The sequence below is a fragment of the Mycolicibacterium sichuanense genome (genome assembly GCF_033741125.1).
Lineage (GTDB): Bacteria > Actinomycetota > Actinomycetes > Mycobacteriales > Mycobacteriaceae > Mycobacterium.
In genome coordinates, this window is sequence record NZ_JAWQPU010000014.1 from 1 (window position 1) to 57,671 (window position 57,671).

Sequence of the window (57,671 nt, forward strand, 5' to 3'; positions counted from 1 at the left end):
GACGCGCCGTGGGTTTCCCCGGCGACTGTTCCTTCGGCATACCTGCATCCTCGTTTCCAAGGTCAGGAGCCTCCGGGATTTCCAGGGCGTTTCACATTGGTGCCTCGCATTGGAGTTGAAACTGCGATCTTGATCGCTGGTGCCCGAGCAGCGGTACCCACAGAGAGACTTTCGCGACCGGATGTGAGATCCAAACTTGGGTTGCCGATGGCTGGCAAGTTGAAGGATCTGTCGCGCGAGGTTCTTCCGGAGGCGGGGAAGTTATGGACCGATAAACGCGATATTGCAGCGCTCGGCGCACTCAGTGGCGGTCAACTGTCGTGACACGGGCACTTCTGCACGGGGAACGCCTCGATAAACCCACGTATAAGTTCCTGGAGACAATCAACGAAGGCAACACGGCCGAAACCTACAAGTGCTGGCACGAGATCTTCGAGCGACCGGTTGTACAAAAGACAGTCAGCCTTCTCGGCTTGGCCGATGCACTCGCGCTCAGCGAGCCAGGCCTGCTGAACAAGATCAATCACGACCATTTGGTCAAGGTCTGGGAGGCGCAGTGGACACCAGGGCGCGCGCCGAACCTGAAGTGCATCACGTTCACGATGCCTTTCTATGCCGAGGGCAGCCTCCACAGCGTGCTGGAACGCTGTGGCGAGCTGCCACTGGGTCAGGCTGTCGAGATTGCTGCTCAGTTGTTGAAGGCTATGCACTACTTGCACGTGGAGCAGCGCATACTTCACCGAGATATCAAGCCGGGCAATGTATTCCTCGACGAGGACTTCCGCGTTGCTTATCTGGGTGATCTGGGCAATGCAGCTCGCATGGACGAGTTGAACGAGGCCGACGCGAACGGGGGCACACGGCTCTATCGCCCGCCCGAGTTGGCCGGCGAACGGTACGGCATAGCGGGTGACATCTACAGCATGGGTTTCACGCTGTTGGAGTTGTTCGGCGGGCCTCTTGACTACGCGGATCTAGATAATACCGAGATCACAAGGCGTCTGGACCGCGGCCTGCGGGCGGTCGCTGACCGGTATTTCCGTTTGGGTTCAACGACTCCCACAAGTCTGGAGCGGCTCGTGCTGGCGATGGTGTCGAGGAGTGTTGCCCGGCGGCCCAGTTCTGCTGCTGCGGCGTTACGAGCGCTCGGACGCATCAGCTTCATCGATTGGCTGCCAGCCGACTCGTCGGGAAGGCGCGAAGGCTTCTGGCCGCCTACCGCACCAAAAGTGGTTCTGGCCGTCGAAGAAAGGACCATTCGTTCCGGCCCCGATGCTGGCCTCGCCGAGCTCACCGTCCTTCATCGTAAAGTCCAAGCCGAGGAGTGGCGTCGGATTTCGCAGCTTTCCCATCGACTTAGACCTAACGACCGTCGCGCCCGTCGAGCGGTTTACGACGCAATCGTTGCGTTCTGCGCGAATCGGTGGGCGGTGCGCTGAAGAGCGGCAGCACATTCCGGCGCAAGTTGCATAAGTTCCCGTCGGATATGTGGCATGGAGTCATCTGCGAGTACAAACCGCGCCCGCTCCCCGCCCTTCGGACCCTCAACACAGAGAAGTTTCCCGTCGCCGACGAGCTCCCAGATTGCTCGCGTAATACCGCTCGCACGCCACCCCACGTCAGGGTCTTTCACAAAGCGGAGGGCAGGTAGCCCGGACGTCCTCCACATCAAACGATTTTCTGCACCCTGACTCAGCCAATCGTCGAGGTCGCGTAGCGCCTGATGGAGAGGCCAGTGGTCACGGGCGTCTAGCGCGGTGCCCGGTGCACATGCCAGTATCGATTCCAGAAGGAATGACATATGTATCCGAGACATATTTCTAATGTAGCGCCGCGGTAGGACAGAAAATGGACGACATTCCAGTCGACCCTTACGAAGCCGTGATCCGCAGTCGCGACAAGCAGGTTGGACTGCGGTTGCCGCTGGCTGTCGATCAGCGGATTGACGCACTACTTGCGCGGGCCACGGAGGCCGGTGAGAGGACCAACCGCAAGGAACTGGTTGCCGCACTTCTCGCGACTGCCGAACTGTCGGGTGAGGAGCTCGGCCGCATGTTGCGGCAATACCGCACCTCGAAGGTCGGCGATGTGTTGTTGGACCGCGATGACTCTGGAGCCGACGTAATCCAACTCGTGTCTCACAAGCCAGGCCCTCGCAAGGCGCGTTGAGGCACATCGGCACCGACGGCCGTCGGGAATACGGAGCGACTTGGGGACTTAAGCGAGCACATCCCCTTCGACCGTCGATCTCCCGGCAAGCGGGCGAAGTAGTCAAAAACACAGAGGTCACGACCTCTTTCGAGTTCGTGACCTCTGTGCCTGCAGTTCGTTGAACCGCTCAATGTGGGCGAAGGGGGACTTGAACCCCCACGTCCCGAAGGACACTGGCACCTGAAGCCAGCGCGTCTGCCATTCCGCCACTCGCCCGAATGACCGGGAGAGACTATCACGCACCCGGCCCCACTCCCCAACCGCGCAGCTGAGCGCGTATCCCAACTCGGGCACCGCCCTTGACCTGCCGTGATTCGATTCTCAGAGATCTGTTGGTCACGCTTTGACGTGCACGGCCGATACCATGCGTAGAAGCTTGGAGGCAGGCGACACGCAGGTCGCGGACCCTCCCGACAGTGACCAACGACGACGAACAGCGAGGCAGGCGGTGAAATGGGATTCGTCGACCGCTTCGAGCGCAAGCTCGAGTCGACCGTCGGTGACACCTTCGCCCGTGTCTTCGGCGGCTCCATCGTTCCGCAGGAAGTCGAAGCCATCCTGCAGCGTGAAGCCGACGCCGGCGCACGCGAAGTTGGCGGCGGCCGTATTTTGGCCCCAAACCACTACGTCATTACCCTCAGTGCATCCGACTTCCACGCAGTCCGTGCCGACCCCGACCTCACTCCGACGACTTTTGCCCGATACCTGGAGGGATACATCCGTGACCAAGGGTGGCAAACGTATGGTGATGTGGTCGTTGGATTCGAAGCCTCACCGCACCTGCACACTGGCCAGTTTCGTACCCGCGGAACGGTCAATCCCGACTCGACCAGCGGCGAAAGCGCCCCTGCACCCCCAGACCGTGCTCACACCGCAGAACCAGGAGTTGCACCGATGACCGACAACCCGAGCTACCGCGGCGGCCAGGGACAAGGGCAGCAGCCAGGCGACGACTACGACTACGGCCGCCAAGGCGACGAGCCGCGCGCCCCCTACCCGCCCGCTCCCGAGGGCGGCTACCCCCCGGCCCCCAACCAGCCCCCGGCCCCCGCAGGCGGTTACCCCGAGTACGGCGGTTACCCCGAGCGCGACCGCGGCGGCTACCCCGACCAGGGCTACCCGCCGCCGAGCTACGACCAGCGGCCCCCGGCCGGTTACGGCCCGCCCGCCGGTGGCGGCTACCCGGATCAGGGTTACCGCCAGCCGCCGCCCCCCTACGGCCCTCCGCCCGGCTACGGCCAGCCCGAGCCCGTTGGCTACGAGTACGGTCGCCCGGCGGCGCCGCCGCGCGGTGAGGAGTACAGCCGGCCCGAGCCGCCGCGTCCGTCCTACCCCGACCAGGGCGGTTACCCGGATCAGGGTGGCTACCCCGACCAGGGCGGTTACGCCGAGCAGGGTGGCTATCCGGAGCAGGGCGGCTACGGCGCTCAGGGCTACGGACGCCCGGACTACGGCCAGCCCGACTACGGCCGCTACGGCGAGCCGGCAGCACCTCAGGGCTACGCGGACCCGGGTTACGGCCAGCCCGCCGACCCCGGGTACGGCCAGCCGAGCTATGACTACGGCCAGCCGCCCGCCGCGGCCGGTGGATACGGTTCCGGCGCGGGCTACGGCGCCGCCGCCGCAAGTGTGACCCTGCAGCTGGACGACGGCAGCGGCCGTACCTACCAGCTCCGTGAAGGCGCCAACGTCATCGGACGCGGCCAGGACGCCCAGTTCCGGCTGCCCGACACCGGCGTCTCGCGTCGTCACCTGGAGATCCGGTGGGACGGCCAGGTTGCCCTGCTGTCGGACCTGAATTCCACCAACGGCACGACCGTCAACAACGCGCCGGTGCAGGAATGGCAGCTGGCCGACGGCGACACCATCCGCGTGGGCCACTCCGAGATCATCGTCCGCGTTCACTGAGGACTCAGGCTGGTCGTGGCTGGAGTCGAAGCCGATGCTTCGACCTCGCATCCACTACCGGCCCAAGTATCGTGACGATGCCGATGGCTGCCGCGCGGGCCGCTGTTCGGTCGCGACGCGGCCTGGAATGCGGTGCGATGGCGCCGACTCGGCGACATCGGGACGGTGACGGAGAGGACGTCGGATGCAGGGGATAGTGCTGCAGCTGACGCGCGTCGGTTTCCTGTTGCTGCTGTGGCTCTTCATCTGGTCGGTGCTGCGGATCCTGCGCAACGACATCTACGCCCCGACCGGTGCGGTGATGGTCAAGCGCGGGCTGGCGCTGCGCGGCACCCTGCTCCCCAGCCGAGGGCAGCGCCGCAACGTCCCGCGCCAGCTGGTGGTCACCGAGGGCGCCCTGGCGGGCACCCGAATTCAGCTGGGTACCCAAGCCGTCCTGATCGGTCGCGCCGACGACTCCACCCTGGTACTGACCGACGACTACGCCTCGACACGGCATGCCCGGCTGTCGCCGCGGGGGTCGGAATGGTACGTCGAGGACCTAGGATCGACCAACGGCACATACCTCGACAGGGCGAAGGTGACGACGGCGGTAAGGGTTCCGATGGGAACGCCGGTACGAATCGGCAAGACGGTAATCGAGCTGCGCCCATGACCCCCGGTCCACGAGGAGAACGGTGACCCTCGTCCTCAGATACGCGGCGCGCAGCGACCGCGGGCTGGTCCGCGCCAACAACGAAGACTCGGTCTACGCCGGTGCCCGTTTGCTGGCCTTGGCCGACGGCATGGGCGGTCACGCGGCCGGTGAGGTCGCCTCGCAGCTGGTGATCGCCGCGCTGGCCCACCTCGACGACGACGAGCCGGGTGGCGACCTGCTCAGCAAGCTCAACGCGGCCGTCCACGAGGGCAATGCGGCGATCGCCGCCCACGTCGACGCCGACCCCGAGCTGGAGGGCATGGGCACCACGCTCACGGCAATCCTGTTCGCCGGCAACCGACTCGGCCTGGTGCACGTCGGCGACTCCCGCGGTTACCTGCTGCGTGACGGTGAGCTGACCCAGATCACCAAGGACGACACCTTCGTCCAGACGCTGGTCGACGAGGGCCGCATCACCGCCGAGGAGGCGCACAGCCACCCGCAGCGCTCCCTGATCATGCGGGCGTTGACGGGTCACGAGGTCGAACCGACCCTGACCGTCCGAGAGGCCCACGCCGGCGACCGCTATCTGCTGTGCTCGGACGGGCTGTCCGACCCGGTCAGCCACGACACCATCCTGGACGCCCTGCAGATCCCCGACGTCACCGAAAGTGCCGACCGGCTCATCGAAATGGCGCTGCGCGGTGGCGGTCCGGACAACGTGACGGTCGTCGTCGCCGACGTCGTCGACTACGAGTACGGCCAAACCCAGCCGATCCTGGCCGGCGCCGTGTCCGGCGAGGACGACCAGAGCGCCCCGCCCAACACCGCGGCCGGGCGCGCCTCGGCGTTCAACCCGAAGCGCGTCGCGGCCGCCGCCAAGCGTCCAGCCGTCGAGCCGGAGCCACCGCCGCGCAAGCCTCGCTCGCGGCGCAGGATTCTCCTGGTCGCGCTGCTGCTAATGGTGGTGGTCCTCGCTGGGCTGGCGGTGGGCCGCACCGTGATCCAGAACAACTACTACGTCGCCGAGCGCGACGGGTCGGTGCAGATCATGCGCGGCGTGCAGGGCAGCTTCCTGGGAATGCCGCTGCAGCAACCCTTTCAGATCGCCTGCCTGGACTCGCGCAACTCGATCACCAACATCGGGGTCGACGACAGCCGCTCGGGTTGCCAACCGCTGAAGCTCGCCGACCTACGCGAGTCCGAACGCGCCCAGGTCTCCGCCGGCCTCCCCGGCGGCACCCTCGACGAGGCCATCCGCCAGCTCAGGGAGCTCGGGCAGAACTCGGTGCTGCCGATCTGCGCGCCGGCGACCTCATCGCGGACCACCACGACACCCAGTCCCACGCCTCCTCCGTCGAGCACCTCCGCGGAACCCGCGACGTCATCGCCGGCTCCGACACCGTCGGCCACCCCGACCAGCACTCCGAGCGCCACGGCAGGTAGCCCCGCTCCCGAGGCGCCGACGACCGTGACCGCGCCGGCACCCTCACCCACGCCGGCACCGACCGTGACCGCGTTGCCGCCACCGCCACAGAAGCCGGGCACCGACTGCCGGACGGTGTCATGAGCACGCAGCCCCAGGCGCCGGTGACCGTCGTCCCTCCGCTGCCGAATCGGCGCAACGCCGAACTGCTGCTGCTCGGATTCGCCGCGGTGATCACGACCATCGCCCTGTTGATCGTCGAGGCCAACCAGGAGCAGGGCCTCAGCTGGGATCTAGCGCAGTACACGCTGGGCTTCCTGGCGTTGTTCGGCGCAGCTCACCTGGCCGTGCGCCGCTGGGCGCCCTATGCCGACCCCCTGCTGCTGCCGATCGTCGCCGTGCTGAATGGCTTGGGACTGGTCATGATTCACCGTCTCGACCTCGCCGAGGGCGCGCTGGGCGCCGGGGGCGCACCGGGTCCGAGCGCCAACCAGCAGATGTTGTGGACGCTCGTCGGGGTGATCGCGTTCTGCCTAGTGGTGGCCTTGCTGACCGATCACCGCATGCTGCGCCGCTACGGCTACGTCTGCGGTTTGGTCGGGCTCATCTTCCTGGCGATACCGGCGATCCTGCCGAGCTCGATGTCCGAGGAGAACGGCGCCAAGATCTGGATTCGCTTCCAGGGCTTCTCGATTCAGCCGGCCGAGATCTCCAAGATCCTGCTGCTGATCTTCTTCGCCGCCGTGCTGGTCGCCAAGCGCAGCCTGTTCACCAGCGCCGGCAAGCACTTCCTGGGTATGAACCTCCCCCGCCCTCGTGACCTGGCGCCGCTGCTGGCCGCCTGGATCGCCTCGGTGGGCGTCATGGTGTTCGAGAAGGACCTCGGCACGTCGCTGCTGCTGTACGCCTCGTTCCTGGTGCTGGTCTACGTCGCCACCGATCGGATGAGCTGGGTTCTGTTGGGGCTCAGCCTGTTTGCCGTCGGCAGCGTCATCGCCTACCACCTCTTCGGACACGTCCGGGTGCGCGTCGAGAACTGGCTAGACCCGTTCGCCGATCCCGACGGCACGGGTTACCAGATGGTGCAGTCGTTGTTCAGCTTCGCCACCGGCGGCATCTTCGGCACCGGGCTGGGCAACGGCCAGCCGGGCACGGTGCCCGCCGCCTCGACCGACTTCATCATCGCCGCCATCGGTGAGGAGCTCGGCCTCGTCGGGTTCGCCGGCGTGCTCATGCTCTACACGATCCTGGTCATCCGCGGGCTGCGGACCGCGGTCGCAGTGCGCGACAGCTTCGGCAAGCTGCTCGCGGCAGGGCTGGCCTCGACGCTGGCCATCCAGCTGTTCATCGTGGTCGGCGGGGTCACCAAGCTGATTCCCCTCACCGGCCTGACCACCCCGTGGCTGTCCTACGGCGGATCCTCACTGATCGCCAACTACGTGCTGCTGGCGATCCTGATCCGCATCTCGCACTCGGCGCGGCGTCCGCTGGACACCAAGGCGCCCAACGCCACTCCGATCGCCGCTGCGCACACGGAGGTGATTGGCCGCTCGTGAACACCTCACTGCGACGCATCTCCATCGCGATCATGGCACTCATCGTGCTGCTGCTCGCGAACGCCACGATCACCCAGGTGTTCCGGGCCGACGCCCTGCGCTCGGACCCACGCAACCAGCGCGTGCTGCTCGACGAATACTCCCGTCAGCGCGGCCAGATCTCGGCCGGCGGGCAGCTGCTGGCCTACTCCACCTCCACCGACGGGCACTTCCGGTTCCTACGGGTCTACCCGAACCCGCAGGCCTACGCCCCGGTCACCGGCTTCTACTCACTGCTGTACTCCAGCACCGGCCTCGAGCGCGCCGAGGACTCCATCCTCAACGGCTCCGACGAGCGGTTGTTCGGCCGTCGCCTGGCCGACTTCTTCACCGGCCGCGATCCCCGTGGCGGCAACGTCGCCACGACCATCAACCCGCAGGTGCAGCAGGCAGCCTGGGACGCCATGCAGAAGGGCTGCAACGGCGGCCCCTGCAAGGGCTCGGTCGTGGCCCTCGAACCGTCCACCGGCAAGATCCTCGGCATGGTGTCCGCACCGTCCTACGATCCGAACCTGCTGGCCTCCCACGACGGCACGGTGCAGTCCGACGCGTGGCAGCAGCTGCGCGACGACCCGGACGCCCCCCTGGTCAACCGCGCCATCTCCGAGACCTATCCCCCAGGGTCGACGTTCAAGGTGATCACCACCGCGGCGGCGCTGTCGAAGGGCGCCACGCCCGACACCCCGGTGACCGCGGCGGCGCGAATTCCGTTGCCGGACAGCACAGCAACGCTGGAGAACTACGGCGGAGCCTCCTGTGGGAACGACCCGATGACCACGTTGCGGACGGCGTTCGCGAAGTCGTGCAACACCGCGTTCGTCGACCTGGGCATCAAGACCGGCGTCGACGCGCTGCGCACCACCGCCCAGTCGTTCGGCCTGGACGCCGCTCCCCCACCGATTCCGCTTCAGGTGGCGGCATCGACCGTCGGACCCATCAGCGATGGCGCCGCGCTCGGCATGTCGAGCATCGGCCAGAAGGACGTCGCGCTGACCCCTCTGCAGAACGCGATGATCGCGGCGACCGTCGCCAACGGCGGGGTCACGATGCAGCCGTACCTGGTCGACGACCTCAAGGGCCCCGACCTCGGCAACATCAGTTCGAACAGCCCGCACGAGCTGCGCCGGGCCGTGTCCGCGCAGGTCGCTACTACACTTACGGACTTGATGATCGACGCCGAGCAGGTGACCCAGCAGTCGGGAGCCATCGCCGGCGTCCAGATCGCCTCCAAGACCGGAACCGCCGAGCACGGTTCCGACCCCCGCAACACCCCGCCACACGCCTGGTACATCGCGTTCGCCCCGGCCAAGGCGCCGAAGGTGGCCGTCGCGGTATTGGTGGAGAATGGCGGAGACCGATTGTCCGCGACCGGTGGGGCGCTTGCCGCCCCGATCGGGCGGGCCACCATTGCCGCAGCTCTGCGGGAGGGATCATGAGCGCGCGCGTCGGAGTGACGCTGTCCGACCGCTACCGTCTTCAGCGACTCATCGCGACGGGCGGCATGGGCCAGGTCTGGGAGGGTCTGGACACCCGGCTGGGCCGCCAGGTCGCCATCAAGGTGCTCAAGGCCGAGTTCTCGACCGATCCGGAGTTCGTCGAGCGGTTCCGGGCCGAGGCGCGAATCGTCGCCATGCTGAACCATCCCGGCATCGCCAGCGTCTACGACTACGGCGAGACCGAGCTGGACGACGCCGGCCGCACCGCCTACCTGGTGATGGAGATGGTCACCGGTGAGCCGCTGAACTCGGTGCTCAAGCGCACGGGTCGGTTGTCGCTGCGCCACGCCCTGGACATGCTGGAGCAGACCGGGCGCGCGTTGCAGGTGGCGCACACCGCCGGGCTGGTGCACCGCGACGTCAAACCGGGCAACATCCTGATCACCCCGACCGGCCAGGTGAAGCTCACCGACTTCGGCATCGCCAAGGCCGTCGACGCCGCCCCCGTCACCCAGACCGGCATGGTGATGGGCACCGCGCAGTACATCGCGCCCGAGCAGGCCCTCGGCCGTGACGCCACCGCCGCTAGCGACGTCTACTCGCTCGGCGTCGTCGGCTACGAGTCGGTGGCCGGCCGCCGCCCGTTCACCGGCGAGGGTGCCCTGACGGTGGCCATGAAGCACATCAAGGAGCAGCCTGCGCCGCTGCCGGCCGACATTCCACCCAACGTGCGCGAGCTCATCGAGATCAGCCTGCTCAAGGAACCCGGCCAGCGGTACCGCTCGGGTGGCGCGTTCGCCGACGCCGTGGCCGCCGTGCGTGCGGGCCGCCGACCTCCACGGCCCAACCACGCGCCGTCGATCGGCCGTGCCACACCGGCCGCGATTCCGTCGACGGCGCAGACCCGCGCCGTCCCCGACTACGGCCGGCCCCCGACCGCCAGCGTGCGGACCCGTCCGCCGACCGGCAGCCACCGCACTCCGCCCCCCAAGCGCACCTTCTCGTCGGGCCAGCGGGCGCTGCTGTGGGCGGCGGGCGTGCTCGGTGCGCTCGCGATCATCATCGCGATCCTGATGGTCCTCAACGTCCAGGACAAGAAGGACCAGAAGCCCACGCCGTCCACCGAGACCAGTACGACGGTCGTCCCGGCCTCGCCGTCGCCCGCCACGCCGGGTGCCATGGCGTGGTCACCAGCGATCGAGCAGATCTCCCCATGACCACCCCCCAGCATCTGTCCGACCGCTACGAGCTCGGGGAGATCCTCGGCTTCGGCGGCATGTCGGAGGTCCACCTCGCCCGTGACGTCCGGTTGCACCGCGACGTGGCCGTCAAGGTGCTACGCGCCGACTTGGCCCGCGACCCCAGCTTCTACTTGCGCTTCCGCCGCGAGGCCCAGAACGCCGCGGCACTGAACCACCCTGCGATCGTGGCGGTGTACGACACCGGTGAGGCCGAGACGGCGACCGGTCCACTGCCCTACATCGTGATGGAGTACGTCGACGGCGTCACGCTGCGCGACATCGTGCACAACGACGGGCCGCTGGAGCCGCGGCGGGCGATCGAGATCATCGCCGATGCCTGCCAGGCGCTGAACTTCAGCCACCAGCACGGCATCATCCATCGCGACGTCAAGCCCGCCAACATCATGCTGAGCAAGTCCGGCGCGGTGAAGGTGATGGACTTCGGCATCGCCAGGGCGCTGCACGACGGCGGCGTCAGCGTCACCCAGACCGCCGCCGTCATCGGCACCGCCCAGTACCTGTCCCCAGAGCAGGCGCGCGGTGAGACCGTCGACGCCCGCTCCGACGTCTACTCGCTGGGCTGCGTGCTCTACGAGGTGCTGACCGGCGAGCCGCCGTTCGTGGGCGACTCCCCCGTGGCCGTGGCCTACCAGCACGTCCGTGAGGACCCGGTTCCACCGTCCGAGCGCAACCCCGACCTGACGCCCGAGCTCGACGCCGTCGTGCTCAAGGCGCTGGCCAAGAACCCGGACAACCGCTACCAGACGGCCGCGGAGATGCGCACCGACCTGATTCGCGTGCACAGCGGGCAGGCCCCGGAGGCCCCCAAGGTGTTCACCGACGCCGAGCGGACCTCACTGCTGTCGATCGGCCCGTCCCATGGGCGCAACCACCCGACCGACCGGATCCCGGCCCACCAGCCGACCTACGTGCCGCCCAGGGAGCGCAACCCCGCCATCGGCCGGTGGATCGCCGTCGTCGCGGTGCTGGCGGTGTTGACCGTGGTGGCGACCGTGCTGCTCAACTTCGTCGGCGGCAACCCCCGCGACGTGCAGATCCCCGACCTCAAGGGCCAGGCGTACGACGACGCCGTCGTGTCGCTGCAGAATCTGGGCTTCAAGACCACCCGGCAGAACAACACCGACTCCAAGATCCCGCCCGGGATGGTGATCAGCACCGACCCGCCGGCCAACACCGCCGCCGCGCGCGACGACGAGATCACCATCAACGTGTCGGTGGGTCCCGAACAGCGCGAGGTGCCCGACGTCTCGAAGTTGAGCCCGGCCGACGCGGAGCGCAAGCTCAGGCAGGCCGGCTTCGACAGCGTCAAGCAGGTACCGGGGACCTCGGCACCCGAGGACAAGGGGCGCGTCACGCAGACCCTTCCGCCGGCCAACTCGACGTCGGCGATCACCAACGTCATCACGATGGTGGTGGGCACCGGGCCCGACACCAAGCAGGTTCCCGACGTCACGGGTCAGACCCCGGACGTGGCCGCCCAGGTCATCGCGGCCAACGGGTTCACCAAGCCGCCCATCCCCGTCGAGGTCGACGGGTTGACCAGCACCAAGGGCCAGGTCATGGGCACGCTGCCGGCGGCGAACACCCCCGACGTTCCGGTCGACACCGCCATTCAGATCCAGGTGTCGCGCGGCAACCAGTTCAAGATGCCCGACCTTCGGGGAAAGTTCTGGGACGACGCCTACCCGCTGCTTCAGCAGCTGGGCTGGCAGAACATGGGCAGCAACTTCGTCAAGCTGCCCAACGCACAGAACAGCGGCGTGCCGACCAACGGCGTGGTCACTCAGGACCCGGCGCCGGGCACCCCGATCAAGCCGACCGACACCATCACGCTGAGCTTCGCGCAGTAGCGGCCCGCACGGTGTCGGCGACCTCGCGCTCGAGTGTGCTCACCAGCACCTCGTCGAGTGGCTGACCGCACGCCTCGAGCCAGTTGGCCAGCATCCGGTGCCCGCCCTCGGTGAGGATCGACTCGGGGTGAAACTGCACGCCGTGGATCGGCAGGTCGACGTGCTGCACGCCCATCACCACCCCGCCAGACGTTTGCGCGGTGACCACGAGGTCGGCCGGCATCGTCTCGGGCAGGATCGTCAGCGAGTGGTACCGCGTCGCCGTGAAGGGGTTCGAAAGCCCTTTGAGCACACCGACATTCGCGTGCATGACGCTGCTGGTCTTGCCGTGCAGCAGCTCGGGTGCACGGTCGACGGTGCCGCCGAACGCGACGCCGATGGCCTGGTGCCCGAGGCACACGCCCAGCAGGGGAGTGGCTGCCGACGCGCAGGCGCGCACCAGGGGAATGGACGCACCGGCGCGCTCCGGGGTGCCGGGTCCGGGGCTGAGAAGGATGCCGTCGAACTGCGCGGCGACCGCCGCAACGTCCGCGTCGCCGGCCAGCCGGGGATCGTCGTTGCGCCAGACCTCCGCGTGCACGCCCAGCTGACCGAGGTACTGAACGAGGTTGAAGACGAAGCTGTCGTAGTTGTCGACGACGAGGACGCGCATCACCCCAGGTTAGTCGACCCCCGCCAGCGATTATGGGCGCGGTTGCGGCGTCAGTACCCCAGCGGCCCGGCCGGCTTGGCGTAGCGCATCCGCACGGCCGGCGGATGGGCGACGACCTCCGCGTCGGTCTTCGACTCCTCGGTGTAACCCAGCCCGAACCGCAGCACGTAGCGCTTGTAGAGCTCGACCATCGGCGACGCCGCCAGCGCAGCCTGCATGGCGCCGGCGTCGCCGATGGCGGTGAGCTGGTAGGGCGGACTGTAGGTGCGGCCGTTGAGCAGCAGCGTGTTGCCCACGCACAGCGGTGCCGAGGTCGCGATGATTCGTTGATCCTGCATCTGAATGGCCTCGGCCCCCGCGCTCCACAGGGCGTTGAGCACGGCTTCGATGTCCTGCTGGTGCACCACCAGATCGTCGGCCGAGGCGTCACCGGGGAAGCGGCCCGCCGCGTCGCGATGGGCGTCGTCGAGGGTGACTACGAGGCCGGGTCCGTGAACCGCGGTCAACCCGGCGTCGGGGGCCAGCGCGTCGGCGCGATGGGTGATGGCCTGCAGCGCCGCCGCGGCGGTTGGGGTGCCACCGTGGTGGTTGTCGACGGCGTCGACGAGCGTCTCGCGCTGGGCCGAGAGGTGGTCCACGGTGGCTTGGGCCTCTCGGACCAGGTCGACCAGGCGGGGCGAATCGCTGCGACGGATCTCCCTACCGTTGGACACGGTGTGGGTGGCGGCCAACAGCAGGCCCGCGCACAGACAGACGACGGGCACCCCGAAGCGCCAGGCAGATCGGCCCGCCCCTGCCATCGTTTCTCCTCTGCGTCCCCTGCTGCGTTAGGCTCTGGTTCGACTCCGCTCCATCGTCGCACCGGCACGGCCCGCGCGGCGCCAACTGTCCGAAGGTACCCATGCCCAAGTCCAAGGTTCGCAAGAAGAACGACTTCACGATCAGCCCGGTCAGCCGGACGCCGGTCAAGGTGAAGGCCGGCCCGTCGAGCATGTGGTTCGTCATCCTCTTCGTCGGACTGATGTTGATCGGGCTGCTCTGGCTCTTGGTGTTCCAGCTCGCCGCCACCAACCCGGTGGATGCGCCGAGCTTCCTCACCTGGATGGCCAATCTGGCGCAGTGGAACTACGCGATCGCGTTTGCCTTCATGATCACCGGACTTTTGCTCACCATGCGGTGGCGATGAGCAAATCGTGGGTCTGGACGAAACGGACTTCGTTCCGTCGCGTTCGGATTCTGGCAACCTGGCCGTCACCCAATCACACCGATGTGATTCATCCCCATTGGGGATAGCACCTGTGGATAACATGATCAACCGCGCATAGAGGGCGTTCGAACCCGATGCAGCAAACCCAATGGGGCCCGCCGAGCGGGGGAGTCGCGGCCTGCGGCGTCGCCGGCTTGGTCATGGCCGTCGCGGCTGTGACCGTGGTCACAGACATGCCGGGACGTGTGCTTGCCGGCGTCGCGGCCGTTGGGTTACTCGCGTTTGCGGTGCTGTCGTGGCGCGCGCGGCCAAAGCTGGCAATCACGGCCGACGGGCTGGTGGTGCGCAGCTGGTTCGGCCGACAGGTGCTCGGCCGTCGGAACGTCGCGAAGATCCGCATCACCGAGTTCCGCAGGATCGGCCGCAAGGTGCGCCTGCTGGAGATCGACACGGCCCCCGACGACCGGTTGCTGGTATTCACCCGGTGGGATCTGGGCACCGATCCGCTCGACGTTCTCGACGCGCTGACCGCGGCCGGCTACGCGGGCGGATAGCCCCAGACGCGAAGACGCCCCGCGAGGGCTACCCGCGGGGCGCATCGACGGCGGTGCGGCTAGGAGATCGTGATCGAGTCGATGACGACCGGCTCGAGCGGACGGTCCTGCCCATCGGTGGCCGTGTTGCCGATCGCGTCGACGACCTTCTGGGACTCGGGGTCGACGACCTCGCCGAAGATCGTGTGCTTGCGGTTCAGGTGGGGCGTGGGCCCGACCGTGATGAAGAACTGTGAGCCGTTGGTGCCGGGGCCCGCGTTGGCCATCGCCAGCAGGTAGGGCTTGTCGAAGACGAGTTCGGGGTGGAACTCGTCGGCGAACTTGTAGCCGGGACCGCCGCGACCGGTGCCCGTCGGGTCGCCGCCCTGCAGCATGAAACCGGCGATCACGCGGTGGAACACCGCGCCGTCGTAGAACGGGCCCTCGGTGCCGCCGGAGGCGTTCTCGGTGCTGTAGTCCTTGGTGCCCTGGGCCAAGCCGACGAAGTTCGCGACGGTCTTGGGGGCGTGGTTTCCGAAGAGCGCGATCTTGATGTCACCGCGGTTGGTGTGCAGAGTCGCGGTCGCTGTCTGTATGGGACTGGTCACGGGAACCCAGTGTGCCATTTCGCCTTTCCCGCACCGTTGCGGCCCCCTGTCGATGACCACCGAATAGGGTGGTCGCCGGACACCGCGGGTGCGGTGACGTGCCGAGAAGAACCCCGTGAGAGAGGCTTGACGATGAGCTCAACGACCAGTGTCGCCCGTTTGACGCCGGCGGCGCGCATCGCCCGCGGTCTGAAGTACACGACGGTCGGTCCGGTCGACGTGACCAGGGGAGCCCTCGGCGTCGGATTCAACTCCACGCGCTCGTCGGTGGGGTGGGTGGCCAACCGCTACCGCAGCGGACGTCTGAGGGCGCAGCTGCGCAAGGACCTCGCGACCGCCCAGGAGGCGATCGCCCACGAGCTGGCCGCCGCCCAAGAGGTCGTCACCAACATTCCGCAGGCGCTGCAGGACGCCCGCAAGGGCCGGCGTCGCCCGAAGGCGCTGCTCGTGGTCGGCGTCGGGGTGGCCGTGCTCGCCGTCGGCGCGGTGTCGTTCTCGATCATCCGGCGCTCGACGCAGCCCGACCCCTCGCCGCTGCCGCCCAGCGTGGACGTAAACCCGCAGCCCTGAGGTCAATCCTCGGTGAGCCGGACGCGGACGATCACGCTGTCCGGCCACACGTCTCGAGCGCGTGCCCGGCGCAGCTTCTCGCCAAGCGACAGGTCCCGGTGCACGTTGGTGACGCCCGGCACCTTCAGCAGCGGGATGACGTTCCACTGCCAGCCGTAGCGGCGCTGCAGCAGCCGATTCGCCTGCGCTGCTTCGCCTTCGGACAGAATCGTCGCGGTGCCGCGGTGGGTCTGAGCGCTGGCGCGGACCCGGCCACGGTGATCGCACGGGGTCAGCTCGACGTCGGGCCGCGCGGTCAACCGCGTCGTCTTCGGGCCGATCTTGGTCCGGAAGACCACGGTGCCCACCTCGACCGCGAACCAGATGGGCGTGTCCACGGCCGTGCCATCGCGCCGGTGGGTCCGCAGCAGGACGTAGCGGGCGCGGGTCAGATCGTCGAGACGGTCGAGCCGTAGTGGATTCGTGGACATGCCGACCAGTGAACGACTTAGAGTTGACTTCAAGTCAAGCCCAGCCGCTAGGAAGTCCATGCCGCCGTTGACGATCGGGGAAGTGTCCCGCCGCGCCAACGTCGCCGCCACGACGCTGCGGTTCTACGAGCGGATCGGGCTGATCCAGCCGCCAGCCCGGGTCGGCGGACAGCGCCGCTACGACGACGCCGTCCTCGCCCGCCTGGACGTCATCCGGTCGTGCAAGGCCGCCGGGTTCACCCTCGATGAGATTCAGCTGCTGTTCGCCGACGAGGCCCCCGGCCGGCCCGAGAGCCGCGCACTCGCGCAGACCAAGCTGGCCGAGATCGACGACCGCATGGCCGAGCTTCGTCGCGCCAGGGCGATCATCGAGTGGGGGATGGCTTGCACGTGCTCGTCGATCGACGCCTGCACCTGTGGCATTCACTCAGCCGACGCGGCGAAGCCTTGGCGGTGTTTCTCTTGTGGAGCCTAGGAGATTCGAACTCCTGACATCTGCCTTGCAAAGGCAGCGCTCTACCAACTGAGCTAAGGCCCCTCTTGTTGATCAGCTGGGCTGATCGGCGGCCACGTGCCACACCTCGACGCGTTGGCGTGACCGAATGGTCAACGCCCCCGCGACGAGAACTGCGAGCACTACGAAGACCTTCACAGTGCACCCCTCTCGGTGAGGCAAACCGTGGGCCTGGGAGGACTCGAACCTCCGACCTCTTCGTTATCAGCGAAGCGCTCTAACCACCTGAGCTACAGGCCCGTACACACATACGGCCGAGGGACGAGATTACCGTAACGACGGCTCACGCCCAAAACGCGAGGAATCGGTCACGTCGGCGGAGCCGACGATCAGTCCCGGTCCGCCAGCGTGACCTCGACGCCACCGACCAGGTCGGTGGTCAGGTTGTAGATGAAGGCCGCGCACGTCGCCATCGCCGTCAGCAGCACGATGTTGACCAGACCGATGAGGGCTGCGCCGCCGAAGATCGTTCCGCTGGAGACGAGTTCACCACCGCCGCCACCACCACTGGTGAGCAGGTCACCGACGTTGCTGTTCAACTTCGTCCACACGCCCATGCCGCCAAGCACCAGATAGAGGAACGCCACGGCGATCATCCACACGAAGAACAGCGCCACGCTGAGCACCAGCGAGACCTTCAACACGCTCCACGGGTCGAAGCGCCGGATCTGCATGCTCGCCCGCACCGGTCCCTGGGACCGACTGGCGGCCGCGGCGCGGGTGGCCGGCGCCGCCGAGCGGGTGGGCGCCTCGCTGCCGGAGCGTTCGGCCGCCTTGCGCGGGGTCCGGGGGGCCTGGCCACCGGACAGGTCCGGAAGCTCGCTGGCATAGACCTCCGGTCGGCCGGTCTCCACGCGTTCGGTCCGGTTCGGTGGCTTGGCCTCCTCGCGGGCGGGTGCGGTCTCCCGCGCAGGTGCCGACTCGCGTGGGACCGGTGCCGACTCACGCGCCGGAGCGGCCTCCCGTGCGGGGCCCGCACCGGGTCCCGCCGCGGGTCCACCCGAGATGAACCGGTTGAGGCGGGCGTCCGGGCTGGGGGAGTGCCCCGCGGCCGGTGCTCCCGCTCGTGGCCCATCCTGCGGCCTGGGGGGCCGGACGGTCCCGCGCTGCCACGGTGGCACGTCGCCCGACGGCGCCCCGGCCTTGGCGGAGCCACCCTCGTGGGCACCGTTGCTGCCGCCGTTGGTGCCGTTGGTGCCGCCACTTCCATCGCCAGTGGTGCGCGGTGGTCCAGGCTCGTTGGGTGAACCCACCTACGGCTCCTTAGTTCGGGTCGGCTGCCGGAGGCAGTCGACTTGCCCTGGGTCGGGCATCACGTCGCGCTGGTCTCTGGACTGGTCTCACTGTCGTCGTCGTCCGCGGCATCCTCGTCGGCGTTGCGGGCAACGGCAATCAGTGTGTCGCCCTCACCGAGGTTCATCAAGCGCACACCCTTGGTCTGCCGTCCGGCCTTGCGCACCTGCCGTGCCACCGTCCGGATGACACCGCCACCGGAGGTGATGGCGTACAGCTCGGTGTCGTCGTCGACGATCAACGCGCCGACCAGCGTGCCACGGCGGCGGTCGTACTGGATCGTCAGGATGCCCTTGCCGCCGCGACCCTGGACCGTGTACTCCTCGATCGCGGTGCGCTTGGCGTACCCACCGGACGTCGCTACCAGCAGATACGTTCCCTCGCGAACCACGTTCAGCGACAGCAGCTCGTCGTCGTCGTTGAACCGCATGCCCTGAACGCCCGAGGTGGCCCGGCCCATCGGCCGCAGCGCCTCGTCGGTGGCCGAGAACCGGATCGACTGACCCTTCGCCGACACCAGCAGCAGATCCTCCTCTGCCGAGCACAGCACGGCGCCGACCAGTTCGTCGCCCTCGCGCAGGTTGACCGCGACGATGCCGCCGGAGCGGTTGGAGTCGAAGTCGGTGAGCTTGGACTTCTTCACCAGACCGTTCTTGGTGGCGAGTACCAGGTACGGCGCGTCCTCGTAGCTCTTGATCTGGATGACCTGCGCGATGCGTTCCTCCGGCTGGAAGGCCAGCAGGTTCGCGACGTGCTGGCCCCGCGCGGTCCGCGAGGCCTCCGGCAGCTCGTAGGCCTTCGCGCGGTACACCCGGCCCTGCGTGGTGAAGAACAGGATCCAGTCGTGGGTGGAGCTGACGAAGAAGTGCCGCACGATGTCGTCCTGCTTGAGCCCGGCACCCTGCACGCCCTTGCCGCCGCGCTTCTGGCTGCGGTACAGGTCGGACTTGGTGCGCTTGGCGTAGCCGGTCTCGGTGATCGTGACGACGACCTCTTCGCGAGCGATGAGGTCCTCGTCTGCGACGTCGCCGTCGGCCGGAATGATTCGGGTACGACGGTCGTCGCCGTACTTCTCGGTCAGCTCGGCGAGCTCGTCGTGGACGATGGCGCGCTGACGTTCCGGCTTGGCCAGGATGTCCTCGAGGTCGGCGATCTCGGCTTCGATCTTGGCCAGGTCGTCGACGATGCGCTGACGTTCCAGGGCGGCCAGGCGCCGCAGCTGCATGTCGAGGATCGCCTGCGCCTGGATCTCGTCGATGTCCAACAGCTCGATCAAGCCCTGCCGCGCGACGTCGACGGTCTCCGAGGCCCTGATCAGCGCGATGACCTCGTCGAGGGCGTCGAGCGCCTTGACCAGACCGCGCAGGATGTGGGCCCGCTCGTTGGCCTTGCGCAGCCGATACCTGGTGCGCCGGACGATGACGTCCAACTGGTGCACCACGTAGAGCCGGATCAGCTGATCCAGTCGCAGCGTGCGGGGGACTCCGTCGACGATCGACAGCATGTTCGCGCCGAAGCTGGTCTGCAGCTGGGTGTGCTTGTAGAGGTTGTTCAGCACCACCTTGGCCACCGCGTCGCGCTTGACCTCCACGACGATGCGCAGACCCACGCGGTCCGAGCTCTGGTCCTCGATGTTCGAGATACCGGCGAGCTTCCCGTCACGCACCTGGTCGGCGATCGAGGTGATGAAGTTGTCGTGGTTGACCTGGTAGGGCAGCTCGGTGATGACGAGCAGGGTGCGGCCCTTGGAGTCCTCCTCGACCTCGACCACGCCGCGCATGCGAATCGAGCCGCGGCCGGTCGTGTACGCGTCGTGGATGCCCTGCGAACCGACGATCAGACCGTAGGTCGGGAAGTCCGGCCCCTTGACGCGTTCGGTGACCGCGGCGAGCGTGGCCTCCTCGTCGGCCTCGTAGTTGTCCAGGCACCAGAACACGGCCTCGGCCAGTTCGCGCAGGTTGTGCGGCGGCATGTTGGTGGCCATGCCGACTGCGATGCCACCCGAACCGTTGGCCAACAGGTTCGGGAACCGGCTGGGCAGGACGGTGGGCTCTTGCACCCGACCGTCGTAGTTCGGGATGAAATCGACTGTCTCCTCGTCGATTTCGCGCAACATCTCCATCGCCAGCGGCGTCAGGCGCGCCTCGGTGTACCGCATGGCGGCTGGCGGATCGTTGCCGGGCGAGCCGAAGTTGCCCTGGCCGTCGACCAGCGGGTAGCGCAGCGACCACGGCTGGGCCATCCGGACCAGGGTGTCGTAGATCGAGGAGTCACCGTGCGGGTGATAGTTGCCCATCGTCTCGGCGACCGACCGGGCCGATTTCGCGTGTCCGCGGTCTGGCCGGAAGCCCGAGTCGTACATCGCGTAGAGCACGCGACGGTGCACGGGCTTGAGGCCGTCTCGGACCTCGGGCAGCGCGCGTCCGACGATGACGCTCATCGCGTAGTCGATGTAGCTGCGCTGCATCTCCTGCTGGATGTCGACCGGTTCGATGCGGTCGGTGGTCGCGCCGTCGTCGCCGCCGGGCGGCAGGGTGGTGTCTGTCATGTGCTCCTCGCTCGTCTATGAGCAGCTTGGGATTTCAGGGAACGCGACCTCAGACGTCCAGGAAGCGGACGTCTCTCGCATTGCGGGTGATGAAGCTGCGGCGGGCCTCCACGTCCTCACCCATCAGGATGGAGAACAGTTCGTCGGCGGCCGCGGCATCGTCGAGCGTGATCCTGCGGAGCACCCGTGCGCTGGGATCCATGGTGGTCTCCCACAGTTCCTTCGCATCCATCTCGCCGAGACCCTTGTAACGCTGAATACCGTCCTCTGCGTTGATCTTTCGGCCCGCGGCTCGCCCCGCCTCGAGCAGGCCGTCGCGCTCGCGGTCGGAGTAGGCGAACTCGGGCTCGCTACGCTGCCACTTGAGCTTGTACAGCGGCGGCTGGGCGAGGAAGACGTGCCCATTCTCGATGAGCGGCTTCATGAACCGGAACAACAGCGTCAGCAGCAGGGTCGAGATGTGCTGGCCGTCGACGTCGGCGTCGGCCATCAGCACGATCTTGTGATACCGCAGCTTGGTTATGTCGAACTCGTCGTGAATGCCGGTACCCAGCGCGGTGATGATGGCCTGGACTTCGGTGTTCTTGAGGACTCGGTCGATGCGGGCCTTCTCGACGTTGATGATCTTGCCGCGCAACGGAAGAATGGCCTGATACATCGAGTCGCGGCCGCTCTTGGCCGAACCACCGGCCGAATCACCCTCCACCACATACACTTCCGAGAGCCGCGGATCGGTCGAGCGGCAGTCGGCGAGCTTGCCGGGCAGACCGCCGATGTCGGTTGCGCTCTTGCGCCGCACCAACTCTCGCGCCTTGCGCGCCGCCATCCGCGCCTGGGCGGACTGAACTGCCTTGTTGACGACGGTCTTGGCCTCGGCCGGGTTCGCCTCGAACCAGTGGGTCAGCTGCTCGTTGCAGATCTTTTGCACGAAGGACTTGACCTCGGTGTTGCCGAGCTTGGTCTTGGTCTGACCCTCGAACTGCGGATCACTGACCTTCACGGAGATGACCGCCGCCAACCCCTCGCGGATGTCGTCACCGGTGAGGTTGGGGTCCTTCTCCTTCAGCAGCTTCTTGTCCTTGGCGTATTTGTTGACCACCGTGGTCAAGGCGCTGCGGAAACCTTCTTCGTGCGTGCCACCCTCGTGGGTGTTGATGGTGTTGGCGAAGGTGTGCACCGACTCGGAATAACCGGCGTTCCACTGCATCGCGATCTCGACCTCGTGGCCGGGGCCCTTGCCGTCGAAGTCGATGATGCTCTGCTGAATCGGGGTCTTCGTGCGGTTGATGTGCTTGACGAAGTCCACCAGCCCGCCGGGGTAGTGGTAGGTGCGGTGCTTGACCTTGTGCGGCGCCTTGGCCTCCGCTTCCTTCTCGTCGGCCGACTTCGGGGCCTCCGCCGTGTCACTGACGACCTCGTCGACCACCTCGTCGGCGGTGACCCGCTCGTCGACGAGCTCGATGGTCAGCCCCTTGTTCAGGAACGCCATCTCCTGAAGACGCCGCGCGATGGTCTCGAAGTCGTAGTTGGTGGTCTCGAAGATGTCGGGATCGGCCCAGAAGCGAATCGTCGTGCCGGTCTTGGTGGTCTTCTCACCTTGGCGCAGCGTGCCGGGCACGGAGTGGTCGTAGGTCTGGAACCACTCGGATCCCTCCGTGCGGATGTCGGCCTCCAGGCGCGTGGACAGCGCGTTGACCACGGATACGCCGACGCCGTGCAGACCGCCGGACACCTGGTAGGCGCCTTCTTCGAACTTGCCGCCGGCGTGCAGCACGGTCATCACGACGTCGACGGTGGGGATGCCGGTGCTGTGCATCGCCACCGGGATGCCACGACCATCGTCGGTGACCTCGACGCCGCCGTCTTCGAGGATGCGTACGTTGACCTTGGTGGCGAATCCCGCCATTGCCTCGTCCACCGCGTTGTCGACGACCTCCCACACCAGGTGGTGCAGACCGCGCTCGCCCGTGGACCCGATGTACATGCCCGGACGCTTCCGGACCGCCTCGAGGCCCTCGAGTACCTTGATCGACTCCGCGCCGTATGCAGTTGGGGCACTATTCTTCGGGGCAGCCACAGTGAGCGCGTCTCCTTGGGGTTCTCGGGCGCGGAGGGGCGAAGCGCTCCTCGCGAGTCGCGTCCAGTCTACCGGCACCCAGTGTCAGGACTGAGTCTGAGGCGGCGTTTCTGCACACCTAAATGCGACGTGCGCGGAATTTCTCGACGACCCACGCGTCCCGACGGCCGACGAACCGCTTTCCCACCTTGTCGCGCGTCTGAGAACCGGCTGCCCGCGCTCACCCGTAGGTGTCGCGTGGACCCCGCCCCGGGACGTTGTACTTCCCCTTGCGCCAGGTCGGCGCCGCCGGCCCCACGATCCGCAGGCTGGTGACGACGCCGTCCCCGACCGCGGCCGCGATCTTGGCCAGCAATTGGGCCTGCACGAGCCGCAACTGGGTGGCCCACGCGGTCGACTCGGCCTCGACGGTCAGCACACCCTCACGCAGCACCGTCGGGGTGGCGTGCTCGGCGATTTGCTCGCCAACCACCGTCGCCCATTGACCGAACACCGATCCCTCTGCGACCCGCGACGTCCAGCCGCGGCTCTTGGCCAGCTCCGAGGTGGCCGAGGCCAGCGTCTGCGGATCACGCGAGTCCGGTCCGGGGCCCGACCACCGCCGGCGGAACCCTCGAGACGGCACGTCGGGCTTACCCGACGAGGTCCGACCCCGACCGACGTCCTTGCCCTGACTCCTGGCCGCGCCGCGAGCTTCCTCGAGTGTGCGGCGCACCAGGTCCATGCCGCGCAGGTGGGCCAGGGAATCTGGCGGCCCCCCGGGTTCGTCGTCGTCGCTGGGGTCGGTCATCCGATCACCTCCGAGAGCCGGCCGGAATCGTCGTCACGCATGCCGATGATCATCCTGCGCGCATCCCAATCCTGGGGGATGTCCTCGGCTACCGCCGCCGTCACCAGCACCTGCTCGGCCGACGCGGCGACCTCGACGAGCGCCCGCCGGCGCGCGTTGTCCAGCTCGGCGAATACGTCGTCGAGCAGTAGCACCGGGTCGGAACCCTCGGACCGAAGCAGTTCGTAGGCGGCCAATCTCAACGACAACGCCATCGACCACGATTCGCCGTGACTGGCGAAGCCCTTGGCGAGCTGATCGCCGAGGCGGAGCTCGAAGTCATCGCGGTGCGGTCCCACGAGACACACGCCGCGCTCCAGCTCTGCCGAGCGTTTGCGCGCCAGCTCCTCGAGCAGCGCCACCTCGAACACCTCGGCGCTGGGCGTACCCGAGGCCGCCTCCTGCTCGACCGCCTCGACCGCGCTGCGGTAGCGCACCGTCGCCGGCCGCGAGGCCGGCGCCAACAACTGATAGGCCTTCTCGATCTCGGGGGCCAACAGGTCGACCAGTGCGACGCGGGCGGCGATCAACCTGGCGCCGTGGATCGCCAGGTGACCATCCCATACGTCGAGAGTCTCGAGCGCACTCGAATCACCCCGAAACCGGGCGCCCGCAGCACTCTTCAACAACGCCGACCGTTGTCGCAGCACCTTGTCGTAGTCGGCGCGAAGTCCGGCCACCGCCGGACGCCGGGTGGTGGCGAGCTCGTCGAGGTAGCGGCGGCGTTCGGCGGGATCACCCCGGACCAGGGCCAGATCCTCAGGAGCGAACAACACCGCACGCAACGCGCCGAGGATTTCGCGCGCGCTGCGCACGGGTGACCGATTCAACCTGGCCTTGTTCGCCCGTCCGGCGGTGATCTCCAAATCCACCGCAAGCTCGCGACCCTCGTTGACGACGATGGTGGAGACGATCGCTCGCTCCGCGCCGGCCCGGATCAGCGGAGCATCCGAGCCAACGCGGTGCGAGCCTAGCGTCGACGAATACCACAGGGCCTCAACGATGTTCGTCTTACCGAAGCCATTGGGACCGACGAAGACGGTCCGGCCCTGCTCCAGTTCCAACTCGAGCCGCGACCAGGAACGAAAGTCGGTCAGCCCCAGTTGTCGTACGTACACCCATCAACCCCGCGTCACTTCATGGCCGAGCTCGCGGCTCAACCAGACTCATGGATCCTTTGTACCGCGTGACCACCGAACTGGTTGCGCAGCGCTGCCACTGCCTTCATCGTCGGTGAATCATCCTGGCGTGAAAGGAATCTCGCGAACAGCGAGGCCGCGATTGCCGGCACCGGAACCCGCAGCCGGATCGCTTCCTCCACGGTCCAGCGGCCTTCCCCGGAATCCTCGGTGTAGCCCCGGATCTCGGCGAGATTGGGATCTTCCTTCAGTGCCTTGGCCAACAGCGTCTGCAGCCACGACCTGACGACGGTGCCGTTGGTCCAGGCCTGGTAGACCGCTTGCGGGCTCTTGATCAGATCCTCGGCGGCCAGCATCTCGTAACCCTCGCCGTAGGCGGTCATCATGGCGTACTCGACACCGTTGTGCACCATCTTGGCGAAGTGGCCCGCGCCAACGGGTCCGGCGTGGACGAAACCGTCCTCCTGCGGTCCGGGCGGCCGCAGGGTATCGAAGATCGGCATCACCTTGGCGACGTCCTCGTCGCTGCCCCCGACCATCAGGCCGTAACCCTCGGTCAGTCCCCAGATGCCACCGGAGACGCCCGCATCGATGAAGCCAATTCCCTTCTGCCCCAACAGTTCGGCGTGCGGGGCATCCTCGGTGTAGCGCGAGTTGCCGCCATCGATCACCAGGTCGCCCTCGGAGAGAACTCCGGAGAGGCCGACGATGGTGGTGTGGGTGATCTCGCCGGATGGCACCATGACCCAGACCACGCGGGGAGCGGTCAACGCCGCCGCGAGACCCGCCAGATCTGGGACGTCGGTGACCTCGGGACGGGGGTCGTACCCGATCACCTCGTGCCCGCCTTGCCGAAGGCGATCACGCATGTTGAAGCCCATTTTTCCGAGACCGACCAGACCGAGCTGCATGTGCGCCTCTTTCGTGGCGATAAGGCCGGTCAGCCCGGGAGCCGCACCGGCATCAACAGGTACACGTAATCGGTCTGCCCGGCCGGGAAGGGACCGCCGGAACCGACGTACGCCTCATCATCTTCGCCTGCCGGACGCAACACCGCGGGACGGCTGGATGTCGTGAAGCCGAACGTCACCTTCGGAGAGTGCAGCGACCCGAGTCCGTCGGTGAGGTAGGTCGGGTTGAAGGCGATCGTCAGCGGATCACCGGAGAACGCCACGGGCAGGTCCTCCTCGGCCCGGCCCACCGCATCTTCGCCACCCGCGGACAGCCGCAGCGAATCCTCGGTGAACTCCATCCGCACCTGGGCGCCCCGGTCGGCCACGAGGGCGACGCGCTTGATGGCCTCGGTCAGCTCGGCGACCCCTACGGTCGCGACCGCGGTGTGCTCGGCGGGAAGCAGCTGCCGGAACTTGGGGAACTCGGCGTCGAGCAGGCGGCTCGTGGTGCGCTTGCCGTTGCTGTGAATACCCAGCAGGCCCTCCTTGCCGACGGACGCGCCCGCACCGAGGGACAGGTGAACGTCCGATCCGTCGGAGCCGGCCCTGGCCGCCTCGGCGAGCGTCTTGGCCGGGACCAGGACCGCGGCCTCGACGTCGGCCGAGGCCGTCGACCAGGTGAGCTCACGGACCGCGAGGCGGAAGCGGTCGGTGGCGGCCAGCACGACCTTCTCGCCGGAGATCTCCACGCGGATGCCGGTCAGCATGGGCAGGGTGTCGTCGCGGCCGGCGGCAACGGCCACCTGGCTGATCGCCTGGGCGAACAGGTCGGAGGCGACGACACCGGTCTCCTCGGGCAGGGACGGCAGCGTCGGGTAGTCCTCGACGGCCATCGTCGGCAGCGAGAATCGCGCGCTACCGCAGCTCAGTGCCACCCTGGTGCCTTCGACGCTGACGTCGACGGGCTTGGCCGGCAGGGACTTGGTGATGTCGGAGAGCAGCCGGCCGGAGACGAGAACGCTTCCGGGAGTTGCAATTTCAGCCGCCACCCGAACCTCGGCGGACACCTCGTAGTCGTATCCGGAGATGGTCAGGCCCTCGTCGGAGCCGGTCAGCAGCACACCCGAGAGCACCGGCACGGTGGGCCGGGTCGGCAGGATGCGGGCCACCCAGGCCACTGCCTCGGCGAAGTCCTCGCGGACCAGGCGAAACTTCAAGTCGGTACCCAGCGTCGTCGTCGCTACGTCCATAAGCATCCCCTTCGGTGAAACCCCAGCTACAAGCACTAGCAGCGGATCTACGGGTGTCTTACGGACATGTCACCACGCTGCGGTCGACGACCGATGCGGTTGTCGAAGACCAACCGTAGAGCCTTCGGCGCCAAGTTGAAAGCCAATCGATCCGAGTGACGAATGCCCCGTGAGGTCCGTGCTCTGGACGCCCAACAGGGCGCGTTCCCCAGGTGCTTCTTTTAGAAGGAATCCTAGAGATAGAGATGAGTAACAGTATTAGGTGCTGTGCAAGCTGTGGACGGATGCACTCGGTGCCTGGTGGGAGCGGGTGGGCACTCGTGTGTCACTCGTGGATCGGGCCGGGGTGTGATTCGGCGTGCTGTGGACGGATCGGCGGCGTGTGCATGGATGCGCCCCTTGGCGGGGGTTTCATCCCGTCGTCGTACACGAGTAGTCCACGAGTCGAACGTGTGACTGGTGGTGCGGCAGGGTCACGAGATTCTCGAAATTCGTTGGCGCAGCACGACCTCGCCGAGGGGATACCCCGGCGGCGGTCGAGTGATTCGGTGTGACGACGCTCAGCGCTTGGAGCGCTGGCGGATGCGCGTGGTGAGTTCCTTGACGTTGTCGAAGATCTCGCGGCGCTGTGCCATCTCGCCGCGAATCTTTCGTTCGGCGTACATGACCGTGGTGTGGTCGCGGCCGAAGGAGTGCCCGATCTTGGGCAGCGACAGGTCGGTCAGCTCACGACAGAGATACATCGCGATCTGACGCGATTGAGCCAGGGCACGGGTCTTGCCCGGCCCACGCAGCTCCTCGATCGTGGTCTCGAAGTACTCGGCGGTCGCCGCCATGATGGTGGCGATGCTGATTTGCATCGTGCTGGCGTCGGAGATCAGGTCGCGCAGCACGATCTCGGCGAGCGACTTGTCGATGGCCGCCTTGTTCAGCGAAGCGAATGCGGTGACGCGGATGAGCGCGCCCTCGAGCTCGCGGATGTTGCGCTCGATGCTGCTGGCGATGAGCTCCAGCACGTCGTCCGGGACGTCGAGCCGGTCCATCTGCGCCTTCTTGCGAAGGATCGCGATACGGGTCTCGAGCTCGGGCGGCTGCACGTCGGTGATCAGGCCCCACTCGAATCTGGTCCGCAACCTGTCCTCGAGGGTCGCGAGCTGTTTGGGCGGCCGGTCCGAGGAGATGACGATCTGCTTGTTCGCGTTGTGCAGCGTGTTGAAGGTGTGGAAGAACTCCTCTTGGATGCCTTCCTTGCCTTCGATGAACTGGATGTCGTCGACGAGGAGCACGTCGATGTCGCGGTAACTGCGCTTGAACGAGGCCTTGCGGTCGTCGCGCAGCGAGTTGATGAAGTCGTTGGTGAATTCTTCGGTGGAGACGTACTTCACCCGCATGCCGGGGAAGAGGCGTTGGGCATAGTTCCCGGCGGCGTGCAAGAGGTGCGTCTTCCCGAGGCCGGATTCACCCCAGATGAACAACGGGTTGTAGGCGCGGGCCGGTGCTTCGGCGATGGCGAGGGTCGCGGCATGGGCGAACCGGTTGGACGCTCCGATGACGAAGGTGTCGAAGGTGTAGCGCCGGTTCAGGCTGACGTCGTTCGTCGGGGCGTTCTGCGGCCGATTGGTGAAGTAGCTCGGCCAGCTCTCCTCGGCGCTTGCGAGGGCTTCCTCGTCGTCGTCGACTTCGTCGGGGTCGGGAACCGGGCCGAGATACGCATCGTCGACGGCGTCGGGGTCGGGCGTCTCGATGCGGACACCAAGTTCGACGCGCTGTCCGAGCCGGCGGCTCAGGCTGGAGATGATCGGCTCGCGAAGGTGGCGTTCGATTTCGTTCTGCACGAACGGCGTCGGCACCGACAACAGCGCAAAACCCTCGGCGATGACGAGCGGTTTGACCAGCTTGAGCCAGGCCCGCTGCTGCGGCGTCAGGTTCGGGGGAGTGAACCCGGACGACGGGTCCGGGGGAATGTCACCGTTGAGTTCCGCCACGACGTCGTTCCAAATTGCGACGAACGGCGGGTCGGGGTCTGCGGTCAACGGAGACGTACCCCCTCTTGGCCAGGCAGGTTGGCCGAATGGACGATGACCGGATGTCCACATGGTTATCCACAGTTTGTGGATAACCGACACCGGTCCTCGTGTCGTTGCGTACTGGTACGGAGGCCGCGGTCCCGGGGCTCGTCACGGTGTCGCGTGCACCATGGGCTCGCGGTAGCGCAGCCGTCCTAGCTTGTCGTCCAGCGCCGTCTCGTCTGAGATGGCCTTGGCAGAAGCTAACAGGTTTATTGCCGGGTGCCAACAGTTCTGCAACTTTGAAACGACGCTGCGGGGAGAGCCGTGTTCGATCGTGACTGATGTGAAGAATGTGGCGCATTCGGCACCGGGAGAAGGCGGTTTGACCTAGGGAAATCTCGTCAGTACCCTCGAACAGTCGCCCGAACGTGGCGATACGGCTGCGACTCGGATCATTGGGTTCACGCGCCGGAGCTAGCAAGCGAGACGAACGAAGCGTACGTACCGCGGCTGCTTTCAGACGGACATGAAGTCTCTCATGTGCGCGACGGAAGTAGGCGCACCTATTGAGGAGATATAGCCGTGGCCAAGGGCAAGCGGACCTTTCAGCCGAACAACCGGCGCCGTGCTCGCGTGCATGGCTTCCGGCTGCGCATGCGCACGCGCGCAGGCCGCGCCATCGTGTCCGGCCGGCGCAGCAAGGGCCGCCGCTCTCTCACTGCGTGATCCGAGCGGTCTTGAGCAGGGTGTAGCCGAGTGCTTCCGGCTCAGTACCGGATGACGCGGTCGGCGGACTTCGGCCTCACCGTCAGCCGCGGTGTGCGGGCCGGACAACCCGACCTCGTCGTGCATGCGTTGAGGTCGGCCGGGGATGCCAGCACTCCCAAGGTCGGTCTGGTGGTGTCCAAGTCGGTCGGCAACGCGGTCGTCCGCCATCGCGTCTCGCGAAAGCTGAGGCACGTGGCCCGCGGACTGATCACCGATCTGGAACCAGGTGACAAGTTGGTGATCCGGGCCCTCCCGAGTAGCTCCGACGCCGGTTCCGCCCGCCTCGAGCAAGAATTGCGGACGGCCTTGCGGCGGGTTGCCGAGAAGTCCGGGGCGCGGCGATGACCGGTCGTCGCATCACGGGTGCGCTGGCTCGCGCCGTCATTCGGGTGATCGAGCTGTACCGCACGATGATCTCCCCGTTCCGTCCCCCTTCTTGTCGCTTCACGCCGACGTGCAGTCAGTACGCCGTGGACGCGCTTCGAGAGTTCGGCTTCGTGCGGGGTAGTTGGTTGTCCTTGGTGCGACTGGCCAAGTGTGGTCCGTGGCACCGAGGTGGATGGGACCCGATTCCGGAGCGACGTGACGTGGCTGTGGATGCCGCGACGCTGAGGAGCGATTCGTTTGTTTAATTGGTTCAGTCTCGACGTCATCTACTACCCGGTCTCCGCGATCATGTGGCTTTGGTACAAGGCGTTCGCCTTCGTGCTCGGCCCGGACAACTTCTTCGCGTGGGCGCTGGCCGTGATGTTCCTGGTCTTCACGTTGCGCGCGATTCTGTACAAGCCGTTCGTCCGGCAGATCCGGACGACCCGTCAGATGCAGGAACTGCAGCCGCAGATCAAGGCCCTGCAGAAGAAGTACGGCAAGGACCGCCAGCGGATGGCGTTGGAGATGCAGAAGCTGCAGAAGGAGCACGGGTTCAACCCGATCCTCGGCTGTCTTCCGATGCTCGCGCAGATTCCGGTGTTCATCGGTCTGTATCACGTGTTGAACTCCTTCAACCGGACCCAGACCGGCTTCGGCCGGCTGGGGCTGTCGGTGGAGGAGAACCGCTCACTCGGGAACTACATCTTCAGTGCCACCGACGTCGGGCACTTCCTCGACGCGAACTTGTTCGGTGCGCCGCTCGGTGCATCGATGATCCAGACCGTCGGGCTCGGTGCGTTCAGCGACTTCAACCGAGTCGCGGTGATCGCCGTCGGCGTACCGCTGATGATCCTGGCCGGCGTCGCTACGCACTTCAACAGCCGGGCCTCGGTGGCGCGCCAGAGTGTGGAGGCCGCGGCCAACCCCCAGACGGCGATGATGAACAAGCTTGCGCTCTACGTGTTCCCGCTCGGCGTCGTAGTGGGTGGGCCCTTCCTTCCGATCGCCATCATCTTGTACTGGGTCTCGAACAACATCTGGACCTACGGTCAGCAGCACTATGTGTTCGGCAAGATCGAGAAGGAAGAGGAACAGAAGAAGCAGGAGGACATCGCTCGCCGTGCCTCCAATGCTCCCGCTCCTGGTTCCAAGCCGAAGGTCAAGCGCAAGCGCCCGCCCACCAACGGCACCGCGGCGGACAAGGTAGCGCCGAGCGCGGAATTGACGGAGTCGGCCGGACAAGAGGTCGCGACGACCGATGGGGGCGAGGAGTCCTCGTCGAGCCAAGCCACTAGTCCGACCAACAACGGCAAGCCGACGCAACCGAAGGCCGGCAGCGCGGCGAATCGAACCCCCCGGCGGCCCACGAACCGCCCGAAGAAGCGACGGCCCTGACCACCATCCGCTTCAGTTCGGCCCATGCGGTCGCTGATGCATGAGGAAGCAAGGAAGTAAGGACGAACATGACTGACGCCGATACGACCGAACGCACCGACCTCGACGCTGGTGCGCCGAAGGCCGAGGACTTGGAAGACCGCTTGGTCGCCGAGGGTGAGATCGCGGGAGACTACCTCGAGGAGCTTCTCGACCTGCTCGACTTCGACGGCGACATCGACCTGGACGTCGAGGGCGATCGCGCCGTCGTGAGCATCGACGGCGGAAGCGACTTGGCGAAGCTCGTCGGTCGCAAGGGCGAGGTGCTCGACGCTCTGCAGGAGCTGACCCGGCTGGCTGTCCACCAGAAGACGGGGGAGCGCAGTCGCTTGATGTTGGACGTCGCGCATTGGCGTCGAGGTCGGCGTGACGAGCTGGCGGCTCTGGGTGACAAGGTCGCCCGGCGCGTGCTGGCGAGTGGTGAGCGCGAGGAGCTCTCGCCCATGACGCCGTTCGAACGCAAGATCGTTCACGACGCCGTCTCGGCGGTGGAGGGTGTGCGCAGCGAGAGCGAGGGCGCCGAGCCGGCGCGCCGCGTCGTCGTACTCCCGGCTTGAGGCTAGAAGTTACATCGATGTAGTTCGGCCGCTCGCGCCGGCGGAGTCGGAGGATGTTTCACGTGAAACATGACGAGGCGCCGCCCGCGCCACCAGTCGCGGCGAGTGTCTTCGGTGATCGACTGGACGTGGCCGAGCGCTACGCCAGCGTGCTCGCGGGAGCCGGCATCGAGCGCGGCTTGATCGGGCCGAGTGAAGTAGAGCGACTCTGGGATCGACACATCCTCAATAGCGCCGCGGTGGGCGAGCTGGTATCGGCGGGCGAACACATTGCCGATGTTGGTAGTGGCGCCGGACTGCCCGGAATTCCGCTGGCGTTGGCCCGTCCCGATGTACGCGTCACGCTCGTCGAACCGCTGCTACGGCGCGCGGAGTTCTTAGCCGAGGTGTGTGAGTTACTCGGGCTGCCGATTGCCGTCGTCCGTGGGCGGGCGGAGGAGCGCTCGGTGCGTGATGCGGTGGGCGGGGTCGACGCCGTGACGTCCCGCGCGGTTGCCTCACTCGACAAGCTCTCTCGGTGGTGTCTTCCGCTCGTCCGGCCCGGAGGTCGGATGTTGGCGATGAAGGGTGAGCGCGCCCAATCCGAAGTCGAGGAACACGGTCGGTTGATGAAGTCGATGGGTGCCGTGGACGTGAAGGTGATGGAATGTGGCGTGAACTATTTGACTCCGCCCGTAACCGTGGTCGTGGCGGTGAAGGCGAGCCAGCTCGCGGCCGGACGCAAAGCGTCCGGAGCCGCTCGGAAGTCAGCGGGAGCCCGGGATCAACGAACACCACGACCCAACGGGTCGACGAGGAGGAGCAAGTGACACCACCGCCGATTGGTGAGGGGGACGCTTCCGATCTCAGACCGCCGGTCGCCCCGGCCGATGTTTCACGTGAAACATGGCAGCCTCCGGTGGAGGCAGAGTGGAAGGAACCGACGGCGGCAGACACTCCGATCGGAGCTGAGGCGGAGCGCGCGGTGCGTCTGCTGCACAAGGCCAAGGGCGAGCAGCTGCCCCGCCCGCCTCAGCAGCGCGTGTTCACGATCGCCAATCAGAAGGGCGGAGTGGGTAAGACCACGACCGCGGTAAACGTCGCGGCCGCCCTTGCGCTGCAGGGTCTGCGGACCCTGGTGATCGACCTCGACCCGCAGGGCAACGCCAGTACCGCGCTGGGTGTCGAACACCGTCCGGGCACTCCATCGTCGTACGAGGTTCTGATCGGTGAGATGTCGTTGGAGGACGCACTTCAGCAGACCACCTACAACGAGCGCCTCTACTGCGTGCCGGCGACCATCGACTTGGCGGGGGCGGAGATCGAGCTCGTCAGCATGGTGGCGCGCGAGGGCCGGTTGCGCAATGCGTTGGCCAGCCTGAAGGAGTACGACTTCGACTACGTGTTCATCGACTGCCCACCGTCGTTGGGGTTGCTCACCATCAACGCGCTCGTCGCGGCACCCGAGGTGTTGATCCCGATCCAGTGCGAGTACTACGCCCTGGAGGGCGTGGGTCAGTTGCTCCGCAACATCGAGATGGTCAAGTCTCACCTCAATCCTCTCCTCGACGTCACGACCGTCATCCTGACGATGTACGACGGTCGCACCAAGTTGGCCGATCAAGTGGCCGACGACGTGCGGTCGCACTTCGGCGCCAAGGTGTTGCGAACCGTCATACCGCGCAGCGTCAAGGTCTCCGAGGCACCGGGTTACGGCATGACGATCTTGGAGTACGACCCCGGATCGCGCGGGGCGATGAGCTACCTCGACGCCAGCCGCGAGATCGCCGAACGCGCCCACACTGGACTGAAGGGACCACGAGAATGACTCCGCCGCCGAAGCGAACGGGACTCGGACGCGGGCTGGCGTCGTTGATCCCGACCGGTCCAAGTGATGGCCCCGGTGGCAGTCCGGCCATGGGTGCCGCGGCTGCCGATGTGATGTACGGCGGCGCTCCGACCGCGGCGCCGACCGAACCCGTCGCCGACGTCGGGGCGGTGTATCGGGAGATCGACCCGGCGGCCATCGAGCCCAACCCGAAGCAACCGCGACAGGTGTTCGACGGCGAGGCGCTCGCCGAGCTCGTGCACTCGATCCGCGAATTCGGGCTCATGCAGCCGATCGTGGTCCGGGCGCAGGAACCGGTCGACGGCAAGCCGCGCTACCAGTTGGTGATGGGGGAGCGGCGGTGGCGCGCGGCCCAGGAAGCGGGTCTCACGGCCATCCCGGCGATCGTCCGGGAGACCGCGGACGAGAGCATGCTGCGGGACGCCCTGCTCGAGAACATTCATCGCGCACAGCTCAATCCGTTGGAAGAAGCGGCGGCCTACCAACAGCTGCTTGACGAGTTCGGGGTCACCCACGAGGAACTGGCCGTCCGGATCGGGCGATCCCGTCCGGTGATCACCAACATGATCCGGCTGATGAAGTTGCCGGTGGCAGTTCAGCGCCGGGTGGCCGCCGGGGTGTTGTCGGCCGGTCACGCGCGCGCCCTGCTCGCCCTCGAGAGTGGACCCGAGAAGCAGGAGGAGCTGGCCGCCCGAATCGTGGCGGAGGGACTCTCGGTCCGGGCGACCGAGGAAGCGGTGACGCTAGCCAACCGGGATGGCGTTCCGGACGCCGCCCCGCATCCCCGGCGCAAGCCAATTCAGATGCCCGGGCTGCAGGACGTCGCCGAACGGTTGTCGTCGGCGTTCGATACCCGGGTCACCGTGAGCCTTGGTAAACGCAAGGGCAAGATCGTCGTCGAGTTCGGCTCGGTGGACGATTTGCAACGCATAGTCGACCTCATGAACGCGTCCGAGGGCTGACCGGTCATACCCGGTAATTACGTCACTGTGACACATCGACGGCCCCAGCCCGGTTTCTTCGTCACCCGGAGGAGTTAAGCCCTTGCACACCAACGTGTTTCGGTATTCGACGGAGGTCCGACCGCAAGACTGGCTCGCGGACGGACGGCATCGGGCGGAACTGCTTATCCTTGAGTGGCAGCCAGCACGATCAGAGACGCGGGGAGTCTAGTGTCAGCACGAATCACGCCGCTGCGGCTCGAGGCCTTCGAGCAGCTGCCCAAGCATGCGCGGCGATGTGTGTTCTGGGAAGTCGACCCATCGACTCTGCAGGGACCCGACTCCCGGCCGGATCATCTCGCGGATCCGGAATTCGAGAAGGAAGCCTGGCTCTCGATGGTGATGCTGGAGTGGGGCTCGTGTGGGCAGCTCGCCGTCTCGTGCGAACCGGAGCAGGCGGACTTCGCTGCGTCGACGCTCAGTGGAGACGAGCCATGTCTGGGTTTCGCCTTCTACGCGCCCCCTCGAGCCGTACCGAGGGCCGGCCTCTTTCCGACCGGACCGGTGGGCGCGGACGCCGTGTTGCTCACGACCGTTGGGGTGGAATCTGGAAGTGAGGGCGAGGATCTCACTCGCGCTCTGATGGCGGCGGTCGTAGGCGATCTGGTGCGACGAGGTGTCCGAGCGCTGGAGGCATTCGGTCGGACGGCCGAGGCGCTCGAACTCACCGATCCCGCTCTGGTTCCGCCCGATCTACGTCCGGCGGTCGAAGCACTCGGCGACTGCTCGGTGGAGCAGTGCATCATCGACGCAGACTTCCTGCTGGACGTCGGATTCCAGATCGTGGCACCGCATCGGTACTTTCCCCGGTTGCGGCTCGAACTCGAGCAGGGGCTGGGATGGAAGGCCGACGTCGAGGCGGCCCTGGAGCGGCTATTGGTCAGCGCACGGATGCAGCAGCCAGTGATGGCCGGCGCGGCACCGTGCGTCTAAGAGTCGATCAGGCTTGGGCGGCGCGGCCGGCGGCCTGCTCGACCGACCGCTCGTGTGCCAGCAGTTCGGCGAAGGTGAACGTACCCGTCGGACGGTCGTCCTTGCCAAGGAGGTAGAGCCGCTTCACGGCGGCGAGGATGCCCTCGGACAGTGAGTCGCGGACCTGCGGTGAGACGAGCAGATCGCGATCATGCGGATTGGTGATGTAGCCGACGTCGATCTGGACCGTGGGCATGCGCGTCAGTCGCAACAGATCCCACGTGCGGCCGTGAGTGCGGCAGTCGCGTAATCCGGTGCGGGCCACCAACTCTCGCTGCACGAAGTCAGCGAGATTGCGGCCGATCGTGGACACCGAACCGTGCGAATTTCCGAAGTGAAACGACGCGACGCCGTTGGCGGGGGAGTCGGGCAGCGAGGCGCAGCGCAGGCTGATCATCAAGTCGGCACCGACGGTGTTGGCCGTCGCGGCACGTTCGGCGTCGGACGGGCTGCGACCAACGGGACGGGACAGGAACGTCTCCATACCGATCGCCGTCATCCGTCCTTCGAGACGACTTGCCAAGTCCCACAAGATGTCTGCTTCGCTGATGGGACCGGACGGCCCGTTCATGATGGGGCCGTGGTCATCACCACCGCGGCCCGGATCGATGATGATTCGCTTGCCCGACAGGCGCGGACCGGAGCGGCGGACCAACTCCTCCTCGCGGATGGCGTGCAGCGAGCCACCCGTGACCCGCGAACCGAGGAAGTACAAGGAGCGCAACGTTTCTGGGCCGCAGATGCCGTCGGGGTACAGGCCGTACTCGCGCTGGTAGGACATCAGGCCGTTGTGGGTCTGCAGACCAAAGTGGCCGTCGACCAGACCGGTGTAGAACCCGAGATCTTGCAACCGAGCCTGGAGGGTGGCCACGTCGTCGCCGTACATGGGCGCCCCGAACTGGTGGGCCAGGGTACGCGCGCCCAGTCGGTAGGACGCCTCCTTGAGCGCGCGATAGGTCGCCTCACCGACGACACCGTCGACCAGCAGACCACGATGTTGTTGGAATGCGCGGACGGCATGGTCGAGGTCGTCGTCGAAGGCGTCGAAGGCCACGTGCTTGCCGGTGACGAGGTCTGAATCCGGGCTGTCGAGCAGGCCCAACGCCGCCAATGCCGCCCGGATCTCGGCGACCGGGGCGCCTCGATCGCCGCGACGCAGACTAGACATACTCAGAATTGTCGCAGACGAACTCGCTAATCCCGAAACCTCCAGGCCAGTCGGGAGCCCACGGTTCCCTGTGGGAAGGGTGGGTCAGACGACGTCGGAGAGCTCGCGCAGCAACGCCGCCTTGCCCTTGGTGCCCACGATCCGCTTGACCGGCTGACCGTCCTTGAACAGGATCAACGTCGGAATCGACACCACCTGGAAGTCACGGGCCGTACCCGGGTTGGCATCCACGTCGAGCTTGGCGACGGTCAGTGCGCCGGCCTTCTCGGTGGCGATCTCCTCGAGCACCGGCGCGATCATCTTGCAGGGACCGCACCAGGTGGCCCAGAAGTCCACCAGCACGGGAGTGCTGCTGGAGAGCACGTCGGTGGAGAACGAATCGTCGGTGACGGCGACGGTGGCGCTGGTGGTCTCGCTCATGGGGGCTCCTCGGTGCTTAGGACTCGTTGGACAGGGTGGGGTTGAGCTCGGGGTCTTCGGCGTCGGCGAGCCAGCGCTCGGCGTCGATGGCGGCTGCACACCCGCTGCCGGCGGCCGTGATGGCCTGCCGGTAGGTGTGGTCCACCAGGTCGCCCGCGGCGAACACACCATCGACCGAGGTGCTGGTGGTGCGGCCCTTCACGCTGACGTAGCCCTCGTCGTCGAGGTCGACCTTGCCAGCCACCAGGGCCGACCGCGGATCATGCCCGATCGCGACGAACACGCCCGTCACGGCCAGCTTGGACTCCTCGCCGGTGACGGTGTCCTTCAGCCGCAGGCCGGTGACCTTGGGCTCACCCTCGACCTCGGTGACCGCGGTGTTCGTCATGAAGGTGATCTTGGGGTTGGCCTTGGCCCGCTCCAGCATGATCTTCGACGCGCGGAACTCGTCGCGACGGTGGATCAGCGTGACACTGCGGGCGAAGCGGGTCAGGAACGTCGCCTCCTCCATCGCGGAGTCGCCGCCGCCGATCACGGCGATGTCCTGATCGCGGAAGAAGAAGCCGTCACAGGTGGCACAGGTGCTGACACCGGTGCCGATGCGCTCCATCTCGCCGGGTACGCCGAGCTGGCGGGCGGCGGCGCCCATCGCCAGGATGACGGCGCGAGCGTGGAACGTCTCGTCACCCACGGTGACGGTCTTGACGGGCCCGTCCAGCGAGACGTCGTCGACGTCCTCCATGCGCAGGTCGGCCCCGAAGCGCAGCGCCTGCTCGCGCATCTGCTCCATGAGCTCGGGGCCGGTGATGCCGTCCTTGAACCCCGGATAGTTCTCCACCTCGGTGGTCGTCATCAGCGCGCCGCCGAACTGCACGCCCTCGAACACCAGCGGTTTCAGTTGTGCCCGCGCCGTGTAGACGGCGGCCGTGTAACCAGCAGGCCCGGAGCCGATGATGATCACGTCGTGGACGGTGTTCGAAGAAGTCATGTCCGCCTTTCTGGGTACGCGTATAACACCAGCGTAGGCGGGACTGTTCCCCATGTGCCCGCCGGACGTGTCACGAACGGCGGACGATCCGGTCAGCCAGCTTTCCGGCGTCGATGGAACTGCAGTTCGGCGTCACCACGATCGCGTGGACGAGGCCGGGCGTGTCATCGGGGAGCACCAGCAGCACCCCGGGGCGGCCGCCGAGGACCAGCTGCCGGCCGCCCAGCACCTCGGTGGACGTCGGGTAGCCAAGGGCCGCGAGACAGGGGCGCAGTCGTTCGGGCGTGGCCAGGGGGCCCAGCTCGGGGGGTGCATCGAGCAACGCCAGGATCTGCTCGTCGGGAAGTGTCAGCCCGTCGCGCGGCGGGGTGCCCGTAGGGCCGGCCGTCGGCGCCGAACCGTCGTCGACGAGCACGGCCGTGCCGACCACGGCGGCCACCACGACCGCCGCCAGCCCGATGGCGGCCGTCACGGCACGAAGGCGGCTGCCCCCCGCACGGCCGGTCGGCGCCCGTGGCGCGGGTTCGGCGCGCAGGGCGGTACCGATGCGTGCGGTGACCTCGGCCGGAAGGTCGCCTGCGGACGCCGCGTCCTGCCCGAGCGCGGCGACGTCACGGCGCACGCGATCCAGTGCGGCCAGGCGTCCGGCGACCTCGGGATCGGTGCGGGCGCGGCGGCGCAGCCGCGCCGCCGTCTGATCGTCGAGCAGGCCCGCCTGAAGATCGGAGAGCAGTTCGACCGTGACCGCGCCTTCGAACTCGGGCTCGCTGTCCACGGTGATCCTCTCCTGGCGGTACGGCTCCAGCAAGTTTTTCATTGCCCCGCCGGGGAATTCCTGTGAATGTCCTTGCGTTGGCCCAATGGGGACCATGCTTGTCCCATGCGGTGACTCCGTCGTCGAAGAGGTAGTCGCCATGAAACGTACGAACCGAGGCTCCTCATGCGCAACATCTCACGACGACTCGTCGTCGGTGCGTTCGCCGCGCTGGCCGGTGCCGGCTTGATGGGCGTCGGCGTCGCGACCACACCGCAGCCGACACCTCTGGCCTGTGACATGAACGTGGTGCCGTACGACCCCTACCACCAGACGTGTGGCATCCCGAATCAGATTCCGACCGCTCCGGGCCAGGCCCCGGGGGCGGGGGCCATCATCGCGTGCCGCGGAATCCCTGGTTGCCTGTCGCAGGCAGTCAACGGCCCACAGCTGGTGGCGGTGCCGAATCCGGATACCAGGGTGCGCCAGAGCCGGTGACGGTCAGCGGTGCTCACCGGGCGCGGTGGGAGCGGTGTCGTCGAAGTACCGCAACGTCCTGGCCAACTTGGCGCGCGCTCGCGAGCAACGGCTCTTGACGGTGCCCTCCGGAACGCCGAGCAGTCGGGCGGTCTCGGCCACCGAGTAGCCCTGCATGTCGACCGCCACCACCACGGCTCGCTGCTCGACCGGCAGTCGCAACAGCGCCCGTTCGACCACCAGCGCGGTGTCGATGCGGTGGGTGGGGTCGCCGATCGGATGGAGGTCGTCCTCGAGCTGATCCGTCACCTGAAACCTATTGCGCCGCAGACGGTCCAGGCACGAGTTGACGACGATGCGATACAGCCAGCTGCTCACCGAGGCGTCGTGCCGGAACGACGACGCAGTGCGGTGGGCCGAGAGCATCGCATCCTGTAGCGCGTCTGCGGCGTCCTCGGGGTTGCGGCTGGTGACCTGCGCGAGCCGGTACAGCTGGCGGTGGTGCCGGTAGAAGAGCTCCTCGAACGCGTAGCGATCTCCGGCGACGTGCGCCAGCAGCAACTCTGCATCCGTTCGATCCGGATCGGCGGTCTCCCCGAAGCTGCCCACAATCGAACACTAATCAACCCGGCGCACCCCTCCCGACACTTCTTTCGGAGGTCGACGGCACGGCTGGGCAACGGATCGCTGACCTGCACGGGCGGGCGTGCCGCCGGCTCAGCGCCCTGGGGATGACGGCGACCCGAGGATCACGAGGCGGCCTTGAGGGTGATGTCGGAGATCGCGCTCTCGCTCTTGCCGTTGACCGTGCCGAGCGTCGTGATCCACACCAGCACGTTCGAGACCGGGGTCGGGTTGGCGATCGTGATGGTGTTGGCGCCGGTCTTCATCGGCGTCGGCGGGGTCAGCTCGGTGGTGTCGTCGAGGGTGGCCGGCGTCGCCGATTGCGACGACCGGATCTGGATCGACGTACCCGTGCTGTTGAGGTTGAGCGAAACCGAGGCAATGGCAGTCGGTTTCGGCAACTGCAGCAACAGGCCCACGCCGTTCTTGAAGTTGGGGAACGGCACCGCATCGCTGTAGGTGTCGGTCGACCACGCGGTCGTCGGGTTGCCGTCGATGGCCTTGCCGGCGTCGGCGGGATTGTCGGCCTCGCCGCCGGGTGAGAACACCGTCGCCTTGACGGGTTTGACGTCACCACCGTTGGCGTCGTTGCCGCTGCCGCTACTGGTCGACGGTGCATTCAGCCCCAGCTGGTCCTTGTCGAGCGGCCCGCCGACGTCACCGAACACCCCGCGCAGCACGGTAGCCAGCACGATCAGCGCGATCACCAGGATGGCTCCCGCAACGGTGGCACCGATGACGATGCCCCTGCGGCGGCGGGACCGCCCCTCGCCGTCGTCGCCGCGGTGAGGGGCGCGCGGGGCGCGGGCCTCGTCGACCGGGGCAATGAGCTCGGTGCGATCGGCGACGGCGGTGGCCTGCTGCAGCAGGTTGAGTAATGTTGGCGCCGAACGGATTCCACCGTTCTCCTGCACCGCCCGGATGGCTGCCGCCGAGATCTGGAAGGGGATGGCGCGATCCATCGCCCGCGGCTCGACGGGCTCACCCGCGGCATCGAGGTCCGCCGGTGCCAATCCGCTGCCGACACCGGACTCGGGCAGCGGCCACCGGTTGACCAGCAGTGCGTAGAGCGCGGCGCCGATCCCGCGGATGTCGTCCTCGGGCGTCGCGGCCGCCAGGGTGGCGGGGAACGCCAGGGCGACGTCACCCTCGATGCTGACGCGCACCCGGGCCGGATGGTCGATCGACAGTGCGACGCCCGCCCGATGGGCGGCCTCCGCCGCGGCGGCCAGGGATTGGACGGCCCTGGCGCCACCGATCGCCGACGGCGCCGTCTCGGCAACCTCGGCCAGCGACCCACCGCGGATCCACTCCGAGACGACCAATCCGCCGGAGCCGGTGTGCGAGACGTCGAGGATCCGGGCGATGCCAGGCGAGTTGATCGAACTCAAGCGCATGGTGCGCGAGAGGATCTCGGCCAACTCGTCGTCGGGCAACACGGCGTCGGGATCGATGAAGGTCAGGGCCACCTGGCGGTCCAGGACGGTGTCCATCGCGTGCCAGAACTGCAGGTGCGGCGGACCGCCGTGGAACACCAGCAACCGGTAGCGCCCGCCCGCGATGGTGGCACCGGGGATGAGGTGCACGTCGTCGTCACCGGTGGCGGCCTCGATGGCGGGTTCGTTCGGCATGCCGAACGCCGTCGGTTCCCTAGTGGGGTCGCCACCGTAGTCGGCCGGCGGGCGACCCGACGGCGGAAGGTGCGTCTCGGCCGGCACGTCCGGCTGGAAGTCGTCCACGCTCTGCCGCGGAATCCGCGTCGTCGCCCCCGCGTCGGGCGCGGAGCTGCCTGCGGAGTCGTCGGTCACCGCTGGTCCTTTCCGAAGCCCGTCTCCAGCAACTCCTGCCGGAGGTCCCCCCCGCCAGACCGGGCCATTTTGACGCGGCCGTAACGGAGGCGAATCGTACCGCTCAGCGTACGTGAGCGGCCTGCCATGGCGTGCGGGGTCGGCCACCCTCGCGGGCGTCGGGGCAGCCGCCGCGACGGTGGGTCCGCGACCGAGGCGCCGGCGGACCGCGGCCGCCGCGGCCTGCGCGTCGGGCACCTTCGCCGCCAGCAGGACCCCGGCGATGATCGGCAGCATGATGAGCCCAAGGACCACCAACCGCAGCAGCGATCCCGCCCCGCCGCCGCTCTCGGTGAGGGAATCCAAACCGAGTCCTCGGTCGACGACGTGTGCGACGAGCCCGCCCAGCAGCGAGGCGGCGATGGTGACCAGGATGGTCCTGACCACCTCGAGTCCGATCAGCCTGCCGCCGGGCGGTTTCAGATTCGCGCGCAGCATCACGTGACCGACCGTGGCGCCGGCCAGGAAGCCGAGCCCGTTGGCCAAGCCGAGGTAGCCGGCGACGAGCTCGGGATCGTCGGTCAGCAGTGGCGTCGACAGCGAGGCGACGATCTTGACCGCCGTGATGACGACGATCAGCACGATCGGCGTCCACGGCTGTTCGCGGGCGTAGAACACCCGCAGCTGCAGCAGCACCATCGAGTACGGAATGAGCGTGAAGGCCGACAGCGTGATCGCCATGCCCAGGTATCCGGCGTCGGCGTCACCGAAGTTGCCGTACGCGAAGAGCGCGCTTCCGATGGCCGGACCCGCGACCGTCATGAATGCGACGACGGGAATCAGCGTCAGCATGGTCAGCCGGGTGGCGAAGGAGAGGTCGGCAAGCACGGCGGGCTGGTCGTCGGCGGCGGCGTTGCGCGACAGCCGCGGCATCACCACCGTCAGCACCGTCACGCCGATCATGCCGAACGGCAGCATCAGCACGAGCCAGGTGTAGTTGTAGATCGCTGGCCCGGAAGCCGCTGCGGTGCTGGCGATCTGGTTGCCGACGATCAGGCCGGCCTGGCTGATGAGGACATAGAGCACCATGGCGGCGGCCATGGTGCCGAACTTCTTGATCCTGGCGTCCAGGCCCCACAACGGCCGAAGGCTGACGTGCTCGCGCCGGATCGCGACGAACAGCACCGCGGTCTGAGCGACGACGCCGAGCGTGGTGCCGATCCCGAGGACCAGCAGCTTGGCGTTGCCCATCTGGACCGGGTCCAGCGAGAGCTCACCGGGCACCGCGACGTAGAGGCCGAGCGTGCCGATCGCCACGACGTTGTTCACCACCGGTGCCCAGGCGGGCGGGCCAAAGACGTTGCGGGTGTTCAGGATTGCCATGAAGACCGACGACAGCCCGTAGAAGATGATCTGCGGCAGCAGCAGGAACGCGAAGGCGGTGGTGAGCGACCGGTTGACCTGAGGGTCGTCACCCAGCATCAGGTGCACGAGCAGGGGAGCCGCCGCGACCGAGATGATCGTCGTGACGAGCAGCAGCGCTGTCGCGAGTGTCAGCAGGCGCCGGACGAAGGCGGTGCCGCCGTCCGGGTCGTCGCGTTCGGCACGGGCCAGCACTGGCACGAAGATCGCCGTGAACGTGGCTTCGAGCACGAGGGCCGCGATCATGTTGGGCAGCTGGTTTGCCACCGAGAACGCGCTCGACAGGGCGGCGCCGAGGATCGCGGCCAGCAGGACGATGCGGATGAAGCCGGTGATGCGGCTGACCAGGGTGGCCAGCGCCATGCCCCACGACCGTGACACCACCGCGGCGTCGGTCAACTCCGGCTTGCCGGCCCGGCGCCGGGGAGCGGGTCCCTGCGGGATGCGCTGCGGGGCGCGCGGTACCGGCCGAGACGGGGGAGCCGGCCGCGGTGCCGGTGGCGGACCTGGCGGCATCGTGGCGCTCACCGGTCGTCGTCCGGCGCGTGGGCGAGCGCGACGTCGAGCGGATCGGGTCGGTCCTCGCCGTCCCGTCGGGATGGCCGATCGAGGTCGGCGCGGTCGGGTTGCCCGCGGAACCGGTGCCACAGCCGGCGACCGGCCAACAGCACCAGGACCGCGCCGGCGGACAGCGTGATGAAGAAGAGCACCTTGCCGTAGGCGTTCGAGTGCACCGACAGCCGGACGGGATCACCGAGGGGGAGTCCGTCGGTGGTCTGCAGGGCGACGTCCACGGCGACGCGCTGGGTGAAGTGCACCTCGATGGGCACCCGCAGCGGCAGGAACCCCGGCGGCAGCTCGATCTCGCCCATGTCCGTCACCGTCATCCCCGGTGGTGCGTCGACGTCGAGGCGGACCCGGATGGGCACGGGCAGGTCGTTGCGCAGGGCCAGCGGCAGCGGACTGCGCTCGGTGGCCAGCGTGTAGGAGCCACCGGGGTTGACGATCGTGACGGCGTGCAGCAGATCGTCGAGGGCGGCGCCGACGACCCGCACCCGTTGCGCACCGAGCCCGTTGCGGGAATCCGGCGGCACCGACTGGCTCAACGCCCGCAGCATGTCCTCTCGCAGCGGTGCGGTGTACTGCGTCCCGGTCAGACCGGTGCGCGGATCGCTGGTGAGCGCCCCGGTCAGGCCCCACAGCCGACCCGTGACGGCGGCGATCTCGGACGTCACCCCGCCGTCGATGGTGGCTCGCGGGTTGCCGAGCGCATCCGGTGGCAGCGGGGCACTTTCGGCCGGGGGAACGGCCGTGCTCTCGGCGATCACCGCGGTCAGCGGCCGCGGGACGGTCAGACCGGCACGGATCGAGGAGGCCAGGGTCGACAGGACCGCCTGGGCCTCCTCGGGCGGCAGGTTCCACGTCATCGGTGGCACCAGGATCTCGGTGCGGGGCTCGGAGCGCGGCTGCAGCGCGCGCCACAGCACGGCGGCCAGGGCATCCTCGCGGCGGGCGATGGGGGAGTCGTGGACCAGCGGGACGCCCAGCGAATCGTCCAGGTAAGACGGCGTGACGGGCATCGTGCCCGCGCCGGCCAGCGCGGCACCCACCGCGGGATCGAAGGGCGCGGTGACGACGTTGGGCCCGTAGCGGACGGGGTTCAGGTCGACGGGTGCAGCGTCACCGGATCCCGCATCCTGCGCGACGGTCGGACCCGCGGCGATCGCGACGGTCGGGCCGTGGTCGGACAGCAGGCGCACGGCCGGCCCCGTCAGCGGTCCGTCGCCGACGAGCGTCACGCCGCGGGTGGACGCGACGCCGAGGATCTGGTCGACGATGTCGCCGGCGTCGTGGGTGGCGATCGTCGCCAACCCGGGATCGCCGACCCGCGCCAGCGCGCCGAGGTCGGCCTGGGCGTACACCGTCGGCATCACGCACGACCGCTGGGCCAGCGCGCGTAATCGGTTGATCCAGTTGACCGCCGCGTCCTGTCCGGTGCCCGGATGGGTCGGGGAGCCGAGACCGCCCGACGGATCGTCGTTGACGACGTAGCCGGCGGTCATCGCGTTCACGGTCACCAGCAGATCGGGGTCGACGGCCAGGCACAGGGCGGTGCGGGTCTGCCCGGCCGGGTCGACGGTCGGGCTGGTGGCGAAGTCCGCGGCCGACAGCAGCGTGTCGAGCCGCCCGCCCGCGGCCAGCGAGGTGGCCAGCTCGTCGTCGCCGAGTCGTACCGGGGTGGTGCCGCCGGGTACGCCGGCGGCGAGCCGGGGCTTGTCGGCCAGCGGCCACAGCATCGTCACGCGAACGGGCCGGGAGGTGTCGGGCGGGACGACCGCGGACACCGAGTCGTCGGGTGCAGTGCTGGGGTCGGCGGGCACGCCGAGCACGGGCAGCAGGAAGCGGGCGTCGTCCAGGCGGGCGGGCGCCCCGTAGTCGGGTGTGCCGTTGACGTTGACCAGCGCCGGATAGATGCCCGGTTCGTCGATGCGCAGTGATGGCTGCTGTGTCGAGCGCACGGGGTAGGACAGCGTGAACGGCACGTGCTGGCCCTGCGCCAGCTCCGGCGCGACGGTGACGAAGTCGGCCACCGCCTCGTACTGGTCGACCCCGCCGGTCAGGTCGGTGCGCAGCGCGGTGGACGACGCGACCGCCGGCGCGTGCTCGAGGCGGACCATGATGTCGCGAACGGGCCGGTCACCGACGTTGGTGACCGTGCCGGTCACGGTGACGACGGGCTCGCTCGTCGTGTTGACGGTGTCCGGGGTGATGGTGTCGATGTGCAGCTGCAGGAACGGCCGCTGGCCGGGCTCGCCCGCGGCGGCGCGCGGCGCCACGGCGGGCATCACGATCAACGTCACCAAGGTGAGCACACTCAGGAGGCGGACTAGCGCGCGCGACCCGGCGATCCAAGCCGCCGAGCTCGTCATGGGCCTTGGCCGCAGCCGTTCGCCCGCCGGCCGGGTTGCGGAGTGTCCTCGGAACGGCGGTTGCGGGTGTGGGAATGCGTCTGCGGACGGCGCCGCGGCGCGCTGTGCGGCAGCGGCGGAAGGGAACCGGGGCCGTCGGTCTGGAGCTTGTCGATCAGCTCACCGGCCACTTCGGCGAGTTTGCGTTCGTCGGCGTAGGCCAGCCGGGACGGCAGGTCGACCAGGGGCACCCAGGCCACCTCGGTCACCTCGACGTCTTCGTCGGAGAGCTCGCCGTCGAGGAATCGCATCAGGTAATGGTGCACCGTCTTGTGGACCCGGCGCCCCTCGGTCACGAACCAGTAGTCGATGCTGCCGAGGGCGGCGAGCACGCTGCCCTGGATTCCGGTCTCCTCGGCGACCTCGCGGATCGCGGTCTGTTCGGCGGTCTCACCCTGTTCGATGTGGCCCTTGGGCAGCGACCACAGCATGCGTCCGCGCCGGTCGACCCGGCCGATGAGCGCGGCCACCTGACCGTCCTTGGGCCCGTCGATGCCGTCGATGACCAGTCCGCCGGCAGAGGTTTCGTGCACGGTGCGCAGGCGGTCGGGCGGCCGGCGGCCCTGACGGTTGGACGTGGGCTTGGCGGGAGCATCGGGATGGTGGCTGGGACTGGGACCGGGACGGGGTGCAGTCGCGGCATTGGGGGTGTCGGATGTACTCGCCTCCGGCGGGCCCGCAGAGCGTCGGCCGCGGCGCCGTCCTCGGCGCCGTCGTGGTTTGGCCCGTTCGCCCTCCGACACCCAAGCGATAGTAGCTGCCACCTGAATTGCTTCCCGAAGCACTCGCCGTCGTGGTCGGCTTGTCGCCGGGTCGTTACGCGCCCGTGAGCGCCCTATAGGCTCATCGAACGTGCCGAACGATCCTGCCGCTGGCCCTCCTGACTCGGGGGAGCTGTTGACTGCCGCCAAGGCGCTGCACAAGCACGCACCGATGCTTTGCGAGCTAGGCCGGTTGTTCGCTGACGCGGGCCACGAGCTGTACCTGGTCGGGGGCAGCGTCCGGGACGCCCTCCTGGACCGCCCGCTCACCGACCTGGACTTCACCACCGATGCGCGGCCCGACCGCGTGCAGCAGGTGGTGCGTCGCTGGGCCGACGGATTGTGGGACACCGGCATCGAGTTCGGGACCGTTGGCGTCGGCAAGGGGACCGAGCGCCTCGAGATCACCACGTTCCGCGCCGATGCCTACGACCGCGTCACGCGGAACCCACAGGTCCGGTTCGGCGATCGGTTGGACGACGACCTGGTGCGCCGCGACTTCACCGCGAACGCGATGGCGGTGCGCATCACGCCGACCGGCCTCGGTGAATTCCACGACCCCCTAGGCGGTTTGGCCGCCATCCGGGACCGCGTGCTCGATACCCCGGCAGTACCGGACGTGTCGTTCGGCGACGATCCGCTGCGGATGCTGCGAGCGGCGCGGTTCGTCTCGCAGCTCGGCTTCGACGTCGCCCCCCGGGTCCGCGAGGCGATGACGCGGATGGCCGGTGAGCTGGGCCGGATCACCGTCGAGCGGGTTGCGGCCGAGCTCGACAAGATGATGCTGGGTGCCGACCCCGTCGCCGGGGTGGACCTGATGGTGCAGACCGGTCTCGGCGACGTGGTGCTGCCAGAGGTGGGCGGCATGCGCATGGCCATCGACGAGCACCACCAGCACAAGGACGTCTACCAGCATTCGCTGACGGTGCTGCGGCAGGCGATGGACCTGGAGGGCTCCGGAGAGCAGGAGCGCAGCGACCGGGGTAGTGGTGGAGGTCCCGACCTGGTGCTGCGATGGGCGGCGCTGCTGCACGACATCGGCAAGCCCGCCACCCGCCGACTCGAGAGCGACGGCGGCGTCAGCTTCCACCACCACGAGGTGGTCGGGGCGAAGATGACCCGTAAGCGGCTGCGCGCGCTGAAGTACTCGAATCAGATGGTCGACGACGTATCGCAGCTGGTGTACCTGCATCTGCGCTTCCACGGCTACGGCGACGGCAAGTGGACCGACTCGGCGGTCCGGCGCTACGTCACCGACGCCGGCCCGCTGGTGGACCGGTTGCACAAGCTGGTCCGCGCCGACTGCACCACCCGCAACAAGCGCCGCGCGGCGCGACTGCAGGCCAACTACGACGACCTGGAGAACCGCATCATCGAGCTGGCCGCGAAGGAGGACCTGCAGCGGGTGCGTCCCGATCTCGACGGCAACGAGATCATGCGGATCCTGGACATCCCGGCGGGCCCGCAGGTCGGGCAGGCGTGGAAGTACCTCAAGGAGCTGCGGCTGGACCGCGGGCCGCTCGAGCACGACGAGGCCGTCGCCGAGTTGAAGAAGTGGTGGAACGAGCAGGCGTGACCGTGCGTCCTACCTTCTAGGCGAGCGAAGCGACGGGGGTTGCAGCAGTGGACTACTGCCTGGGTGACGGCGATGGCTCGGCGACCATGTGGTCGGCGGAGCCGGCCGTGGACACCGACGACGACGGTGTGTTCGACGCGATCGGCCTGGACTTCGACGGGGACGGCCGCTTCGACGACGCGCTGGCCGATCTCGACGGTGACGGCACCGCCGACCACCTCGTCCTCGATCTCGGGGGAGACGAGTCGCGACTGACCGATGACGGCTCGGGTACCTGGACGGTCGGCGTCGACGGCCGGTCCGGGCAGGTGCGCTGGCTCGGGCTGGACGGAGTCGAACGCACGGGCGGCCCGCTGGTGGACGTCGACGGCGACGGTCAGATCGACGATCGGGTGCTCGACGTCGACCGTGACGGGCTGGCAGATCGCGCGCTCGTCGGCGGGGACGCCTACGTCGACACCGACGGTGACGGGCGGTGGGACGTCAAGCTGTCGGACTCCGACGGCGACGGTTTGGCCGACGCCGCGACCCAGCTCTAGTCCCGGCCCGCACCGGGCGGCCCGGCGAACGCCTGCGCGATGGTCAGCCACGTCGCCGCGTCGTCCCCGACCGCGGTCACGTCGAGCTGCGCGCGGGGGCGGCGCTGGGTGACCAGCATGCAGAAGTCCTCGGCTGCCCCGGTGACGCGCTGGGCGGCGTCGTCTGGACCCCAGGACCACGTCGAACCATCCGGGGCGGTCAGCTCGACGCGGAATGGTTCGGACGGCACCGGCAGCCCATGCACGGTGAACGCGAAGTCCCTGGTGCGCACCCCGATGTGGGCGATCGAGCGCAACCGGGCCGTCGCGGGCCGGGTGACGCCCAGCGCGTCGGCGACGTCGAGACCGTGCGCCCACGTCTCCATCAGTCGGGCGGTCGCCATCGACGCGGCGCTCATCGGCGGGCCGAACCACGGCAGTTTCCTGCCGTCGTCGACCCGGCGCAGTTCGTCGTGCAGTCGGGCGCGCGTGCCGCGCCACTCGGCGAGCAGCTCGGCGGGTGGGGTCTCGGCGAGCCGTTCGGCGCCTTCGTCGACGAAGCCGAGGGGATTGGCCGCCGCCTCGCGGAGCACGTCGGCGAACTTCGGCTCGTCGGTCACCGCGATCACCGACACCCGGTCGGTCCACCACAGGTGGGCGATCTGGTGGGCGATGGTCCAGCCCGGAGCGGGGGTCGCCTGCCGCCAGCCGTCGTCGTCCAGTCCGGCGACCAGGTCGTCCAGCGCGTCACTCTCGGCCCGCAGGTCGGCTACCACGGCGTCGGGTCCTGGCATGCGGTAACGGTAACCCGCGTCACCCGGCGGGCGAGGCGCGGCGCCGTCCCACGGTGGCGTGCACGCCCAGCCCGACGAGGTAGACGACGGCGCCCGCGACCACCAGCGCGGGCGAGTGCCCGTCGACGGGGATGACGGCCGCGCACGCCGAGATCGACGCGACCAAGGCGACCCAGAACAGCGAGTCCTGCACGGTGAAGACGTGCCCGCGGAGGGCGTCGTCGACGTCGAGCTGCATGGCCGAGTCGCCGCACAGCTTCACCAGCTGTCCAGCAGTCCCGAGCAGGAAACCGCACGCCATCATGATCGGCAGATGAAGGCCGACGGCCGCCAGCTGGATCACCGCGGCGCACGCGAGCGCGACGTTGGCCGTGGCGTACCGGCCCCAGCGGCGCACCACGATCGGGGTGAGGAGGTTGGCCAGGAACGATCCGAGCCCGGTGGAGGCGGCGAACAGCACGGCGACGCCGAGGCCGGCGACGTTCTCCGAGCCACTGTGCCGCACGATGATCAGCACCAGCAGCGTGTTGATCCCGAACGCCACGCGGTGCGCCACAACCCCCGACAGCGTGCCCGCCACGCTGGGGACGGTGACCGCGGTGCGCAGGCCGTAACCCCATCCGGTGGCGACGGCGTAGGCCACCGACCCGTGCACCGCGCGCGCCGAATCGTCGGGTCCGAGCACGTGGGGTGCGAACCGCATCGACAGGAACCAGGCCAGTGCCACCGCTGCCGCGGCCATGAACAGCGCCGCGGCAGAGCCGGCGTCGCCCGCTCCGAACAGCCAGCGCGGCACCAGCATGAAGATCGCCCCGAAGAACAGCGTCGCCGCGCTGACGGCGGTGGCGACGGAGTTCATCGTCAGCACCTGTTCCCTGGGTACGACGTGTGGCAGGCCAGCGGACAATCCCGAGGTGACGAATCGGGTGAACCCGTTGACGACCAGCGACCCGAGCAGGATCCACGGCGCCCCGGCGCTGAACTCCAGCAGCAGCGCCACCGCCACCATGAGCAGCACCCTGGCGGCGTTGGCGCCGATCAGCACCGCGCGGCGGTCCCACCGGTCGAGCAGGGCACCGGCGAACGGGCCGAGCAGCGAATACGGCAGGTACAGCACCGCGAACGAGCCGGCGATCTCCCACGGACTGGTGGCCCGGTCCGGGTTGAACAGCAGTGCACCCACCAGGCCGCCTTGGAACAGTCCGTCGCCGAACGAGCTGACCGCGCGCAGTTCGAGGAGCCTGCGGAATTCGGGGAGCGCTCGGACCGCCCGCCACAGGACGATGCGGTTGTGGGGCGTGGCCAAGTGTCATCCGATGTCGGTTGGGGGTGTGCGGCGCGAAGAGACCGCTCGACCATCCTACGAAGAATCGCGAATCGACCGGCACGGCCGCGCCTGATCGCCACCATCGGCGCACGCTGGTGACATGATGGTTGGGTGTCAGAGGACCCGGAGGACCACATCGCTCCCGCGACGCACCGGGTACGCGCGGGCACGCTGCTGCTCGCCAATACCGACCTGGTGGAGCCGACGTTCCGCCGCAGCGTGATCTACGTCGTCGAGCACAACGACGGCGGCACCCTCGGCGTGGTGCTCAACCACCCCAGCGAGACGCCCGTGTTCAACGTGCTGCCGCAGTGGACCAAGCTCGCGACCAAGCCGAAGACGATGTTCGTGGGCGGTCCGGTCAAGCGGGATGCCGCGTTGTGCCTGGCGACCCTGCGCGCGGGCGTGCAACCGAACGACGTGCCCGGTCTGCGGCACGTGCAGGGCCGGATCGTCATGGTCGACCTCGACGCCGACCCGGACACCATCGCGCCTGCGGTCGAAGGGGTGCGCATCTACGCCGGCTACTCCGGCTGGACTATCGGTCAGCTCGAGGGCGAGATCGAACGCGACGACTGGATCGTGCTGTCGGCGCTACCGTCCGACGTGCACGTCGAACCCCGGGTGGATCTGTGGGGCCGGATCTTGCGCCGGCAGCCGATGCCGTTGTCGCTGTTGGCGACCCATCCGATCGACCTCAGCCGCAACTAGTCAGCGGCAGGACAGTGTGCAGGCCGCGCAGGAACCGGCGCATCCGGCGTCGGCGGTAGTCGCCTCGCTGCGGGCCACCACCTTGGCGCTCTGGTAGCACCCGGCTGCCACGGTGCCGACGGCGCCGAGGACCGCGACCACCAGAGCCAGCACGCCCGCCTGGTGGGGTGCGGCCAGGGCGACCACTCCGCCGGCTGCCAGCATCACCGCGGCGGCGAGTTGCGTGGGGACGACGGCCCGCAGGATCTGCTGGACGCCGTCGGCCGACTGCGGCCGCGCCATCGACCAGAACCCCGACGCGGCGGTCGCCACGGCGGCGCAGAGGCACAGCACGGCGGCGATCAGCATGGCCCCACAATACGAGGCCGGGTGCCGTCGCGCGGTCCGGGGTTAGCGGGGCAGACCGAGCGGCTGCGCGGCGGCGGGCGACGCGGCAGGTGCGGCGGGAGCAGGAGTCGGAGCCGCGGGTGCTGCAGGTGCGGCGGGGGCAGGCGGGGTCGCGTCGGGTGAGCTGACCCGGAACCCGGTGACGATGGCGTCGGTGGCCGAGCCGGTGGCGACCGACACCTGCGCGCTGGTGGTCACCGACAGCGAGACCAGGTACCGGTCGGGTCCCGACGTCGCGATGGTGTGCCGCCGCGAGGTGTTCAGCGTCATGTTGTTCTGCCGGTAGGTGCCCTCGATCAGCGCCGACGGCATGCCGCCGAAGTCGGCCAGCGAGCCGTCGGTGGGGCGCCAGGCGGGCAGCTGCTGGGTGTCCACGAGGCCGTGGCTGATGGCCTCCTTCGGATCGAAGTCACCCACCAGCTTGTAGACCTGGACCGCGGCGTTGGACGTGTACAGCCCGTCCCCGCCGAGGCGGTCGGCGATCACGGCGAACGCGTCGGGCACGTTCGGATCGGGGACCTGGCTCCATCCGGTGGGCATGGGCAGCACGATGTTCAGCGCCTTGAAGTCGGCGGCGCGCTGGGGTTCCATCGCGACGTTCTTGGACTTGAAGAAGTCGCTCAGCGTGCCCGAGGCCGCCGGGACGATGGTCGAGACGGGTGCGGCGGGTACGACCGGCTGGGCGACGGTCAGGCCGGGGGTGGTGCCGGCGACGGGGGAGGCCGCCAGCAGCTGTCCTGGCGTCGCGGCGGCCGCGGCGGGTGCCCCGGCCTGCACGGTGACGGTCTGGGTCACGGTGGCGGGGGCAGGGGCGGGAACGCCGGGTTCGGCCGTCGCCGTGGTGCCGGCCAGCCCGAGCACGCATGCCGATCCCGCCGCGAAGCCACCCACCAGAAGTCCCCAACGACGGGCATTTTCGAACATCTAAACGTCGGTCCTTCCGAGTCGTGCGGGTCTCTCGGGTCGACCAGGCGGCGGCTGCCTCCGTGGTGCCTCCGTGGCCGGGCGACCGACTGTATCCACGTCGCGACGCATGCCACCAGGCCCGGAATCGACCTGCAACCTTGCCCTGACCCCTCTGCAATGGAACCGATACCAACCCGTTGCCCCCGCCGAGCTCGCAGACGTGCGGTGCAGGTGAGGGGCGCGGCGTTGACTACCCTGTTCACGTGACTGATCAGGAAGGTGGCTCCGACACTCCGCTGCGCCGCTATGACGCGGCGCTGGCCGGGCGGATCGAACGCACCTGGCAGGAGAACTGGGCCCGGCTGGGGACGTTCCACGTCCCGAACCCGGTGGGGTCTCTCGCGCCCGCCGACGGCTCGGATGTTCCCCAGGACAAGATGTTCGTCCAGGACATGTTCCCGTACCCGTCGGGTGACGGTCTGCACGTCGGGCACCCGCTGGGTTACATCGCGACCGACGTCTACGCGCGGTACTTCCGGATGACGGGGCGAAACGTCCTGCACGCGTTGGGTTTCGACGCGTTCGGCCTGCCCGCCGAGCAGTACGCGGTGCAGACGGGCACGCATCCGCGTACCCGCACCGAGGCCAACATCGTCAACTTCCGGCGCCAGCTCGGCCGGCTCGGCCTCGGCCACGACGCCCGCCGCAGCTTCTCCACCACCGACACCGACTTCTACAAGTGGACGCAGTGGATCTTCCTGCAGATCTACGGGGCCTGGTTCGACCAGACCGCGAACAAGGCCCGCCCCATCGGCGAGCTGATCGAGGAGTTCGAATCGGGCGCCCGGGTCCCCGACGGCACGCCGTGGGCCGAGCTGACGGCCGGCGAGCGGGCCGACCTGATCGACTCCTACCGGCTGGTTTACCGGGCAGATTCGATGGTCAACTGGTGCCCGGGGCTGGGCACGGTGCTGGCCAACGAGGAGGTCACCTCCGACGGCCGCAGTGACCGGGGCAACTACCCCGTCTTCCGGAAGCAGTTGCGGCAGTGGATGATGCGCATCACCGCCTATTCCGACCGGTTGCTCGAGGATCTCGACGTGCTGGACTGGCCGGACAAGGTCAAGGCCATGCAGCGCAACTGGATCGGCCGCTCGACCGGCGCCGAGGTGCGCTTCGCCACCGACGCCGGGGACGTCGAGGTGTTCACCACCCGGCCCGACACCCTGTACGGCGCGACCTACCTGGTGCTGGCCCCCGAGCACGCGCTGGTCGACGCCCTGATCGCCTCGTTGGGCGAGCGCAGCGACGGAGACGGTTCGGGGTGGCCCGAGGGCACCGATGACCGGTGGACGTTCGGCGGCGAGACTCCCGCGGCGGCCGTGGCGGCCTACCGCGCGGCAGTCGCCGCCAAGTCCGACCTGGAGCGTCAGGAGAACAAGTCCAAGACCGGTGTGTTCACCGGCGCGTACGCCACCAATCCCGTGAACGGCGAACGTATTCCGGTGTTCATCGCCGACTACGTCCTGGCGGGCTATGGCACCGGGGCGATCATGGCCGTGCCGAGTGGCGACCAGCGCGACTGGGAGTTCGCGACGGCCTTCGGGTTGCCGATCGTCGAAGTGGTCTCAGGTGGTGACGTGTCCAAGGGCGCGTACCACGGCGACGGCGTGCTGGTGAACTCCGGCGAGCTGAACGGGTTGAGCGTGGCCTCTGCCAAGGAGGCGATCGTCGCGCGCTTGGAGGCGCAGGGTCGCGGCCGCGCCCGCGTCGAATACAAGCTGAGGGACTGGTTGTTCGCCCGGCAAAGGTATTGGGGCGAACCATTTCCCATCGTCTACGACGAGGACGGTCGTGCCCACGGGTTACCGGCGTCGGCGCTGCCCGTCGAGCTGCCCGACATTCCCGACTACGCGCCGGTCCAGTTCGACCCCGACGACGCCGACAGCGAACCGTCGCCGCCGCTGGGCAAGGCCACCGAGTGGGTGCACGTCGAGCTCGACCTGGGCGACGGGTTGAAGTCCTACACCCGCGACACCAACGTGATGCCGCAGTGGGCGGGCAGCTCCTGGTACGAGCTGCGCTACGCCGATCCGCACAACTCCCGAGAGTTCTGTGCCAAGGAGAACGAGGCGTACTGGATGGGCCCGCGGCCCGCCGAGCACGGGCCCGCCGACCCAGGCGGCGTCGACCTGTACGTCGGTGGCGTCGAGCACGCCGTGCTGCACCTGCTGTACTCGAGGTTCTGGCACAAGGTGCTCTACGACCTGGGCCACGTCAGTTCGCGCGAGCCCTACCGGCGATTGGTCAACCAGGGTTACATCCAGGCCTTCGCCTACACCGATGCGCGTGGGTCCTACGTTCCCGCAGCCGAAGTCGTCGAGCGCGACGCCAAGTTCTACTGGCCGGGACCCGACGGTGAGGTCGAGGTCAACCGCGAGTTCGGCAAGATCGGCAAGAGCCTGAAGAACTCGGTGTCTCCCGACGAGATCTGCGAGGAGTACGGCGCGGACACCCTGCGGGTGTACGAGATGTCGATGGGCCCATTGGAGGCCTCGCGGCCGTGGGCGACCAAGGACGTCGTCGGCGCCTACCGGTTCCTGCAGCGGGTCTGGCGCGCGGTGGTCGACGAGGGCACCGGCGCCGAGCGCGTGGTCGAGCACGAGCAGCTGTCCGAGGCGACGCTGCGCTTGCTCAACAAGACCATCGCGGGTGTCGCGGAAGACTATGCGGGACTTCGCAACAACACCGCCGCAGCCAAGCTCATCGAATACACCAACCACCTGACCAAGGAAGACGTGACGGCGCGCGCCGCCGTCGAACCCCTGGTCCTGATGGTCGCGCCGCTGGCGCCGCACCTGGCCGAGGAGCTGTGGCGCCGTCTCGGCCACGACACGTCGCTGGCGCACGGACCCTTCCCGCAGGCCGACCCGGCCTACCTGGTGGAGGACACCGTCGAGTATCCGGTGCAGGTCAACGGCAAGGTGCGCGGCCGGATCACCGTTGCCGCCGACGCCGATGCCGACGCCCTGGAGGCTGCCGCGCTGGCCGACGAGAAGGTCGTCGCGTTCATGGCCGGCGCTGCCCCTCGCAAGGTCATCGTGGTCGCGGGCAAGCTGGTCAACATCGTCCTCTAGGCGAGCGGGGGCGTGCGCGGCGGCGGTGTCCGCCGGGTGCCCGTCGCCTCCACCGCGGCGGCGTAGCGCAACAGCGCCACGTCGTCGTACGCGCGGCCGGCGATGGTCAGTCCCACCGGCATGCCGATGTCGGGCATCGTCCCCATCGGCACGGTGACGGTGGGGATGCCGAGATGGCGAATCGCCAAGTTGCCGTTCGCAACCCACACGCCGTTGCGCCAGCCGAGGTCGGCCGACGCGGTGTCGACGTCCATGTCGGACGGTCCGACGTCGGCGACCGCGGGGAAGATCACGGCGTCCAGACCCAACCTGTCCATCCAGTCCTCGAGGTCGACCTTGCGGGTGCGCTCCAAGGCGTGCACGCCTTCGCCGATGGTGGGGATGCCGAGGAACGAGCCGATCGGGTTCTCGCGGATGAAGTCAGGATAGGCGGCGATGTCGTCGTCGAAGCCGTGGTAGCGGTCGGGCAGCGCGCCGGGCGGGGCAGGGAAGATCAGGCTGCCGTCGACGTCGGCGAGCCGGTTGAGCGCGGGATCGCCGTTGGTCGCCAGGAAGTCGTCCCACGCCCAGGCCGACAGGTCGAGGAGCTCGCGGCGCAGGAACTCCGGGTCGACGAAGCCGCGCGTGCCGATGGTGGGCGCGCCGGCGCGGTCGCCCTCGTACTTGCTCACCACGGGGAAGTCGACGTCGACGACCTCCGCGCCGGCGCCGTGCAGATCGCGCCGGAGCGCGTCGAACAGCGCCACGATCGACGGCCGTGTCTCGATCCGTGTCCCGGTCGGTCCGCCGATGCCGGTGGCACCAACACCCGCGTCCGGGTCGGCGTTGAGGTACATCCGCGGAACCCCGAACCGGCGTCCCGCCAACGCTTCTCGGCCGATTGCCAGGGAGGAGTAGGACGGCGGCCGCATCTCGTCGATGCGGGGTAGCGTCACCCACGGCTGCAATCGCCAGAAGTCGCCGCGGGCGTCGGGGTCCTCGGCGACGAGCGCCTCGAGCACCTCCAACAGGTCGGCCATGGTTCGGGTGTGCGGCACCACCACGTCCATCGTCGGCACCAGTGGCCAACCGCCGCGGGTGGAGATGACCCCGCGCGAGG

The 57,671-nt window shown here is 68.1% G+C and carries 52 protein-coding genes and 3 tRNA genes (1 of these 55 running past the window's edge); 27 read left to right on the forward strand and 28 right to left on the reverse strand.

From position 1 onward, the window contains the following. Window positions 1–320 precede the first annotated feature (320 nt). Entirely contained in the window at window positions 321–1,439 is a 1,119-nt protein-coding gene (locus SBI80_RS26460; RefSeq protein WP_318977961.1) for a protein kinase domain-containing protein, read from the forward strand. 409 nt (window positions 1,440–1,848) lie between these two features. After that, on the forward strand, window positions 1,849–2,169 hold the full coding sequence (locus SBI80_RS26465; RefSeq protein WP_318977962.1) for a hypothetical protein: 321 nt from the start codon (window positions 1,849–1,851) through the stop codon (window positions 2,167–2,169). A gap of 175 nt (window positions 2,170–2,344) precedes the next feature. On the opposite strand, the gene SBI80_RS26470 is transcribed toward SBI80_RS26465, so the two are convergent. Continuing rightward, window positions 2,345–2,427, reverse strand: a tRNA-Leu gene (locus SBI80_RS26470). 237 nt (window positions 2,428–2,664) lie between these two features. Here SBI80_RS26470 and SBI80_RS26475 point away from each other — a divergent pair. The 7 genes from SBI80_RS26475 (at window position 2,665) to pknB (ending at window position 12,325) form a co-directional block, all read left to right on the forward strand. Beyond that, entirely contained in the window at window positions 2,665–4,119 is a 1,455-nt protein-coding gene (locus SBI80_RS26475; protein WP_318977964.1) for an FhaA domain-containing protein, read from the forward strand. 184 nt (window positions 4,120–4,303) lie between these two features. Then, entirely contained in the window at window positions 4,304–4,774 is a 471-nt protein-coding gene (locus SBI80_RS26480) for an FHA domain-containing protein FhaB/FipA (RefSeq protein WP_318977966.1), read from the forward strand. 22 nt (window positions 4,775–4,796) lie between these two features. After that, window positions 4,797–6,326 (forward strand): protein phosphatase 2C domain-containing protein, encoded by a 1,530-nt coding sequence (locus SBI80_RS26485; RefSeq protein ID WP_318977967.1) that lies wholly within the window; start codon window positions 4,797–4,799, stop codon window positions 6,324–6,326. Then, window positions 6,323–7,738, forward strand: a complete 1,416-nt coding sequence (locus tag SBI80_RS26490) for a peptidoglycan glycosyltransferase RodA (RefSeq protein WP_318977969.1) — start codon at window positions 6,323–6,325, stop codon at window positions 7,736–7,738. Before SBI80_RS26485 ends, SBI80_RS26490 begins: the two co-directional genes overlap by 4 nt. Beyond that, window positions 7,735–9,213, forward strand: coding sequence for a D,D-transpeptidase PbpA (gene pbpA, locus SBI80_RS26495; RefSeq protein WP_318977971.1), 1,479 nt, complete (start codon window positions 7,735–7,737; stop codon window positions 9,211–9,213). The genes SBI80_RS26490 and pbpA overlap by 4 nt, the downstream gene beginning before the upstream one ends. After that, window positions 9,210–10,430, forward strand: a complete 1,221-nt coding sequence (locus SBI80_RS26500) for a protein kinase domain-containing protein (protein WP_318977973.1) — start codon at window positions 9,210–9,212, stop codon at window positions 10,428–10,430. The genes pbpA and SBI80_RS26500 overlap by 4 nt, the downstream gene beginning before the upstream one ends. Next, complete coding sequence (gene pknB / locus SBI80_RS26505) at window positions 10,427–12,325, forward strand: Stk1 family PASTA domain-containing Ser/Thr kinase (RefSeq protein ID WP_318977975.1); 1,899 nt, start codon at window positions 10,427–10,429, stop codon at window positions 12,323–12,325. The genes SBI80_RS26500 and pknB overlap by 4 nt, the downstream gene beginning before the upstream one ends. Here the strand turns inward: pknB and SBI80_RS26510 are convergent. Continuing rightward, window positions 12,303–12,977, reverse strand: coding sequence for an aminodeoxychorismate/anthranilate synthase component II (locus SBI80_RS26510; protein ID WP_318977976.1), 675 nt, complete (start codon window positions 12,975–12,977; stop codon window positions 12,303–12,305). The two genes, pknB and SBI80_RS26510, sit on opposite strands and share 23 nt — an antisense overlap. A gap of 50 nt (window positions 12,978–13,027) precedes the next feature. After that, on the reverse strand, window positions 13,028–13,777 hold the full coding sequence (locus SBI80_RS26515) for a DUF881 domain-containing protein (protein WP_318977978.1): 750 nt from the start codon (window positions 13,775–13,777) through the stop codon (window positions 13,028–13,030). A gap of 101 nt (window positions 13,778–13,878) precedes the next feature. On the opposite strand from SBI80_RS26515, the gene crgA reads away from it, so the two are divergent. Together crgA and SBI80_RS26525 are read left to right on the forward strand one after the other, a co-directional pair. Further along, entirely contained in the window at window positions 13,879–14,163 is a 285-nt protein-coding gene (gene crgA / locus SBI80_RS26520) for a cell division protein CrgA (RefSeq protein ID WP_318977979.1), read from the forward strand. Between the two features lie 155 nt (window positions 14,164–14,318). Continuing rightward, entirely contained in the window at window positions 14,319–14,738 is a 420-nt protein-coding gene (locus tag SBI80_RS26525) for a PH domain-containing protein (protein ID WP_318977981.1), read from the forward strand. A 59-nt stretch (window positions 14,739–14,797) separates the two neighbouring features. On the opposite strand, the gene SBI80_RS26530 is transcribed toward SBI80_RS26525, so the two are convergent. After that, on the reverse strand, window positions 14,798–15,325 hold the full coding sequence (locus SBI80_RS26530; protein ID WP_318977983.1) for a peptidylprolyl isomerase: 528 nt from the start codon (window positions 15,323–15,325) through the stop codon (window positions 14,798–14,800). A 132-nt stretch (window positions 15,326–15,457) separates the two neighbouring features. On the opposite strand from SBI80_RS26530, the gene cwsA reads away from it, so the two are divergent. Then, window positions 15,458–15,895, forward strand: a complete 438-nt coding sequence (cwsA, locus tag SBI80_RS26535; protein ID WP_318977984.1) for a cell wall synthesis protein CwsA — start codon at window positions 15,458–15,460, stop codon at window positions 15,893–15,895. Between the two features lie 2 nt (window positions 15,896–15,897). Here cwsA and SBI80_RS26540 read toward each other — a convergent pair whose 3' ends face one another. Continuing rightward, window positions 15,898–16,365, reverse strand: coding sequence for a PPOX class F420-dependent oxidoreductase (locus tag SBI80_RS26540; RefSeq protein ID WP_318977986.1), 468 nt, complete (start codon window positions 16,363–16,365; stop codon window positions 15,898–15,900). A gap of 58 nt (window positions 16,366–16,423) precedes the next feature. Here SBI80_RS26540 and SBI80_RS26545 point away from each other — a divergent pair, with 58 nt between their 5' ends. Continuing rightward, window positions 16,424–16,840: a MerR family transcriptional regulator gene (locus tag SBI80_RS26545; protein ID WP_318977988.1), complete on the forward strand. Its 417-nt coding sequence runs from the start codon at window positions 16,424–16,426 to the stop codon at window positions 16,838–16,840. Here SBI80_RS26545 and SBI80_RS26550 read toward each other — a convergent pair. The 10 genes from SBI80_RS26550 to dnaA all read right to left on the reverse strand — a co-directional run bounded on the left by SBI80_RS26550 (window position 16,831) and on the right by dnaA (window position 28,941). Next, window positions 16,831–16,903, reverse strand: a tRNA-Ala gene (locus SBI80_RS26550). The genes SBI80_RS26545 and SBI80_RS26550 overlap by 10 nt on opposite strands. Before the next feature lie 142 nt (window positions 16,904–17,045). After that, window positions 17,046–17,119: transfer RNA gene (locus SBI80_RS26555), tRNA-Ile, on the reverse strand. Between the two features lie 89 nt (window positions 17,120–17,208). Then, window positions 17,209–18,132: a DUF3566 domain-containing protein gene (locus SBI80_RS26560; protein ID WP_318977989.1), complete on the reverse strand. Its 924-nt coding sequence runs from the start codon at window positions 18,130–18,132 to the stop codon at window positions 17,209–17,211. Window positions 18,133–18,191: 59 nt separating this feature from the next. Then, the gene (gene gyrA, locus SBI80_RS26565) at window positions 18,192–20,720 is read right to left on the reverse strand and encodes a DNA gyrase subunit A (protein WP_318977991.1); all 2,529 of its coding nucleotides are present in this window, start codon (window positions 20,718–20,720) and stop codon (window positions 18,192–18,194) included. 49 nt (window positions 20,721–20,769) lie between these two features. Next, window positions 20,770–22,797: a DNA topoisomerase (ATP-hydrolyzing) subunit B gene (gyrB, locus tag SBI80_RS26570; protein ID WP_318977993.1), complete on the reverse strand. Its 2,028-nt coding sequence runs from the start codon at window positions 22,795–22,797 to the stop codon at window positions 20,770–20,772. A 220-nt stretch (window positions 22,798–23,017) separates the two neighbouring features. Further along, the gene (locus SBI80_RS26575; RefSeq protein ID WP_318977995.1) at window positions 23,018–23,587 is read right to left on the reverse strand and encodes a DUF721 family protein; all 570 of its coding nucleotides are present in this window, start codon (window positions 23,585–23,587) and stop codon (window positions 23,018–23,020) included. Beyond that, window positions 23,584–24,744, reverse strand: coding sequence for a DNA replication/repair protein RecF (recF, locus tag SBI80_RS26580; protein ID WP_318977997.1), 1,161 nt, complete (start codon window positions 24,742–24,744; stop codon window positions 23,584–23,586). Before recF ends, SBI80_RS26575 begins: the two co-directional genes overlap by 4 nt. 38 nt (window positions 24,745–24,782) lie before the next feature. Continuing rightward, entirely contained in the window at window positions 24,783–25,676 is an 894-nt protein-coding gene (gnd, locus tag SBI80_RS26585) for a phosphogluconate dehydrogenase (NAD(+)-dependent, decarboxylating) (RefSeq protein ID WP_318977999.1), read from the reverse strand. A 29-nt stretch (window positions 25,677–25,705) separates the two neighbouring features. Continuing rightward, entirely contained in the window at window positions 25,706–26,908 is a 1,203-nt protein-coding gene (dnaN, locus tag SBI80_RS26590; RefSeq protein WP_318978001.1) for a DNA polymerase III subunit beta, read from the reverse strand. Window positions 26,909–27,468: 560 nt separating this feature from the next. After that, window positions 27,469–28,941, reverse strand: a complete 1,473-nt coding sequence (dnaA, locus tag SBI80_RS26595; protein WP_318978003.1) for a chromosomal replication initiator protein DnaA — start codon at window positions 28,939–28,941, stop codon at window positions 27,469–27,471. 558 nt (window positions 28,942–29,499) lie between these two features. Between dnaA and rpmH the strand changes: the two genes are divergently transcribed. The 9 genes from rpmH (at window position 29,500) to SBI80_RS26640 (ending at window position 35,807) form a co-directional block, all read left to right on the forward strand. Continuing rightward, the gene (gene rpmH, locus SBI80_RS26600; RefSeq protein ID WP_068001749.1) at window positions 29,500–29,643 is read left to right on the forward strand and encodes a 50S ribosomal protein L34; all 144 of its coding nucleotides are present in this window, start codon (window positions 29,500–29,502) and stop codon (window positions 29,641–29,643) included. Window positions 29,644–29,673: 30 nt separating this feature from the next. Then, on the forward strand, window positions 29,674–30,030 hold the full coding sequence (rnpA, locus tag SBI80_RS26605) for a ribonuclease P protein component (protein WP_318978012.1): 357 nt from the start codon (window positions 29,674–29,676) through the stop codon (window positions 30,028–30,030). Further along, complete coding sequence (yidD, locus tag SBI80_RS26610) at window positions 30,027–30,317, forward strand: membrane protein insertion efficiency factor YidD (RefSeq protein ID WP_318978013.1); 291 nt, start codon at window positions 30,027–30,029, stop codon at window positions 30,315–30,317. Before rnpA ends, yidD begins: the two co-directional genes overlap by 4 nt. Then, window positions 30,310–31,449, forward strand: a complete 1,140-nt coding sequence (yidC, locus tag SBI80_RS26615; RefSeq protein ID WP_318978015.1) for a membrane protein insertase YidC — start codon at window positions 30,310–30,312, stop codon at window positions 31,447–31,449. The genes yidD and yidC overlap by 8 nt, the downstream gene beginning before the upstream one ends. 68 nt (window positions 31,450–31,517) lie before the next feature. Further along, the gene (locus SBI80_RS26620) at window positions 31,518–32,045 is read left to right on the forward strand and encodes a Jag family protein (protein ID WP_318978017.1); all 528 of its coding nucleotides are present in this window, start codon (window positions 31,518–31,520) and stop codon (window positions 32,043–32,045) included. 53 nt (window positions 32,046–32,098) lie between these two features. Continuing rightward, complete coding sequence (gene rsmG, locus SBI80_RS26625; protein WP_318978018.1) at window positions 32,099–32,854, forward strand: 16S rRNA (guanine(527)-N(7))-methyltransferase RsmG; 756 nt, start codon at window positions 32,099–32,101, stop codon at window positions 32,852–32,854. An 89-nt stretch (window positions 32,855–32,943) separates the two neighbouring features. Then, window positions 32,944–33,852, forward strand: coding sequence for a ParA family protein (locus SBI80_RS26630; protein ID WP_318978019.1), 909 nt, complete (start codon window positions 32,944–32,946; stop codon window positions 33,850–33,852). Beyond that, window positions 33,849–34,835 (forward strand): ParB/RepB/Spo0J family partition protein, encoded by a 987-nt coding sequence (locus tag SBI80_RS26635; RefSeq protein WP_318978020.1) that lies wholly within the window; start codon window positions 33,849–33,851, stop codon window positions 34,833–34,835. The genes SBI80_RS26630 and SBI80_RS26635 overlap by 4 nt, the downstream gene beginning before the upstream one ends. Before the next feature lie 210 nt (window positions 34,836–35,045). Further along, the gene (locus SBI80_RS26640) at window positions 35,046–35,807 is read left to right on the forward strand and encodes an acetyltransferase (RefSeq protein WP_318978021.1); all 762 of its coding nucleotides are present in this window, start codon (window positions 35,046–35,048) and stop codon (window positions 35,805–35,807) included. Between the two features lie 7 nt (window positions 35,808–35,814). On the opposite strand, the gene SBI80_RS26645 is transcribed toward SBI80_RS26640, so the two are convergent. The 4 genes from SBI80_RS26645 to SBI80_RS26660 all read right to left on the reverse strand — a co-directional run bounded on the left by SBI80_RS26645 (window position 35,815) and on the right by SBI80_RS26660 (window position 39,239). Continuing rightward, window positions 35,815–37,014: an N-acetylmuramoyl-L-alanine amidase gene (locus tag SBI80_RS26645; RefSeq protein ID WP_318978022.1), complete on the reverse strand. Its 1,200-nt coding sequence runs from the start codon at window positions 37,012–37,014 to the stop codon at window positions 35,815–35,817. Between the two features lie 84 nt (window positions 37,015–37,098). Further along, window positions 37,099–37,434: a thioredoxin gene (gene trxA, locus SBI80_RS26650; RefSeq protein WP_318978023.1), complete on the reverse strand. Its 336-nt coding sequence runs from the start codon at window positions 37,432–37,434 to the stop codon at window positions 37,099–37,101. A 16-nt stretch (window positions 37,435–37,450) separates the two neighbouring features. Further along, a complete protein-coding gene (gene trxB, locus SBI80_RS26655) occupies window positions 37,451–38,422 on the reverse strand; it encodes a thioredoxin-disulfide reductase (RefSeq protein ID WP_318978024.1) in 972 nt (323 codons plus the stop codon). 70 nt (window positions 38,423–38,492) lie between these two features. Beyond that, a complete protein-coding gene (locus SBI80_RS26660; RefSeq protein WP_318978026.1) occupies window positions 38,493–39,239 on the reverse strand; it encodes an RsmA family anti-sigma factor in 747 nt (248 codons plus the stop codon). Between the two features lie 123 nt (window positions 39,240–39,362). Here SBI80_RS26660 and SBI80_RS26665 point away from each other — a divergent pair, with 123 nt between their 5' ends. After that, window positions 39,363–39,674 (forward strand): hypothetical protein, encoded by a 312-nt coding sequence (locus SBI80_RS26665; protein WP_318978027.1) that lies wholly within the window; start codon window positions 39,363–39,365, stop codon window positions 39,672–39,674. 3 nt (window positions 39,675–39,677) lie between these two features. On the opposite strand, the gene sigM is transcribed toward SBI80_RS26665, so the two are convergent. The 4 genes from sigM to SBI80_RS26685 all read right to left on the reverse strand — a co-directional run bounded on the left by sigM (window position 39,678) and on the right by SBI80_RS26685 (window position 47,198). After that, window positions 39,678–40,262, reverse strand: coding sequence for an RNA polymerase sigma factor SigM (sigM, locus tag SBI80_RS26670; protein ID WP_318978028.1), 585 nt, complete (start codon window positions 40,260–40,262; stop codon window positions 39,678–39,680). 140 nt (window positions 40,263–40,402) lie between these two features. After that, window positions 40,403–44,002: a murein biosynthesis integral membrane protein MurJ gene (murJ, locus tag SBI80_RS26675; protein ID WP_318978075.1), complete on the reverse strand. Its 3,600-nt coding sequence runs from the start codon at window positions 44,000–44,002 to the stop codon at window positions 40,403–40,405. Window positions 44,003–44,010: 8 nt separating this feature from the next. Next, the gene (locus SBI80_RS26680; protein ID WP_318978030.1) at window positions 44,011–46,416 is read right to left on the reverse strand and encodes a DUF6049 family protein; all 2,406 of its coding nucleotides are present in this window, start codon (window positions 46,414–46,416) and stop codon (window positions 44,011–44,013) included. Beyond that, entirely contained in the window at window positions 46,413–47,198 is a 786-nt protein-coding gene (locus tag SBI80_RS26685) for an NUDIX hydrolase (RefSeq protein WP_318978032.1), read from the reverse strand. The genes SBI80_RS26680 and SBI80_RS26685 overlap by 4 nt, the downstream gene beginning before the upstream one ends. Before the next feature lie 109 nt (window positions 47,199–47,307). Here SBI80_RS26685 and SBI80_RS26690 point away from each other — a divergent pair, with 109 nt between their 5' ends. Beyond that, window positions 47,308–48,792: a CCA tRNA nucleotidyltransferase gene (locus SBI80_RS26690; protein WP_318978034.1), complete on the forward strand. Its 1,485-nt coding sequence runs from the start codon at window positions 47,308–47,310 to the stop codon at window positions 48,790–48,792. 47 nt (window positions 48,793–48,839) lie between these two features. After that, window positions 48,840–49,331 carry a pullulanase gene (locus SBI80_RS26695; RefSeq protein WP_318978035.1) on the forward strand — a complete coding sequence of 164 codons (492 nt, stop codon included), beginning with the start codon at window positions 48,840–48,842 and terminating at the stop codon, window positions 49,329–49,331. Here SBI80_RS26695 and SBI80_RS26700 read toward each other — a convergent pair. Together SBI80_RS26700 and SBI80_RS26705 are read right to left on the reverse strand one after the other, a co-directional pair. Beyond that, window positions 49,328–50,104 carry a TIGR03084 family metal-binding protein gene (locus SBI80_RS26700; RefSeq protein WP_318978036.1) on the reverse strand — a complete coding sequence of 259 codons (777 nt, stop codon included), beginning with the start codon at window positions 50,102–50,104 and terminating at the stop codon, window positions 49,328–49,330. The genes SBI80_RS26695 and SBI80_RS26700 overlap by 4 nt on opposite strands. Before the next feature lie 19 nt (window positions 50,105–50,123). Continuing rightward, entirely contained in the window at window positions 50,124–51,410 is a 1,287-nt protein-coding gene (locus tag SBI80_RS26705; protein ID WP_318978038.1) for an MFS transporter, read from the reverse strand. A 132-nt stretch (window positions 51,411–51,542) separates the two neighbouring features. Between SBI80_RS26705 and SBI80_RS26710 the strand changes: the two genes are divergently transcribed. After that, a complete protein-coding gene (locus tag SBI80_RS26710; protein ID WP_318978039.1) occupies window positions 51,543–52,142 on the forward strand; it encodes a YqgE/AlgH family protein in 600 nt (199 codons plus the stop codon). Here the strand turns inward: SBI80_RS26710 and SBI80_RS26715 are convergent, their stop codons facing one another. Next, the gene (locus SBI80_RS26715) at window positions 52,143–52,490 is read right to left on the reverse strand and encodes a hypothetical protein (RefSeq protein ID WP_318978040.1); all 348 of its coding nucleotides are present in this window, start codon (window positions 52,488–52,490) and stop codon (window positions 52,143–52,145) included. A gap of 42 nt (window positions 52,491–52,532) precedes the next feature. Beyond that, the gene (locus SBI80_RS26720; RefSeq protein WP_318978042.1) at window positions 52,533–53,453 is read right to left on the reverse strand and encodes an LpqN/LpqT family lipoprotein; all 921 of its coding nucleotides are present in this window, start codon (window positions 53,451–53,453) and stop codon (window positions 52,533–52,535) included. Between the two features lie 245 nt (window positions 53,454–53,698). Between SBI80_RS26720 and SBI80_RS26725 the strand changes: the two genes are divergently transcribed. Then, a complete protein-coding gene (locus SBI80_RS26725; RefSeq protein WP_413232818.1) occupies window positions 53,699–56,572 on the forward strand; it encodes a leucine--tRNA ligase in 2,874 nt (957 codons plus the stop codon). Here SBI80_RS26725 and SBI80_RS26730 read toward each other — a convergent pair. Continuing rightward, window positions 56,569–57,671: the 3' portion of an amidase gene (locus SBI80_RS26730; protein WP_318978043.1), read on the reverse strand. Its footprint extends 595 nt past the window's final position; 1,103 of the gene's 1,698 nt are visible here — the last part of the coding sequence; its start codon lies off the right edge, out of view — the gene reads right to left on this strand; the stop codon is at window positions 56,569–56,571. The genes SBI80_RS26725 and SBI80_RS26730 overlap by 4 nt on opposite strands.

Bases quoted from the DNA above. Each gene is read 5' to 3' on its own strand.
- SBI80_RS26510 (WP_318977976.1), bottom strand. From the start codon at position 12,977: ATGCGCGTCCTCGTCGTCGACAACTACGACAGCTTCGTCTTCAACCTC.
- SBI80_RS26545 (WP_318977988.1), top strand. From the start codon at position 16,424: ATGCCGCCGTTGACGATCGGGGAAGTGTCCCGCCGCGCCAACGTCGCC.
- SBI80_RS26660 (WP_318978026.1), bottom strand. From the start codon at position 39,239: ATGAAAAACTTGCTGGAGCCGTACCGCCAGGAGAGGATCACCGTGGAC.
- SBI80_RS26575 (WP_318977995.1), bottom strand. From the start codon at position 23,587: ATGACCGACCCCAGCGACGACGACGAACCCGGGGGGCCGCCAGATTCC.
- SBI80_RS26715 (WP_318978040.1), bottom strand. From the start codon at position 52,490: ATGCTGATCGCCGCCGTGCTGTGCCTCTGCGCCGCCGTGGCGACCGCC.
- SBI80_RS26490 (WP_318977969.1), top strand. From the start codon at position 6,323: ATGAGCACGCAGCCCCAGGCGCCGGTGACCGTCGTCCCTCCGCTGCCG.
- SBI80_RS26480 (WP_318977966.1), top strand. From the start codon at position 4,304: ATGCAGGGGATAGTGCTGCAGCTGACGCGCGTCGGTTTCCTGTTGCTG.
- pknB (WP_318977975.1), top strand. From the start codon at position 10,427: ATGACCACCCCCCAGCATCTGTCCGACCGCTACGAGCTCGGGGAGATC.
- yidD (WP_318978013.1), top strand. From the start codon at position 30,027: ATGACCGGTCGTCGCATCACGGGTGCGCTGGCTCGCGCCGTCATTCGG.
- gnd (WP_318977999.1), bottom strand. From the start codon at position 25,676: ATGCAGCTCGGTCTGGTCGGTCTCGGAAAAATGGGCTTCAACATGCGT.
- rsmG (WP_318978018.1), top strand. From the start codon at position 32,099: ATGTTTCACGTGAAACATGACGAGGCGCCGCCCGCGCCACCAGTCGCG.
- crgA (WP_318977979.1), top strand. From the start codon at position 13,879: ATGCCCAAGTCCAAGGTTCGCAAGAAGAACGACTTCACGATCAGCCCG.
- SBI80_RS26700 (WP_318978036.1), bottom strand. From the start codon at position 50,104: ATGCCAGGACCCGACGCCGTGGTAGCCGACCTGCGGGCCGAGAGTGAC.
- SBI80_RS26525 (WP_318977981.1), top strand. From the start codon at position 14,319: ATGCAGCAAACCCAATGGGGCCCGCCGAGCGGGGGAGTCGCGGCCTGC.
- trxB (WP_318978024.1), bottom strand. From the start codon at position 38,422: ATGACTTCTTCGAACACCGTCCACGACGTGATCATCATCGGCTCCGGG.
- SBI80_RS26720 (WP_318978042.1), bottom strand. From the start codon at position 53,453: ATGTTCGAAAATGCCCGTCGTTGGGGACTTCTGGTGGGTGGCTTCGCG.
- murJ (WP_318978075.1), bottom strand. From the start codon at position 44,002: ATGCCGCCAGGTCCGCCACCGGCACCGCGGCCGGCTCCCCCGTCTCGG.
- cwsA (WP_318977984.1), top strand. From the start codon at position 15,458: ATGAGCTCAACGACCAGTGTCGCCCGTTTGACGCCGGCGGCGCGCATC.
- SBI80_RS26540 (WP_318977986.1), bottom strand. From the start codon at position 16,365: ATGTCCACGAATCCACTACGGCTCGACCGTCTCGACGATCTGACCCGC.
- trxA (WP_318978023.1), bottom strand. From the start codon at position 37,434: ATGAGCGAGACCACCAGCGCCACCGTCGCCGTCACCGACGATTCGTTC.
- SBI80_RS26500 (WP_318977973.1), top strand. From the start codon at position 9,210: ATGAGCGCGCGCGTCGGAGTGACGCTGTCCGACCGCTACCGTCTTCAG.
- SBI80_RS26635 (WP_318978020.1), top strand. From the start codon at position 33,849: ATGACTCCGCCGCCGAAGCGAACGGGACTCGGACGCGGGCTGGCGTCG.
- SBI80_RS26645 (WP_318978022.1), bottom strand. From the start codon at position 37,014: ATGTCTAGTCTGCGTCGCGGCGATCGAGGCGCCCCGGTCGCCGAGATC.
- dnaN (WP_318978001.1), bottom strand. From the start codon at position 26,908: ATGGACGTAGCGACGACGACGCTGGGTACCGACTTGAAGTTTCGCCTG.
- SBI80_RS26680 (WP_318978030.1), bottom strand. From the start codon at position 46,416: ATGACGAGCTCGGCGGCTTGGATCGCCGGGTCGCGCGCGCTAGTCCGC.
- SBI80_RS26475 (WP_318977964.1), top strand. From the start codon at position 2,665: ATGGGATTCGTCGACCGCTTCGAGCGCAAGCTCGAGTCGACCGTCGGT.
- gyrA (WP_318977991.1), bottom strand. From the start codon at position 20,720: ATGACAGACACCACCCTGCCGCCCGGCGGCGACGACGGCGCGACCACC.
- SBI80_RS26465 (WP_318977962.1), top strand. From the start codon at position 1,849: ATGGACGACATTCCAGTCGACCCTTACGAAGCCGTGATCCGCAGTCGC.
- SBI80_RS26620 (WP_318978017.1), top strand. From the start codon at position 31,518: ATGACTGACGCCGATACGACCGAACGCACCGACCTCGACGCTGGTGCG.
- SBI80_RS26665 (WP_318978027.1), top strand. From the start codon at position 39,363: ATGCGCAACATCTCACGACGACTCGTCGTCGGTGCGTTCGCCGCGCTG.
- SBI80_RS26515 (WP_318977978.1), bottom strand. From the start codon at position 13,777: ATGGCAGGGGCGGGCCGATCTGCCTGGCGCTTCGGGGTGCCCGTCGTC.